This window comes from Ditibartonella choladocola (assembly GCF_002007565.1).
In the GTDB taxonomy this organism is placed as follows: Bacteria; Pseudomonadota; Alphaproteobacteria; order Rhizobiales; family Rhizobiaceae; genus Bartonella; species Bartonella choladocola.
On record NZ_CP015625.1, the window covers coordinates 2,732,844 to 2,790,514 of the forward strand.

Here is a 57,671-nt window from a genome sequence, read left to right on the forward strand (position 1 = left end):
CACCGTTTCATAGCTTTTTTTAAATTTTCTAAAAGTCGCCGGAAGATGAAACGAAAGAAGCCGTTTCAATATGATCTGTTATTTTCCATGGCTTTGCGGATCGACAGATGTATCAACATGGGGAATGACCGACATACCGGGGATAAGCTTGTCAACATATTGCTGATCCGGATCTATTTCGATACGCACCGGAATACGTTGGGCAACTTTGGTGAAATTGCCTGTTGCATTATCCGGCTTCAGAACAGCAAATTCCGAACCCGCAGCCGGTGAAAAGCGGGAAACATGACCTTTCAATTTATAGCCATCCAATGCGTCGACCGAGAACACCACAGGTTGGCCGATTTTCATATTGGCACATTGCGTTTCTTTGTAGTTGGCGACAATCCAGACATCGTCGGGAACCACTGCCAGAAGCTGGGTTCCTGCCGTTACATATTGTCCGAGTTTTGCACCAACTTCGCCAACGCGCCCGTCACGCGGGGAGTAGATCTTCGTATGATCTAAGTCTATTTGTGCAAGTTCGACGGCAGCTTCCGCACTTTCGACATCGGCCTTCAAACCTTCGCGATCGACAAGAATTTTCTTCAAAGCTTGTACTTTGACTTCCAGTTCCGCACTTTTCTGGTCACGGTCGGCGCGGGCCGAATCCTCGCTGCTTTGCGAAGATACACCGCGTTGTGTCAACGGTTCGACACGTTTCCAATTGAGTTCCGATTTGGTGAAGGCAGCTTCGGCCGAACGTATATCGGCTTTTGCTGATTCTTCCTGCTGAAAAGAACTTGCCAATGCTGCCTTCTTTGAATCCAGTGTGGCAACGGCCTGATCTAATCTCTGTTTGAAAATGCGATCTTCTATTTCAAAAAGCAATTGGCCTTCTTTGACACGCTCGTAATCCTGGATTTTCACGCTTGATATATTGCCCGCCACTTGCGGGCTAATCATCGTCACAAAGCCTTTAACATAAGCATTATCTGTGGTTTCGATACTGCTGATAAAGGGCGGCAATTGCCATGCCCATAATATCAGCAATATCCCGCAAATACCGGCGATAATGGAAACAGCCGTTGCTTTTGAACGTAAAAACCTTATCATTCTCTTTCATCCGCATTTTAGCGCCTGTTTTTCAGGCTGTTTGTGTCGATAACTGGACTTGTTTGTCACGAAAATTTTTATATCCACGCAAAGCCATTCTGATGAGCAACATCACCAGAACAATAAGAGCGATACATGAATAAAGGCGGAACACATCATTATAAGCCAGAACATTGGCCTCGAGTGTCGACCTTTTTGCTAATGCCGCAAGCCCCTCGCTATGTCGCAATACCGGATCGCTGATCACATGGGCGTAGGCATCCGAGAGCTGATTGACACCATTTGCTACAATCGGATTGCTCATCACAATTTGTTGGGTGAGGATATTTGAATGATATTTTTCAAAGACAATTTGCAAACTGCCGAAAAACGCCGAACTCATCAATCCACCCGTATTTTGTGTAAACAGAAAGACGGCAATAAAACTCAGAATATAATTCGGTCCTCTGGCAATAGCCGTTGCCAGCCCCTTTGACATGGAAGGAGGCAAAAACAACGCATAGCCAACGCCAATCATTGCTTGACTTAATATCATCTGGTCCGGTCTTGTGAGGTTGGTTGCATGGCTATCCATGAAGGACCCGCCAGCAAGCAGAATAAGCGCAATGACGTGGAACAAATCCTCGCGGCCAGGCTTGAAAAATATAGCACATGAAAGGCCTCCGAGAACCGTGCCAACCACCACTCCGGCGTGCATAACTTCCATTTCGCGATTAAGTAGCCCGAACAGGTTGAAAAAATTGGAAGCCAGTGTCGCCTGTTCCGACAGCAAAATCCTGAACATGAGAAGAACAATTGCGATGTGAAGCATTTCTTTGCTGAATAGCCAACGCAGATCAATCAACGGATTTTTCCGGTTCAGTTCGATGACCGAGGCAAGCATAAGGCAGAAAACGGCAATAGCGAGCCACCACCCCATCCACGATACTTCGCGCCACCAATATAATTTTCCAACCGGCATAATGGCCGCGTTAATTCCAAGACCGACAGCGATGAGTCCGTAGCTGACATAGTCCAGCTTCTCGATCACTTTGGCTCTTTTGATCGGCGTTAGCGGCAAATAGAAAATGCAAGCGAAACCGATAAGCGCAAGCCCCATTTCCAAAGCGAACAATGCGTGAAAGCCGGCATGATCGATCAATGCAGGTGAAACCAGCCTTGATAAAGGAACCGCAAGGGCGATATTCATCAAGTTGAGACTTAAGCCCACAGTGCGCTTTTTGGCTGGCGCGAATGCTTCGATCATATAGAAAAAAGCAAGTGAAGACATAGGTGCGGCGGCGATACCGGCAAAAAAACGAATGATAATGGCCGATTGCAAGCTTGTGACAAACAAATGCAATATACATGTCAATAAAAAGCCGATAATCGACAATTCTGCAAACAGTCGTAACCCGTATTGATTGCGTATTTTGATGAGAAAAATGGAAAGACTGACATTCGGGGCCATATAAGCACCGACAAGCCATGTCGTTTCTTCAACCGTCGCATGGAAAAAACCTGTCAATTGGGTAATGTTGGATTGCACCATATTGGCGCCGAGACCATAGACCCACTGAAGAAGACTGGCTGCGAAAATATAGAGAAGACACTTGTGAACCGGTCCGGCAAATATCTTGCCGGGATTTGGAAACGGTGGTTCCCGTTCGTCGTCAGGAAGTGGTAGAACGCCGGTGCTCATGCGTGCCCCTCTTTTTCAACTGCATCGGCGATATGCTGGAGAACACCCATTGCCCCGACAATGCCCGTTTCCTTTATGCCGGACATGACATCACGACTGAGTTCAGAAGCATAAGCTTCAATTTCTTCGACAGTTTCCCTCCCCTCCGGCGTTAAAGTGACACGTTTGGCGCGGCGGTCATCTTCAGCAACATTGCGTACAACCAACCCCTGCTCTTCCAATGCGTCGATCAATCGCACCAAAGTCGCATGTTCGATTCCCAGTTCTTCAGCCAAATTTTTTTGAAAAAAATCGTCCTGATCCTTTAAAGCCGATAATGTTAGCGCACGCGCCAAAGTCAATCCATGTTCACGGATACGGGCATCCAACAGATTCCGCAATTTACGGCTCACCTTGAATAGCAAATCAATAAACAACACTGATTGGTTGGCGTTTTTCATTATTTATATTCCGCGACTTTATGTAGCATGCTAATGATTATGATGCGACATATATAAGTCTAATAATTTGTTCGCAATTCACTTCCTTATTCCTCACGAAGGGTTGAACCGGTTTAAAGATTTCCGGAAACGCTTGGCCGAATTCTGCAAAGGGCTGATGGTTCAGTCTTTGCAGAGTCGATAATTTTGAAAATACGACAGGTTAGAATTGAAGTTGTTCATTCAACCAATAATTGTGGCGTTTATGAGTCAATCTTTCAAAAAGCTTTCTATAAAGATTGATGAATAACGTTTTTGTGCGAGAATTTTATTGCCTGATAGAAACGGTTTTAGCCGAAAGCCTTGAATCGTCAAAACAAAAACAGGATGATAAAAAATTGAAACCGGTTTCGGGTGTTTAACGTTAAGAAATTCGATACAAATGAACGTTCCGGACTTCCGGAACGGCCGATATTTTTTAAAATTTCCAGTATATTGGCAATTGCCCGCACACGCTCACATTTACCGGTGCCAGCATTATTGGTGCTTTTTTTGGAAGTTGACAAGCTTCGAGAAAAAACTGCATCCGTAACGGCCGCAAGGCTTTGTTCATTTTGTTTCAAATTTTATGTTTCGGAAGGAACGCTATTGATCTTCAAAGATGGTGTCCGGCCATGAACAATAGCTATTTGGTGCTGCCAGGATTTTAATCGTTTTTTCTGATACCCTTTCATCCACTTGCCTGACAGATAGATCTCTTGCAAGCGCATCTTCGGGAAGTAGATTTCTATTAAATGCATCTCTTGCCAACATATGGCTTGTCAACACGTCTCTTGCAAACACGTCTATCGGTGACGCGATTATGACGGGCTGCATAATTGCCTGCAAAAGGCTAACAACGCTATTGTCATTGAAGCTCGAAAAAATATCCATAGATGTTCGTTTTGATAAACAAACAATCATAGAAATCGACAATATTAGTTAATTCGTCGCCGACTACCGCTATTTTTTTTTAATACAACTGAGCTTGAAACGAAAGGATTAAGCTAACAGATCGGATTTATCATTATATTGTTAAATTAAAGTCAGTATATATATTTTTTTAACCTCATAATAATTACAAGTTCAATCAAATTCACATATAAAATAACTTTCAACTCAAAAAATATTTCCCGAATTTATAATATCAAGAAGCCAAAAAAGGGCTAACAGACGTAACAAAAAAGGGCTAACAGACGTAGCCCCGCAAATGTAAAATTTGAAAATTCTGATAGACTAGCCGAACAGTTCGACCAATCAGGTGGTCGAAATAACATTTTCGACAGATGTCAATTGATGAAGAAAATCTTCTGCTCTATTGCGAGCTTCATCCGTCTCGGCTTCCTGGAAGACATCACGGGCTTCGTTGATACGCCGTTGCAAATCATTTATATCGAACTTTTCGAGCGATACCGCCGACTCGGCCAACAAAGAACATCCATTCCGGTTTATATCCGCAAAACCACCATAAACAACAAAAGACATTTGGCCGGTTGCCGATTTTACAGTAATAATTCCGGGGGTTACCGCAGTCATAACAGGAGAGTGATCCGGAAGAATGGTCATATAGCCTTCACTTCCCGGCAAGACAACTTCTGTTGCCTGCTCCGAAAGCAACAATTGCTCCGGAGAAACCAGTTCAAATAAAAACGTCTTAGCCATATCTTTCGTCACCTTACACTAACGACAAATGATAAAATCCGCATAAGTCCAGAAGACCTGAAGATTTCAAACTATTTGCAGTGCAAATTTAGATCTTCCCGTGCGGGCAAGACACTGCAAACGGTTCGGTCGCCAATATAAAAGGCGACAGAACCAATTTTATTACGATACCTGCTCGGCAAGACGCTGCGCTTTTTCGACAGCTTCGTCGATCGAACCAACCATATAGAAAGCCGATTCCGGAAGATAGTCATATTCACCGGCGCAAAGTCCTTTAAAGCCTTTGATTGTGTCTTCAAGGGCAACCAGTTTCCCCGGTGAACCGGTGAACACTTCGGCAACGTGGAATGGCTGGGACAGAAAACGTTCGATCTTGCGGGCACGAGCGACAACAAGCTTATCTTCTTCCGACAACTCGTCCATACCAAGAATTGCGATAATATCTTGCAGCGATTTATAACGTTGAAGAATAGTCTGCACCTGACGGGCAACATTATAGTGTTCTTCACCGACAACAAGCGGGTCAAGCATACGCGACGAAGAGTCAAGCGGATCGACAGCGGGGTAAATACCCTTTTCAGCAATCGAACGTGACAAAACAGTCGTCGCATCCAAGTGGGCAAACGATGTTGCAGGAGCCGGATCGGTCAAGTCATCGGCAGGGACGTAAATGGCCTGAACGGATGTGATCGAACCTTTGTTGGTTGTTGTAATACGCTCTTGCAAAGCACCCATATCGGTTGCCAAAGTCGGCTGATAGCCCACTGCCGAAGGAATACGGCCGAGAAGAGCGGAAACTTCCGAACCGGCTTGGGTAAAGCGGAAAATATTATCCACGAAGAACAGAACATCCTGACCGTCATCGCGGAAGCTTTCGGCAACCGTCAAGCCGGAAAGTGCAACACGGGCGCGGGCACCCGGTGATTCGTTCATCTGTCCATAAACCAGAGCACATTTTGAACCTTTTGCAGAACCGTTATGCTCTTTCGGATCGACATTCACATGGCTTTCGATCATTTCGTGATAAAGGTCGTTACCTTCACGGGTACGTTCACCAACACCGGCAAAAACCGAATAGCCACCATGTGCCTTGGCAATATTGTTGATGAGTTCCATAATCAGAACTGTTTTGCCAACACCGGCACCACCAAACAAACCGACTTTACCGCCTTTTGAATAAGGAGCAAGAAGATCAACCACCTTGATACCGGTAACCAGAATTTCCGATTCGGTCGATTGATCGACATAGGCCGGAGCCGGCTGGTGAATGGCGCGCTTTTTATCGGATTGGATCGGTCCGACTTCGTCAACCGGTTCGCCGATAACATTCATGATACGACCGAGCGTTGCTTCGCCGACTGGAACCGAGATCGGTGCGCCGGTATCGACAACTTCCTGACCGCGAACCAAACCGTCGGTGGTGTCCATTGCAATTGTACGAACTGTATTTTCGCCGAGGTGCTGGGCAACCTCGAGAACAAGCCGATGTCCCAGATTTTCGGTTTCAAGCGCATTCAAGATCTTCGGCAAATGCCCGTCAAACTGAACATCGACAACAGCACCGATGATTTGCGTTACGTGCCCGACAACACCTTTTGTCGTGTCAAGCTTATAGGCATCTTTATTACTGGCAGATGCCGGTGCTGTTTTAGCTGAAGCTGTCGAGGCTGCCGGTTTGGCAGCAGCTTTTGCTGTTACTTTCTTTTCCGCAGCCTTTGTGGCTGCCGTCTTTGGGGTCGCCGCTTTTGCCATCGATCCTTACCTTCCATATTAGAGCGCTTCTGCGCCCGCAATAATTTCTATCAGTTCTGTCGTGATCTGAGCCTGACGTTGACGGTTATAAGTGATCGACAATTTATTGATCATTTCACCGGCGTTACGCGTTGCATTATCCATCGCGCTCATCTTGGCACCCATTTCTCCGGCCCCGTTTTCAAGCAGTGCCCGAAAAATCTGCACTCCGATATTTCGCGGAATAAGCGTATCCAGAATTGTCGCTGCATCAGGTTCATAAATATAAACGGCAGGAACAACAGATTTTTCCTGAATGTCTTCTTCCTCTTCAATTGTAGGAGCAGGAACAAGTTGCTGGGCTGTCGGCTGTTGATTGATGACCGACACAAATTCCGAATAGAACAATGTGCAAACATCAAATTCGCCATTTTTGAACAATTCGATAACTTTTTCAGCAATATTTTTGGCGTGTGAATAGTTAAGATGTTTGGCTTCACGCAAGCTGATATGATCGATAATGTATTGACCGAAATCACGATGCAGAATATCGAAGCCTTTTTTGCCCACAGTCAAAATTTTGACAGTCTTGCCTTCTGCGAGCAGAACTTTGATATGCTCTATCGCATGACGGGCAATCTGTGAATTGAAACCACCGCAAAGCCCGCGCTCCGCCGTGCAGACAATAAGAAGGTGGACATTGTCCTTACCCGTTCCCACCATCAGTTTTGGTGCATCTTCTGCCCCGATACGAGAAGCAAGATCGGTGAGCACCGCAGCCATACGTTGCGCATACGGACGCGCTGCTTCCGCCGCCTCTTCGGCGCGACGCAGTTTCGCCGCAGCGACCATTTGCATCGCACGGGTGATTTTCTGCGTCGCCTTAACCGAGGCGATACGATCTCTAAGATCTTTTAACGAAGCCATTAAACCGTCCCATCATAAGATCAAGAAAAATTCTTGGAATAAGTTTCCAAAACAGTCGTAAGCTTATTCTTCAATTCATCTGTCAACTTTTGCTCGTTACGGATACCATCAAGAATATCCTTGTGATCGGTCCGCATCAATGTCAGAAATCCTTGCTCGAACTTGCTAACCTGATTGACAGCAATCTTGTCGAGATAGCCATTAACACCGGCAAAAATAACAACAACCTGTTCTTCTGTCTTCAACGGTGAAAATTGCGGCTGTTTCAACAGCTCGGTCAGTCGTGCACCACGATTGAGCAAACGCTGGGTCGAAGCATCAAGATCGGAGCCGAACTGGGCAAAAGCCGCCATTTCGCGATATTGTGCAAGTTCACCTTTGATCGAACCTGCAACCTGCTTCATTGCCTTGATCTGGGCAGCAGAACCAACACGCGAAACCGACAAACCGACATTCACAGCCGGACGGATACCTTGATAGAACAAATTCGTTTCAAGGAATATCTGGCCATCTGTAATCGAAATAACATTGGTCGGAATATAGGCCGAAACGTCATTGGCCTGTGTTTCGATAACAGGAAGAGCTGTTAGCGAACCCGCACCATGGGCATCATTCATCTTGGCTGCGCGTTCAAGCAAACGGGAGTGCAGATAGAAGACATCGCCCGGATAAGCTTCACGCCCCGGCGGACGGCGCAGCAACAATGACATTTGACGATAGGCCACAGCCTGTTTCGACAGATCATCATAGCCAATCAATGCATGCTTGCCATTATCACGGAAATATTCGCCAATTGCACAACCGGCAAATGGTGCAATAAACTGCATCGGAGCAGGTTCGGAAGCAGTGGCAGCAACAATGATCGAATATTCGAGTGCGCCACGTTCTTCCAGAGCCTTGACAAAGCGCGCAACGGTCGAACGTTTTTGACCGACTGCAACATAGACGCAATAAAGTTTGTCTTTTTCTTTATTTTCGTCATGTGCCGGCTTCTGATTAAGAAATGTATCAAGAAGAATTGCCGTTTTACCTGTCTGACGGTCGCCGATGACGAGTTCACGCTGGCCACGCCCAATCGGAATAAGTGCGTCAATTGCTTTAAGACCGGTCGACATCGGCTCATGAACCGATTTACGCGGGATAATTCCGGGAGCCTTCACATCAACGCGGCGGCGTTCTTTGGCATTGATCGGGCCTTTGCCATCAATCGGGTTACCCAAAGCATCGACGACACGGCCAAGAAGTTCCGGACCGACAGGAACATCAACGATGGTTTTTGTGCGCTTGACCGTATCACCTTCACAAATATCGCGGTCCGAGCCGAAAATAACAACACCGACATTATCAGTTTCGAGGTTGAGCGCCATACCGCGCACACCACCGGGAAATTCGACCATTTCACCGGCCTGAACGTTATCCAGACCATAAACACGGGCGATACCGTCACCCACAGACAGAACCTGACCAACTTCGGAAACTTCGGCTTCCTTACCGAAATTTTCGATTTGATTTTTCAGGATTTTAGATATTTCCGACGGTTTAATATCCATCAGCCGACCTCTTTCAGTGCAAGCTTAAGCGAAGACAATTTCGATAAAAGTGACGTATCAATCTGACGCGAACCGAGTCGGACGATAAGACCACCCAATATATCCGGATTTACAGTTGTATGCAGGGTTACATCTTTACCTGCTACACCTTTCAATGTTGCTTTCAGCTCTTTTTCCTGAGCTGAAGTCAATTGTTGTGCCGAAACAACTTCCGCTGATATTTCTCCGCGGAATTTGGCTGCCATAGCATGGTAGGCCGAAACAATGGCCGGCAATACAAAAAGCCGCCGGTTGGATGCTACAACACATAAAAAATTGGCGACATAACGACTGGCCTTATTTTTGTCCATTCCTGCTTCTTTGCACAAAGCAGCCACTGCTTTTTCCTGTTCGACAGATGAAAAAACCGGACTGAAAACCAGACGTTTTAAATCGTCATTTGATTCGATTGATGAAAGGCATGAAGATAGTTCTTTTTCTACAGCATCGACACAGTCGGATTCATGTGCCAGATCAAAAAGTGAAGCAGCATAACGTTCGGCTACTGCAGATGTAAGCGAAGACGACTTTGACACTCTATCCTGTCTTTCCCCTTAGCAGAGAGCTGACATAAAAACTGCCAACTCGGTGATGCCAGATAACTTTTCACGTTGTCGGTATGCAACCGCTATTTAAATATTAAAAAGTTGATAGCCATCTAGCATACACAATTGCGACTCGCAACACCGCAACAGGCTGCTTTTTAAAACTATGCCTTATTTTTTTAATATTTAAGCTACAAAACCGAAAGCATAAACAAAACTGGCTAATGCAAACACTATTTCGATCAATAGCGCAATGACATTAAAGCCAGAAAAGCTTTTGTCAATTATAAATGAAGCAAGCCTTCCTACAATGCAAAAAAATGCTGCTAAAAACAGTGCAATCGCAAGAAATGGCTGGGCAAATAACAGGTAACTTATCCCCAGACCAATTGGTAGGCCGCCCATATTTCCCCTTATTGCCGCAAGAAGTGATGCTGATTCTTGTTGCGGGTAGGTCCAGAACATACGCATTGCGACTTTCGGCCAGAAAAAATAGAACAAGCCGACAATCACATATCCCCACGCCACAAGCCAGGCAAGCCATTCTCCGCAAGTTTGGGGAAAGTATAGTTCAATCATGATTACCTGCCTCCAGATCCTGTAAAGCCCGAATTGTGCTTCATTTCCTATAATACCTGCGTTACGATTCTATATGCATGCTTTCGCAAAAAAGAAAACGGGGACAATGATTATTGGGCTGATGGTACAATGAAATTCTCTTCCCCCGACGGATCTTTCAGGCAATTTTCTTGCAACATTTTTTCAATATCCTGAGGAACGGACTTTATTTTTGCAGTATTTGTTTCCCTGAAAGTATCAAATGCCGAAGATGCAACAGTATCGCCCGTTTCAATGAGTGCCTTATCCATTAAAGCATCGTTGTTTTCCATGCGCCCTTCCACGACCTCGGAAGAAAGATCGAGTGCACGTGCAGTTTCCATCATATCGCGACGTTCACTCAATGTTTTTGCCATGCGCGTGGCTACGGGACCAGGTTCTGCCTTGCCATTGATACTCAGCCCCTTTTCCAGTTGATAAATTTCCTTGAGAATATGGTCGTATTGCTGGACAATATTCATATAGACCCATTGTCTTGCCTTACGGGAAGGCTTTTTACAGATCTTCAGCATATTGTTTGCCGGTTCTTCAATCATCGGCATAAACACTTTGTCCGATTCTTTGAGCATACTATAGGCAAAAACAAAAACCGTAACATCGGCACTTTTTTTGTTATTCTGGCTATCGTGGCCAATAACGTCGGAAACAGATTGAGAAAAAACTGTGCTTGTCGAAAGCAGCAAGGCTGATAATACCAATAAAAAACGCATTATCCCGATCCCCTGGATACGATTTGGAACGCCCAAGCTCGACATCTTTTCAAATTCACGCGTTTTCAAACTTACGCGGCTTTCCCTTTTGATGCCGAAGCACCAACATTAAATGAAACTTTGTGGATCAATGTCAACCTGCACACGTATTGTACCACGGATTTTCGGCCCCTTGGCAATCATTGCACGAATGAAAGATTGCATATCGGCACGGCGGCTTCCATGAACAAGCAGCCGGAAGCGATATCTTCCGCGTACCAATGCCAATGGTGCTTCGGCAGGCCCCAGAACCGATATTTCATCTGCCGATGGCGCAGCCTGACGCAAACCGCGTGCATGTGCTTCAGCGGCACTCCGGTTTTCCGATGAAACGATAAGTGCAGCCAGACGCCCGAAAGGCGGAAGGTTATGCCGTGCCCTTTCGTCAATCTCTCTTTTGTAGAAAGCTTCACTATCGCCCGAAATAATAGCCTGCATAACGGGGTGATCGGGCTGATAGGTTTGGATCAATCCCTGACTTTTCAATCCGGTACGGCCTGCGCGACCGGTGACTTGCGACAAAAGTTGAAATGTTCTTTCGGCTGCACGCGGATCGCCATTGGCAAGTCCGAGATCGGCATCAACCACGCCAACCAGTGAAATTCCGGGAAAATGGTGACCTTTGGCAACCAATTGCGTTCCGATGATAATATCGACTTCACCTTTTGCAATTGTTTCAAGCTCCAGCCGCAGTCTTTTGACACCCCCTATCAAATCGGTCGACAACACCAGAATGCGTGCCTCAGGAAAAAGCTTCAACGTTTCCTCGGCAATTCTTTCCACCCCCGGACCACAAGCAACCAGATGATCGAGTGTGCCGCATTCGGGACAAGCTTCCGGTATAGGTTCATGATAGCCGCAATGGTGGCACATAAGTTGTCCGCGAAAGCGATGTTCCACCAACCAGCTTGAACAATTCGGGCATTGGAAACGGTGACCGCAGACACGACATAATGTCAAAGGAGCATAACCACGTCGATTAAGAAAAATAAGGGATTGTTCTTTGCGCTCGATCACCTCGCGCATAGCCAATTCGAGCGGCGGTGACAAAAACCGGCCAGACGGAGGTGCATTTTTGCGCATATCGATAGCGCGCAAATCCGGCATTGCCGCCTGTTTGAAACGGGATGGAAGATGAACAGCGTGATAGCGTCCCTGAAGGGCATTGACCTTGCTTTCCACCGACGGTGTAGCGGAAGATAAAATAACCGGAAATTTTCCGAAAGAACCGCGCGCAACTGCCATATCACGCGCATTATAAAAGACACGATCTTCCTGTTTGTAAGCAGTGTCATGTTCTTCATCGACAATAATCAGTCCAAGATTTTCAAAAGGAAGAAACAGAGCAGAACGGGCACCGGCAATAACCCGCACCCGACCTTCGATTACCTGTCGCCAGACATGCTCGCGTTGTTTCGGTGTGAGATCGGAATGCCATTCTGCCGGTGGTGCACCGAAGCGGCTTTCAAACCTGTCAAGAAATTGCTGGGTTAACGCTATTTCCGGCAAAAGAATAAGAACCTGTTTGCCTTTTTTAAGCGTTTCTGCAACCGCTTCAAAATAGACTTCCGTTTTTCCCGAACCTGTCACACCATCCAGCAATAAGACTTTGAAACAATCCGCCTCGACGGCATTGATAAGTTCATCAGCGGCCAATTTCTGTGCTGTTTCCAATGACGGACGGGCATAATCGGGATCGGGACAAGCGACCACAGGGGGTGGCGGCATTTCTATTTCTTCAAACAGACCGGAATTTTTCAACCCTTCGACAACACTTGTCGACGTGCCGGCAGCATGGGCAAGCCCCGATTTGGTCCAGGCCATGCCATTTTGTGCAAGTTCCAGAACGCGTTTGCGTGCAGCCGTCATTTTTTCGACTTTGCCACCACAATAACGCAAGCCCGGAATTGCCGGTTCGGGATCAAATGCCGCCGGAACCCGTAAAACCATACGAGCCACCATCCCCGGAGGGGACAAAGTATAATCCGAAACAAAATGGATAAAGCGCATCATATCCGCAGAAAGTGGCGGACAATCGAACAATCGGGAAATCGGCCGCAATTTTTTTGCCGCCACTTTGTTACTGCTGTTTGCTTCATCGGTCACGAGACCGGCCACTTCCCTTGGCCCCAAAGGTACACGAACAATCGATCCGGCAGTTACATTCATATCGTCGGGCACAGAATAGCTATAAGCTGTTTCTGCCGGCATCGGTACCAACACTGAAACGGTTTTTGGTGTCTTTGATTCGTTTTTTATCATCGCTCGTAACATGTTGGACTTGCTTTTACATAAAACAATGGACCATAACAGCAAAATCATAGCAATTGCCAAATGCCGGATCGTACCGGAAAACTTGGGAGTCTAAACATGAAATTTTTTGTTGATACTGCTATTATCGAAGAGATTTCGGAACTCAATAATCTCGGACTTGTTGACGGTGTCACAACCAACCCTTCCCTTATTTTGAAATCCGGTCGGGATATTATCGAAGTAACAAAAGAGATTTGTGCACTCGTAGACGGGCCTGTATCAGCGGAAGTGACCGCCACCGATTTTGACGGAATGATGAAACAGGCGCAAATATTGGCAAAAGTTGCCGACAATATTTGCATCAAACTTCCGATGACATTTGACGGATTGAGAGCCTGTAAGACTCTGGCCGGAAAAGGACTGAAAACCAATATGACTTTATGTTTTTCAGCCACTCAGGCATTGCTTGCAGCCAAAGCCGGTGCAACCTATGTTTCACCTTTTATCGGAAGGCTTGACGATATCGGATTGAACGGCATGGATCTGATTGGTGAAATCCGTACAATTTTTGATAATTATGATTTTAAAACCCAAATTCTTGCCGCCTCTATCCGCACGGTCAATCATGTCAAGGAAGCCGCCCTTATCGGTGCCGATGTCGCGACAATTCCACCTTCAATTTTGAAATTGCTGATAAAACATCCACTAACCGATAAAGGTCTTGAAATTTTCATGAATGATTGGAAAAAAACCGGCCAGACCATTGCCTGAACCACTATTCCAACAAAAGACAAATAACAATTGAAAGCCCGATTTGCGGCCAAACAAAAGCATTGGAAAAAGCGATTTTCCAATGCTTTTATTTTATCCGGTTTATATTATCCGCTAACATGAAAAATGCGATCCATCCGATTTTGAAACCCGTTTTATGAACGATTGTTTGAGTCCTTGACCAAACATATGATTGAATAATCGGGCTTTTTCCTGTTCATATCATATATTGTCATCCGGATATTTCTTTAAAAAAACAACAACCCGAATGAACCGGAAGATGATTATATCCGCCATGACATATAAGACCGCATGGCACATAAGACCGTTTAATCAAACCGGTATACTCGCACATGTTGCACATGGCTCTATAAGTGTGGGTATAAATGAGTGCATCCGGTTAAACGAATAATTCCACAAAATATTAACCAAGGAAAACGCGTCGGTTTTTCGTCAATCTCTTCAACACTTACGATAGAAGCGGATAACGCCAATCCAAAAAGTTAAAAAATTATCGAATTCAACAGAACAACAAGAGCGCTCGAATTCCGGATGGCGATTTACAATAGAACAGTGTTTCGCGATGATATGAAACAAAACAAACGGAATAGAATTAAAAAATTCCGGCAGATTTTTCACCTGCCGGAACAACGAATCACTTCAACTTCGATACGTCCTGAGCCAGAGACAGGAAGATCTGTTCGGCAAGCTCTTCTGCTGCACGCTTCTTGGCATCCTCTTCGGCTTGCAAGTTTGCATATTCCTGACGAGGACGGTCAAACGAGGCACTGACAGTCCGTGTGCGTTTGGCAAGCGGTTTATTCTTCATATCTTTAAGAACATAGCTTGAACGGCCATCAATAGCACCGGCAGATGCACGGCCCGTACGATCGGTCGAATCGCCAATATCCATCTGGACAGCCGTACGAACAGAATAACTTGTTCCAAGCGACAGTTGGTAAGTCGGCGCGGATGGCTCACCTGCTCCACCATTTAACAAGAAAATCAAGCGGTTACGAACCAACTGGTTAAACCGGTCGGTTGGTGCGTCAATAATAACGCCGGACAATTTCGAGCGGATAGACGGCGAAACATTAAGTTGCGCCGTACCATTCGCGTCGCCGTGATAGAGCGGCTGGACAGTACAAGCCGATATAGCAAGCGTTGTCCCCAATAGTACAGCAGTTGTTAAAGGTCTGATGCTATGTAGAATACGGTCAGGCAACAACATTGACGATCCTTTGTGGAACTACAATTATTTTCTTCGGCTTCTTGCCTGCCAGATTTGATTGCACAAAATCGAGCGCAAGAACAGCCTTTTCGATAGTAGATTGATCCGCATTGCGGGCAATTGTCAAATCGCCACGCTTTTTCCCGTTAATCTGGATCGGGATAGTTATCTCGTTATCCACAATTAAAGCAGGGTCGTAGTGTGGCCAGGACATTTTGGCAACCAGATCGGTCTCTCCCAAAGCAGCATGACATTCTTCCGCCAGATGCGGAGTCATTGGCGAAATCATGATGATGAAGAAATCCAGAGCCTGTCTGAGTGCCGACCTCTTTTCGTCATCGGCTTGTTCCAGATTCTGTAACTCCGGAGCGAGTTTATTGACGAGTTCATAAAGGCGCGCCACAGCGCGGTTGAAAGCAAGCTTTTCAATGTCATCGGCCACTTTCGCAAGTGTGCGATGCGCCGCTTTGGAAATATCAAGTGCTGCACCCTTTGTTCCGGCTTGCGGTTTGACATGCGCCAATATTTCGGCACTTGACGAAATCAACCGCCAGACGCGTTGTACAAAACGGTGGGCACCTTCTGCTCCTGCTTCGGTCCAGATAACATCGCGTTCGGGCGGTGAATCGGACAGCATGAAAAGCCGTGCCGTATCAGCACCATAGGAAGAAATAATATCATCGGGATCGACGACATTTTTCTTCGACTTCGACATTTTTTCGATTGAACCGATTTCTACCGGACTGCCATCGGAGAGAAGTGTAGCACGACGCACACCATCCTTTTCTACAATCCGGATATCGGCAGGTGCAACCCAACCTTCCTTGTTATGATAGGTCTCGTGAACCACCATGCCTTGCGTAAATAGCCCTTTGAACGGCTCGTCAACATTGACGTGGCCGGTCATTTTCATTGCCCGCATGAAAAAGCGCGAATACAACAAATGCAAAATCGCGTGTTCGATGCCACCGATATATTGGTCGACCGGCAACCATTTCCTGATCGCCTCCCTGTTTGTCGGTTCATTTTCCCGTGGTGCGGTAAAGCGGGCATAATACCACGAGGAATCAACGAAAGTATCCATCGTATCGGTTTCCCGCCGTGCGGGCTTGCCACAATGCGGGCATTTGACAAATTTCCACGTCGGGTGGCGATCAAGCGGATTACCGGGTTTGTCGAATGTGACATCATCGGGCAATTTTACCGGTAAATCGGCACGCGGAACCGGTACATCCCCGCAATCATCACAATGGATAATCGGGATCGGGCATCCCCAATAACGTTGCCGCGAAATACCCCAGTCACGCAGGCGGAATTGAACTTTCCGCTCGGCTTGCGGACGACCATTCAACATCTGGCCTGACAAGTGTTTGAGGACTTCTTCAAATGCGGCTTTCGGCTTTAATCCGTCAAGAAAACCGGAATTAATCATAACGCCGTCTTCAGTATGGGCTTCTTCCGTTACAACAAAACTGTCGGGATCCGCACCTTCTGGCAAAACAACCGGACGTACCGGCAATTCATATTTATTGGCAAAATCAAGATCGCGTTGATCGTGGGCAGGACAGCCGAAAACCGCACCCGTTCCATATTCCATCAAAACGAAATTGGCGACATAAACGGGTATTTCCCATTTATCATCGAATGGATGAACCACTTTCAAACCGGTGTCGAAGCCTTTTTTCTCGGCTGTTTCAATCTCGGCTGTCGAAGTTCCCTTGCGGTGACATTCGTCGATAAAATCTTTCAGTTTCGCATTTTTTTCGGCAAGTTTGCGGGCAAGCGGATGATCGGCAGCAATAGCGATAAACGAAGCACCGAATATTGTATCGGGGCGGGTTGAAAAACACTCGATTTCACGGAAACCGTCTATCGGCGTTTCCTTGGCGATTTCCCAACGCAACAGCGCACCTTCGGATTTGCCAATCCAGTTGCGCTGCATAACACGCACTTTTTCCGGCCATTCATCAAGACCGTTCAAACCATCCAGAAGTTCCTGACTGAATTTGGTGATTTTGAAAAACCACTGTGTAAGCTCCCGCTGTTCGACCAAAGCACCCGAACGCCAGCCGCGCCCGTCAATGACTTGCTCGTTTGCAAGCACCGTATGATCGACCGGATCCCAATTGACCTTGGATGTTTTACGATCAACAAGTCCTTTTTCATACATATCGAGAAAAAGCATCTGCTGGCGATGATAATATTCGACATCGCAGGTTGCGAATTCGCGCGACCAGTCGAGAGAAAGCCCCATGGATTTCAGTTGCTTTTTCATGGAAGCGATGTTCTGGTAAGTCCAGTCTTTCGGGTGGACTTTGTGTTGCATAGCGGCATTTTCTGCCGGCATGCCGAAAGCATCCCACCCCATCGGGTGCAAAACATTAAATCCGCGGGCGCGTTTATAACGGGCAACCACATCCCCCATCGCATAATTGCGCACATGCCCCATGTGGATGCGTCCTGAAGGGTAGGGAAACATTTCCAACACATAGTATTTCTCACGCGGGTCATTATTATCGGTTTTGAAAACTTCTTTTTCGCCCCAGATTGACTGCCATTTCTGTTCAGTCGCGCGTGGATTGTAGCGTTCGGTTGCCATTACAATTATACTCTTGCAAAATGTGGTCAAAAAACTCAATACGTGCTTCACCACGGATTAAGGAAAGCGTCAACCATTTCTATGCGCTTTTATTCATTAAAATTGATGAAGAAGGGAAAATGACTATGGATGCGGTTATTGCACAATGGCAAAAAGTCAAAGAGAATATCGTCAAAGCGTGCCATGATGCAAAACGTGCGGCTGATGACGTTCAGCTTATCGCTGTGTCAAAAACTTTCGGAGTTGAAGATATTCACCCGCTTCTTGAAGCTGGACAACGTGTTTTCGGCGAAAACCGTGTTCAGGAAGCAGAAAGCAAATGGCCGCAATTGCGCGACGAATTTCCTGATCTCAAACTCCATCTCATCGGGCCTTTGCAATCAAATAAAACAAAAGAAGCGGTTCAGCTTTTTGACGTGATCGAAACGGTTGACAGAGAAAAAATTGCAAAATTTCTTCAAGAAGAAATGTTAAAACAAAACCGGAAGCTCGCCTGCTATGTGCAGGTCAATATCGGGGAAGAGCCACAAAAAGCCGGTATCGCTCCGAACGAGGCAGTCGAGTTTGTCAAACATTGCAAGAACGACCATCATCTCGATATTGTCGGCTTGATGTGTATTCCGCCGGTTGGTGAAAATCCCGGCCCCTATTTTGCCCTTCTTGCAAAATTGGCAAAAGAGGCGGGAGTGGAAAAACTGTCAATGGGAATGTCGGCGGATTATGAAACAGCCATTGCCTTCGGTGCCACGAGTGTGCGCGTCGGTTCGGCAATATTCGGTCATCGTCCGCCGATTTCTCACCAATAATCAGCTATCCATGCCGATTCCACCGGCCGCACCAAAGACCTGGCCTGAACAATAGCTCGCTTCCTCTGATGCCAGCAAAACATAAAGTGGCGAAATTTCAACCGGCTGGCCTGCACGCTTCAAAGGTGTTTCGGAGCCGAATTGCGGCAAGGCGTTCATGAGCTGGCCACCGGCAGGTTGCAATGGTGTCCAGAAGGGACCGGGGGCAACAGCATTGACGCGAATGCCTTTCGGAGCCAGTTGTTTTGCCAGCGATTTGGCAAAAGCAACATTGGCAGCCTTGGTTTGTGCATAGTCAAACAAGATTGCAGACGGGTCAAATGCCTGAATCGAAGATGTAATAATGATGGAACCACCTGCCGGAATGTGTGGCAATGCAGCTTTTGTTACACGGAAAGGTGCGTAAATGTTGGTTTTCATCGTCTTGTCAAAAGATTCGTCTGTGAGATCGGCAAGAGCTTCCACCGCCTGTTGACGGCCGGCGTTATTCACCAGAATATCAAGGCCGCCCAGTTTTTGGACTGCTTCCTCGACCAATTTTTCGCAAAAATGCCGATCGGTCAGATCTCCGGGAATTGCAAATCCTTTGCGCCCTGCCTGTTCGATAAGTTCGATAACCTCTTGCGCGTCTGATTCTTCTTCTTTCAGATAATTGATTGCAACATCGGCACCTTCACGCGCAAAAGCTATTGCTACCGCCCGCCCGATGCCGCTGTCACCGCCGGTAATCAAGGCTTTTCTACCTAAAAGTTTACCCGACCCTTTGTAAGTTTTTTCGCCATGATCGGCGAGCGGTGTCAACTTTGATGCAAGTCCGGGAGCTTGTTGTTTTTCCGTCGAATAGGGCGGGCGTGGATAGGCATCCAGCGGATTTTTCAATTGAGCCTTTGAAGCAGATCCGGTTGCTGTCTGATGACCTGATTTTTGTGATGAACCATCGGTTCCACTTTTTAATGCCTCTTCGCGCGAGAGTATCAGCTTTTCATCCAACATAGCATTTTCCTTTCAAATACCGAACACAACATGAAGTGCCACGACTTCATTGTTTTTAACTACTGCCCGGTCTTTCAAAATCGATGCCTTGGCGAATATTTTCAGTAAAAAAGAAACAAAAATTGACAATTTCTAATTATTTTACTTCGATTTTTTCTAATCATTCACGATAAGTTTTTTAAAAACATCATTTTAAGACTTCCAAGAAGCCGGCGATACCATTTAATGTAAATATCAAATACCCATCACAAATGGATATTTCATAAAGAAAGTGTTGCGTGAGGAGAATTGCAGCACGAAAGGAGGAGAAGATGTCGGATAAAGTCTATCCTGTATCTAGTAATATCAAGAAAAATGCCCTGATTGATCGTGAAACATATCTTCAATGGTATGATGAAAGCATAAAGGATCCGGATGCATTCTGGTCGAAACATGGCCGGCGCATTGACTGGTTCAAACCTTTTACAAAGGTAAAAAATACAAGTTTTCGCGGACGCGTATCAATCAAATGGTATGAAGACGGCGTCACAAATGTAACCTATAACTGCATCGACAGGCATTTGAAAAGTCGTGGCGATCAGGTTGCCATGATCTGGGAAGGTGACAACCCCTATATTGATAAAAAAGTCACCTATAAAGAGCTTTACGACAATGTTTGCCGCTTCGCCAATATTTTAAAAAAACGCGGCGTAAAAAAAGGTGATCGGGTTACAATCTATCTCCCCATGATCCTTGAAGCTGCTTATGCAATGCTCGCCTGTGCACGTATCGGCGCTGTCCATTCAGTTGTTTTTGCAGGCTTTTCGCCGGAAGCGCTTGCCGGACGTATTGTCGACTGCGAATCGACCTTTATCATTACGGCCGACCAAGGCGTACGTGGTGGCAAGCCCATTCCTTTGAAAGAAAATGTCGACCACGCGATAGACATTGCCGCACGCCAATATGTTCTGGTCAATCAGGTGATGGTTGTACGCAGAACAGGCGGCAAGATCGGCTGGGCGCCCGGTCGCGATTTCTGGTATCACGAAGAAATGGCCAATGCGAAACCCGAATGCCCGCCAGCGCGCATGAAAGCCGAAGACCCGCTTTTTATCCTTTATACATCCGGTTCGACAGGTAAACCGAAAGGTGTCCTTCATACAACCGGCGGTTATCTTGTTTATGCAGCAATGACGCATGAATATGTGTTCGATTATCATGCAGGCGAAGTTTATTGGTGTACTGCCGATGTCGGTTGGGTGACCGGACATTCCTATCTGGTTTACGGGCCGTTATGTAATGGCGCGACAACCCTTATGTTTGAAGGCGTACCCAATTTTCCCGATCAGGCACGTTTCTGGGAAGTTGTCGACAAACACAAGGTCAACATCCTCTATACAGCTCCGACAGCCATACGTGCATTGATGGGAGCCGGTGACGAATATGTCGAACGGTCAAAACGGACGTCGTTGCGCATTCTTGGTTCGGTTGGCGAACCGATCAATCCTGAAGCGTGGAACTGGTTTTATAATAAAGTCGGTGACGAGCGTTGCCCGATTGTCGACACATGGTGGCAAACCGAAACCGGTGGTCACATGATTACGCCTTTACCCGGTGCAACCGATCTCAAACCGGGATCGGCAACACTTCCGTTTTTCGGTGTCAAACCCCAACTGGTTGATAATGAAGGTGAAGTACTGGAAGGCGAAAATGACGGTAATTTGTGCATTATCGATTCGTGGCCCGGCCAAATGCGAACCATTTATGGCGATCATAACCGGTTTGTCGAAACCTATTTTTCTACCTATAAGGGGAAATATTTTACCGGTGACGGTTGCAGGCGGGATCATGACGGATATTACTGGATAACCGGTCGTGTCGATGATGTTCTCAATGTCTCTGGCCATCGCCTTGGAACAGCCGAAGTCGAATCGGCACTTGTTTCCGATCACAGCGTTTCCGAAGCTGCGGTTGTCGGTTATCCGCACCCGATCAAAGGACAAGGAATTTATTGCTATGTAACATTGATGGAGGGTGTTGCACCCACTGACGAATTGCGCCAGCACCTTGTCAAACATGTCAGAAACGAAATCGGACCGATCGCCACACCCGATAAAATCCAGTTTGCACCGAGTCTCCCGAAAACGCGTTCAGGCAAAATCATGCGAAGAATTTTACGCAAGATCGCCGAAGACGAATTTGAAAATTTAGGCGACATTTCAACACTTGCCGAACCACAAGTTGTTGAAGATCTGATAGCCAACCGTTTGAACAAGAAGCCGGTTTAAAACAATATCACCGGATAATTCCGGTGATATTGACCACAATCGCTCACGGGCGTACCAATTGGCTGAATAGCAACACTTTTTTCGCCCGTGGCGGTTAAACGCACTTGAGTATCGCGCGCATTGTATCGCCTGTGGCGCTTGCACTTGCATATCCCCTTCATTGTATCGCTTGCGCACATAATATCATTTACACAAATTGTGTTCTCTTGCGCGCATTGTATTCTCTTTCGCGCATTGTATTCTCTGGCATATTGTATTCTCTGGCACATTGGCAGCAGATCTGTATTGCAACATAACCTTCTATTAACGGACAAAACCGGTCATAAATGCGCAAAATTCATAGCAGAATGCAGAGCCTGCGAAATAGTCACGCTTTTAATTTCAAAAAGATATGAAGTGCATGGGCGGCTGAAAATTCGCTTATTGATTTTCATGAAACCATCATCCGGAAATGATCCCCGTGAACGTGTCGATCCGGTTCAATTTTTAAAAAAATCGAAAGTTATAAAATGCACAAAAAGCCGGTAACGCCAACACGATTTCATGCGCGCAATTCAATCTTCGACATTGCCGGTTATATCCGAAATCGAAGACCATGTTTTAAATTGAAGATTATATCTGGAATTTACGCTTATGTCTGAAATTGACGGTGTTGTCTGAAATTGAACAAGGCCATTACTATTTAAAACAGCCTATGTCCGGTTTTGAATAATTGTTTTGTTGTTCAACACATCAAACACACATAGCGACCGAAGTCGTGCTTCAAAAAAAACGTTTTACCAAAAAATCGGCGTCACTTTTTTCCATTTTCCGTCATAAGGCGGGCTGCATCGTCGGCAATGCGTTGTTCCTCATCCGTGGGAATTATGAACGCGGCAATAGGGCTATCAAGCGTTGTTAGCCGTGATTGATTGGCATTATTGGCTTGATAGTCAATCTCGATGCCCATCCATCGCAATTGTTCCAAAACCGCTTCGCGAATTTCAGGTTGGTGTTCACCAATACCGGCGGTGAAAATAATTGTATCCAACCCTTCCAAAGTTACCGCTAAACGTGCGATTTCCTGCGCAATACGCAAGGTAAAAACATCAAGAGCCTGTTTTGCCTGTTCCAATTTCGACGCCACCAGATCACGACAATCGGCACTGATACCGGACATACCGAGTAGGCCGCTCGAATGGTAAAGCATATATTCCATGTCACTGACACTATGACGCTTGTTACGCAAGAGATGGATGAGAACCCCCGCATCCAACGCCCCACAACGCGTTGCCATAGGCACACCGTCAAGCGTTGTAAAACTCATGGTCGTTTCGGCACTTTGTTGATTTTTCAATGCGCAAAGACTGGCACCGCTTCCAAGATGTGCCACAACGACATTTTTTATTCTGACATCTTTTGGCAATTTTGGCAGTTGTTCCGAAATATAGTGGTAGGAAAGCCCATGGAAACCATATTTCTTGATGCCGCGGTTATGCAGAATGCGGGGAATGGCAAAACGTCTCACCCTGTCACTCTGCCCCTGATGAAAGGCTGTATCGAAAGAGGCCGTTTGCATAAGTGAGGGATAAAGTTTTTTAACAAGATAAATCAGCCGGAGATTTGCCGGTTGATGAAGCGGTGCAAGCGGAATAAGTGATTCCATATAATCAAGCGTCTTATCATTAACGATACAGGCATCCCTGAAAATATCGGCCCCATGAACAATCCTGTGACCGACCGCTTTAATATCTCCGATGTCCATTCTTTCGGTCAGCCAACCGAAAACACGGCCGAGCATTTCTTTATCATCGGCTTTTTCAGGAAGCGGTGAAGCCGCTATTTGTTCGCCGGTTTTTTCAATACGAAAAGAAAAGCAATTGCGCCTGAGATCAATAGAACCTTTACCCAACCGTTCCGCGTGGCCATTATTATTTTCATAAAGCCCCACCTTCAAGGATGAAGAGCCGGAATTGAACGTTATGATCCGGTTATTCATGATGCGCCTTCTCCAACTTGAACCGCCGCTCGACCATGATTTTTGCAAGTGCTGCAGACGCAAGCCGCACGGCCACTTTATCCGATCGGCTGGTAAGAATAATGGGAACACGCGCACCGAGAACCAGTCCGGCCGCACCGGCATCGGCAAAATACATCAATTGTTTGGCAAGCATATTTCCTGCTTCAAGATCCGGCACCAAAAGAATATCGGCTTTACCGGCCACCGGTGAAACAATGCCTTTTATTTCGGCGGCCTTCAAATTGATTGCATTGTCGAATGCCAACGGCCCGTCAACAATGGCGCCGGTGATTTGTCCGCGCATCGACATAACAGTCAAAGCTGCCGCGTCAAGTGTAGCGGGCATTTTTGAATTGACCGTTTCTACCGCAGCAAGCACAGCTACCAGAGGTTTTTCAAGCCCCAGAATGCGCATGAGATCAACTGCATTCTGGATAATATCGCGTTTGTCATCAAGATCGGGACGAATATTGATTGCCGCATCGGTAATAAGAAGCGGTTTGGGATAAGCAGGAATATCCATTGCATAAACATGACTGATACGACGCTCTGTCCGTAACCCGGATTGTGCGCTTACCACAGCGCCCAAAAGTTCATCGGTGTGAAGCGACCCTTTCATCAGCGCCTGAACTTTTCCACCTGCTGCCATTTCAACCGCTTTCTGGGCTGCCGCGTGGCTGTGCTCGGTCGGTACTATTTCCAAGCCTTCAATTTCAACACCGGCTTCTTTTGCGGCATTACGAATTTTAGCTTCCGGCCCGACAAGAACCGGTTCCAGAAATTTTTCCTGCCAGGCCTCGATGGCTGCAAGCATTGCTTCTTTTGAACAGGGATGAACGATAGCCGTTTTAATAGGAGGAAGGTTACGTGCCTGTTCGAGATAAGAATCATAACGTCCGTGTTTTTTTGTTACCATTTTCAAATCCTTCCACTACAGAACGCCACTTTTGAAACAGTCACAATTGTCTGCGGTGCAATGACCAAAGAACAAGATCGGACTTTGATCTGCCGTTTCTTTTTATAACTTCAAACTCAACATGCGTAAGCTCTATTGTCAAACATATTAGCAGAGTTTCACTATTTATATTTGGCAATAAAAACAAACGTATGAAAAACAATTCCCGTATATAAGGATAAGAATTCAGGCCGCTTTATGTTATTTTCAAGCCTGATAAATTGTCACTTCCCCGATGAGCGACTACCCGAATGTCAAGCAAATCGGGATTTTTTCCGGATGAGAGAGAACGCAAAGGTTTTGCCTGCCGGTGGCGACGGGTTACATTGTTGCGCGAAAAATGATCGCGTTCATTCGCTATTAAACGATGAGAAGTTGATGCCATTTGTTTCATCGACAATATTGTTACCAATGTTGCAATAATCATGATGATGTTGAACAACATTTACATGTTTCAACTTGTTGGCGACAAATACACTCTCTATGCGGATCGTCGAAAAAATGATAATCGCACCGGCACTAAAAATTTGAATTCATTCTTATATAAAATATAAAATGTTATTTATATAATATAAAATTCCTATTTATTTTTAATTCTGTAAAAAACAAAATATTTATACATAATATATATTTAAATTGTTTAAATTTACAAAATTTTTACAATAAAGAATGATATATGTTTTATCAATTCAATACTTTCAAATAAAATCAAAAATAGAAATATAAACACTATAAGAATCAAAAAATATTAATTTTTTCCGGAAGAAGCTGAATTGAAAATTGCAAGGGGGACAGAACCTATCCGGTGAATTTACACTGCGTCTTTCAGCCGGTAACCGACAAATAGCCTTTAATAAGTTATCTGTCTAAATTTTTATCATTGATTTTCAAATAAACTCGCATGATAAACAGTTAACAAAGCTGCTATTCAATGATATAATTTTTCATGGGAAAAGCGGGATGACGCTAAAGACCTTCAGGTACATGATTGTATTTTCGGGTTATTGAAACGGAGTCTGTGTAATCACGATGAAACGTGTTGAAAAACAGGAGTGGCGTAACCAACTTATTCTCGACAATGCCTTGGATTATGCAATATTGACAGCGGATATGAATGGGCTGATTGTGAGCTGGAGTCCGGGTGCAGAAAAACTGTTCGGCTGGAAACCTGGAGAAGTAATCGGTCAGCCGCTGGACATTCTCTTCACCGAAGAAGACCGGCTGAACAAGCTTCCCGAAACCCGCCAACAAATGGCGAGTCTTCATCGGATTGATGCCGTTGAACGTTTCCACCAAAGAAAAGATGGTACGACTTTCTGGGCATCGGGTGACCTGCAAGCTCTTTATAGCGATGATGGAAAACAACAAGGTTTTTTAAAAATTGTCCGTGACCGGACCGACGAACAATTACATTCCGAATCATTGCGTCTGAGTGAAGAACGTCTACGACTGGCTCAACAGGCAGCCGGTATTGGCGCATTTGAAATTGATCGTGATCGCAATATGATCGAGGCGACACCGCAATTTTTGAAGCTACTCGGTTTTAAAGAAAGTTCCGAACTTCCACTCGATGACTTTTATTCTGTGATCGTCGATAGTCCACGACAAATTGCAAAGCAGATGTTGCAAACACGGCAGGACGAAAGCCTGATTACGCATCTGGAGTTCCAGATCAAAAGGGCTGATACCAAACAATTACGCTGGATCGGCTATTGGGCAGAAGCCGCACCTAAAGATGTCGGCAAGTCTATGAAACACCGGATCTTGGGCGTTTTGCAAGATATTACCGAAAGACGGGAAGCGCAGGAAAAGCAGGCAATTCTTTCCAGCGAGCTTGCCCATCGGGTTAAAAATATTTTGGCAATTGTGCAAAGCATTGCCAATCAGACGCTGACCGAAGCAACATCAATGACAAAAGCTTTGCAGGATTTTTCTGTGAGGCTGAATGCACTTGCACATGCGCAGGATATTTTGACGCAAGGCGCAACCAATAGTGCCGACCTCAAACAAATTGTCGAAAGCAGCCTTGATATTCACGACAAAACCAAAAACCGGTTTGTTGTATCCGGCCCACCGGTTGCCTTATCACCACAAACAGCTCTTTCCATGGCTTTGGCACTTCATGAATTGAGTACCAACGCCGTCAAATATGGGGCACTTTCGTCAAAAACCGGAATTATAGAAATTATCTGGACACTTGATAAAAACGAGTTCCATTTTTCCTGGCGCGAAAGAGGTGGTCCGACAGTTCATGCGCCAACCAAATTGAGCTTCGGTAGCAAATTGATTACACGGCTTTTGCCCGCCCGTTTTAATGGACATGCCAATCTGAGTTATGCTCCCGAAGGTTTTTCCTTCGAGCTTTCAGCGCCCCGTACACCGGATAATTTCCCTCCTCAATAAAGGGAACACATAAAAATCAACAATTATTCGGGTAAAACTTCAAAATCGCTTGGTGAACAGGATAACAACGTCATTGCTTCCGCCGTCTGAAACTTCTTCAAATGATGTTTCGCTCACTTCATCATTTTTATTCCGCCAAAATCTTTCAACAACAATTGATTCTTGCGAGGCTTAAAAAACGGTTTGTAGCCTTCAAGTGCATTTATATCCGGCTCTCGAATACCGGTCGTTACGCATGAAAGCTCGTTAAAACCGGACAATTCGCTAGAGTGTGTTTAGTCCGAATCATAAAACAAATGATTTTCTGACGAAATTCCGAAAGCCGTAACCGGAAGATAACTGCAACGTTTACTAGAAGACACTGACTGCCAGAACTTTTGAAAATCAGGCAGATTTTTCCTTGAGCCACCGGTTTTGTGTGAGCGCTTCAATTTTCTCGATGCAATCACTATTTTTGAAGCACCCCGACATAAGGCAACTGGCGAAACGCATGGCCGGCATCCATTCCATATCCGACAACAAATTGATCGGGACAAGAAAAGCCGACAAAATCCGCCTCTATATCGGCTTTGCGCCGCATGGCTTTGTCCAGCAAAGCAGCGATAAAAATACGCCCTGCACCGCGAGTTTTCAAAAGATCCCGCACGAATTTGAGTGTCTTTCCCGATTCCAGAATGTCGTCGATCAAAAGAACATCACGCCCCGTAATATCGCTATCGAAATCGTGCAAAAGCTTTATTTCTCCACTTTCCTGACCGGCTCCATAACTTGAAATTGTGATAAATTCCACAGACGAACTGACACCGGCGCGATGAAGCTCTCTGATAAGATCGGCAGCAAAAATAAATGACCCTTTCAAAATCGGTAACACCAACAGGTTTACCGGCTTCTTTCCGGCAATTTCATTTGCTATGATGCGGTTACGGTTGGCAATCTCTTCTTCCGAAAAAAGAACTTCGATCGACTTTCCATCAATTACGGGCATTTTATTATCCATATAAAAATTTATGGCCGCGGGGTAACACAGACGCTTCTACCAAGAAAGCTGTTGCCAATAATAAATTTTAACCGCGACTTAACCATATTCGTTAAGGATAGGAAAAAGAGTGGCGTCAGGTCAAGATACCTTTCCACGATCAATCAAGATTGCCATTAAGGCGGTTACCAACATTTAAAAAAGAAAAACCGGATAAATATTTGTGCGGGCAGAATAGGTTAATTAACAGTGATTCGTTTTGAAAATGTAGGCTTGCGTTATGGCATGGGGCCGGAAGTCCTCCGTGATATAAGCTTTTATATTCCGCACGGGTCATTCCAGTTTTTGACAGGCCCTTCCGGTGCGGGTAAAACCACATTATTGCGTTTGATGTTTCTGGCATTAAAACCGACACGCGGTCTTATCAATATATTCGGCCACGATACCGCGCTTTTAAAACGGCATGATATGCCGAAATTACGCCAACGAATCGGAATCGTTTTTCAGGATTTCCGCCTGCTCGATCATATGACAACCTATGAAAATGTTTCGCTTCCCTTACGCGTGAGGGGGCGTGAAGAAGCAACCTATCGTGCCGAGGTCGAAGAACTTCTTCAATGGGTGGGGCTCGGCGAACGGATGGATGTGTTGCCCCCTGTACTTTCCGGCGGGGAAAAACAACGCGTGGCAATTGCCCGCGCATTGATCGACCAGCCGGAAATATTGTTGGCGGACGAACCGACAGGCAATGTCGACCCTGTTCTTGCGCGCAGATTATTGCGCTTGTTTATCGAACTCAACCGGTCGGGAACTGCTGTGGTGATCGCCACCCATGATGTCAACCTGATGGAGCAGATTGATGCTCGCCGGATGATACTCAATGACGGAAGGCTCGAACTCTATGACTGAGCTTTCCCCATCCCCGAATTCACGAAAATTGTGGCAAGGTCGAAACGTTTCCGGACAAACGTCAATTGTTCCGGCGAGTGATGTCGCAGGGCAAGCGCTTGTTGTTGTCATTGCGATCATGACACTGCTTGCTTCCCTGTCGATTGGCGGGGTTGACCTGATCGGCTATTCGGCACACAACTGGGAAAACCAGATTTCACGCGAAGCAACAATTCAAATCCGGCCGACCGACGGACTGGATATTGAAAAAACTCTGAATTATGCTGTCGAACTTGTGCAAGGTTTTCCGGGCGTCAAATCAGCTCAGATCATTGACCGCGCTCAAACCGAGCGCTTGCTTGAGCCTTGGCTTGGAACCGGTTTGGAACTGAAGGAACTGCCTATTCCACGTCTTGTCGTCGTGACCCTCGATGATACCAATAAAGCCGATTTCGGTATGATTAGCGATGCCGTTGCAACACAAATTCCCGGTGGCAGTTTCGATGACCACCGCAATGCGATCAATCGCCTTGTTACAATGGCGCACGCAACGATCATTATCGGAGTAATCATATTGGCACTTGTCATTTCTGCATTGACGCTCACCATCATATTTGCAACGCGCAGTGCTCTTTCAGCCAATGCCCACATTGTCGAAGTGCTCTACTTTATTGGTGCCGAAGCCGGTTTTATTGCCCGCCAATTCGACTTCCATTTTTTCAAGACCGGTCTGAAGGGCGCATTTTTGGGCGGTTTTACAAGTATCGTTATTTTTATCGTTTTTTCGTTCTGGACGCGTTTTGCTGCCGGAACACCCGGAAGCGATCAGGCTTCGGCATTATTCGGACATTTCAGTCTTGGGCTTTCAAGCTATATCAAGATTTTCATTTTAATCGGCTTTGTTGCATTGTTAACTATGGTCACAAGCCGCCTGACAATTCTAAGCCAGTTGAAATCCATCGACCGCAAGGAAAGTGATCTGTTCTGACAATGAGCGAATACACTTTATACGCACAAATTTCCGATCCGGAACCGGAGCACAAAAGCTTAAGCCGGATAAAATTGTTGCGTTGGAAAAGACGGTTTTTCAAACATCTTCCACCTGTCAGCATTTTTATTCTCGTTTGTATTATTCTGTTCGGTAGCGGTTTTTTCTATTTCAGCGAAAAAGTATCGCGTCTTGCGCGGCCTGATCCGTTACCAGAGGCTGATGGAATAATTGTGTTGACCGGCGGCGAAAGTCGCATGGAAGCGGGTCTTGACCTGCTTGCCAAGGGATTGGGTCGACGGCTTCTCATCAGCGGTGTCAATCCTTCAACCAACAGTCAGGCCTTGATACGTGTGACCCACAGCGACCCGCAACTCTTTCAATGCTGTGTGGATCTCGGACGGGAAGCAATCAATACAATGGGCAATGCGGAAGAAGCAACAGACTGGATCCGGAAAAATCACTATCAAAAGGTTTATATTGTCACCAACGATTATCATATGCCGCGTTCTTTACGCGAATTGAATCGCTTGATGCCCGATATCGACTTTATCGCCTATCCGATCAGCGAGGGAACCGGTGAACAAAGCCTGCTCAGGCAATTGGGTGAATTACGACTGCTTGCAAGCGAATATATCAAATTTATCGGTGCGGAGTTGCGAGCCTATTTCTGATAGAAGCGATTTTCATTTAAGCCTATATGTTCAACAATTGGCAAAATGATATTGGGTGACAATCTATCGTCATTGTTCAGCGTTTGAAATCGGCAACTTTTGCTGAAAGGACATTGATCGCATCTGTCGAACGCAGCTTCACCTGAAAACCGCGGCCGCCACCATTGATATAAATTTTATCGAACAATTCGGCCGTTTCTTCAAAAACCGTAGGCAGATGCCGCCTTTGTCCGAAAGGCGATATACCCCCTACTTTATAACCGGTGAGCTTTTCAGCTTCTTCAACACTCAACATTTCGGCATGTTTTCCACCGAAAGCGGCAGCAAGCTTTTTCATATTGGCTTCCTGATCGGATGGTAAAACCGCAACATGGGGTTTGCCATCGACGCTCACCATCAGCGTTTTAAAAACCGTTTCGGGATCTGCTCCGACTGCTTCGGCAGCCTGCAACCCAACGCGGTCTGCATGTGGATCATAATGATAGGTAATGAACTCGTAGGCGATATGATTGTGATCGAGAAAGGCGGTTGCCGGAGTGGTTTTTGACACTTTTGACTTCCTTCAAGTTCCAATATTTATCAACCCGATCCATTCCCCATCGGCTAAACTAATCGCGAGCGAGAGCGGCCACAGGATCGAGTTTTGAAGCATTACGAGCGGGCAAAAAGCCGAATCCGATGCCAATGAGGGTTGAAAAGATGAACGCTATAATAATCGAACCTGTCGAGTAAACAAGTTTAAACGGCGCACCGCTTACTGCAAAAATCCATCCGACAGAAAGTCCTAATAAAATCCCCAAAGCCCCGCCGATGAGACAAACAAGCACAGATTCGATCAGAAATTGTTGGAGAATATCGCTCTGTCGCGCGCCCACTGCCATACGAACACCGATTTCATTGATGCGCTCGGATACTGTGACGAGCATAATATTCATAACGCCAATTCCCCCGACCAGAAGAGAAATCAAAGCGATGGAGGCAACAAGCAAAGTCAGAACTTGCGTGCTTGCAATGACTTGTTCACGAAATTCTTCCGAATTGCGAATAAAGAAGTCTTCAGTGCCATGCCGCATGACGAGGAAGCGTTTGACGGCCTCTTCCGCAAGACGTGAGTCAACATTATCGGCAACTTTCAACGTAATCGAGCGAACAGTATTATTGCCGAGAAAACGCGTCTGCACCGTGGTATAAGGCAAATAAAGTTGCAAAGTATCGGATGGTGGCCCCATTTGCTGCAACTCGATAACACCGACAATACGGGTGGGAACTTTTCCCACCAGAACCACCTTGCCTATCGGGCTTTCATGGCTATCGGGAAAAAGCGTTGGCACGGCCTGCTTTTCAACCACAAGATCGGTTGCACGCGAAGCCACACTTTCCGAATCGAACAACCGCCCTTCAACAAGTTTTGCTCCTTGTGCTTTGAAATATTGGTCGCTCACGCCATAGACTGTGACGTTCGATTCAATCGACCCGTAGCGGACAGTGGACGACGTTGTAACAGTCGGCGTTACCGCATCGGCATAAGGTTGTTCGGAAAGTGCTATTGCATCGGAATCAACCAGTGTCGTGACTTTACCCGAACGCATATCGGCAAAGCTTTTTCCGGCAAAGATATTCAATGTATTGCTTCCCAGACTGTTGATATTTTCAAGAATCTGTTTTTGCGTACCGTTTCCCAAAGCAACCATCGAAACCACGGCGGCAATACCGATAATAACACCAAGCATCGTCAAAAACGTCCGCATACGATGGGCGTTCATTGACAACAAGGCCATGCGGAAAGCTTCATGGAAGCGGTCAAAAAAAGATCTCAAGAGTCCGATTTTTTTGTTGCTGACAACTTCTGTTGCGACTTCGTCTGCATGGCCGGTGGCTACTTCTGTCGGCTGGTTGGGTTTATCCGACAAAATCTCCCCGTCGCTGATTTCGATAATCCGTTCGGCTTTTTTGGCCACCGACATATCGTGTGTTACGATAATGATCGTGCGCCCTTCTGCGTGAATTTCCTCCAGAATACGCAACACTTCTTCGCCGCTATGGCTGTCCAGTGCGCCTGTCGGCTCATCGGCAAGGATAACCTCGCCATTATTCATCAATGCGCGGGCAATAGACACGCGTTGTTGCTGGCCGCCGGAAAGTTGTCCGGGACGGTGGGTAATGCGCTCGCCCATACCGAGACGTTCCAATAGCGCTGTTGCACGCTTTTCCCGTTCGGCGGGGGAACGCCCCGCATAGATCGCCGGAATTTCCACATTGTCGAGTGCTGTCAATTCCCCCAGCAAATGGTAACGCTGGAAAATAAAACCGAAATGATCGCGCCGGAGCGCAGAAAGTTCGTCAGCAGAAAGTTGCGAGGTTTCTTTGCCCGAAACCTTGTAGCTTCCCGAACTTGGCCGGTCGAGACAGCCGAGAATATTCATCAAGGTCGATTTTCCCGACCCCGATGCGCCAACGATTGCCACCATCTCGCCCCGATGGATGGTGAGATCAATTCCTTTCAAGACACGTACATTGGTTTCGCCCGCGGGAAATTCGCGGATAACGTCTTTAAGCACAATGACCGCATCTTTGTGAGTGTTTTCCATAGCTTAGAATGGCCCCACACGATGACGGTTTCCGGATGTAGAAGGCATAGTGCCGTTGCTCACTCCGGTTACAACGGTTTCGCCTTCTTCAAGTCCTGAAACCACCTCGACCATGACTTTGTTATTCAATCCGGTTTCAATGTCGCGGGCTTCGACGTTGCCATTCTTGTCAAGAATATTGACCACAGCTTTGTTGCCCGAAACATCATTCAACGCGTCACTCGGTATAAGCAGCACTTTTTGAGCGCGCCCCAGAATAATATGGACTTCCGCAGTCATATAAGTGCGCAAAACACCATCATCATTCGGCACATTGAATGTGCCATTATAATAGATGGCCTGTGACGTTGACGAGCTCGAAGAAGCAGTCGACGACGAATTGAAACTGATGTCATTGCGGATGGATTCAGGCGCCGGTTCAATTTTTTCCAAGCGGCTTTCATAGTGTCGCGTACGATTGCCTAAAACATTGAAATAAAGGTCCTGACCGGGTTTGACATTGATAACATCGGCTTCGGATATTTCGGCACGAACAGTCATCACCGACAAATCGCCGAGAATAACAATCGTCGGAGCCGACTGGACAGCATTGACGTTTTGCCCTTCCTGAACGACTGTGGCGAGAACTGTACCATCGGACGGTGCTGTTACGCGTGTATAACCGAGATTGACTTTGGCTGTCTCGACATCGACTTCCGCTTGAACAATCTGGGCTTTCAACTGGTCGATCTGTGCCGCACGGATTTTGACTTGCGCATCGGCATCATCGAAATCGGCTTTGGAAACCGCATGGGACGAAATCATCGTTTGCTGGCGGGTCATATTCTGCTTGGCAAGAACGAGTTGCGCTTCCTGCTCGGCAAGCTTGCCACGATAATTGGCAAGCGCTGCTTCCTTGCTTTTCAAATCGTTGGTCTGCGTTGTCGGATCGATTTCGGCAAGCAGATCGCCTTCTTTGACAACACTGCCCGGTTTTACTTTCAAAGAAATAATACGACCCGTCGCGCGTGCACCCACAGCGACAAGACGGTGCGGTTTTATCGTGCCATTTGCAAGAACGCTGACTTCAATATCTCCCCTTTTGACTTTGGATGTCATGTAAGTCGGCGCAGCCGTGGTGAAAAAGACCGAATGGATAAATATCAAAAGCACGATCAGTGCAATCACAGCAATAATAATGGTGACTGTTTTTTTTGCTTTCATCGCGTTTTGCTCTCTGCTTCAACTTTTCTGATGTGAGGACCTGTATAGCCGTCAACAATTTCAGGTTTTTTATCGTCAACCGCACCATTCCATCCGCCACCCAATGCTTTCATGAGCGAAATATAGTCTTTGGTAATCGAAACGCGGCTTTCAATCAGCGACTGTTCGGATGAATAATGGGAACGTTCTGCATTCAACAGTTCAAGAAAACTGGTATTGCCGCTTTGGTAAAGCGAGCGTGATAAACTCAATGCTTTGGCATAGGAATTGGCGGCAATGGCAAGTTTAGCCGAGCGCTGTCTTTCTTTGCTCATGGATACGAGTGCATTTTCGACATCTTCCAATGCCGTCAACACGCTGCTTCGATAATTGATAAACGATTGGTCACGCTGGGCACGGGCAACCTCTACAGCAGCCATTCTCTGCCCGCCTTCAAAAATCGGTATGCTGACACCCGGACCTGCCGACCAACTGATCGAAGAACTTTTTCCGAGTTCACCCGGCTGGGTCGCAGCCGTTGAAATATTGCCGGTCAATGTCAATGAAGGATAACGGTCGGCTTCCTTCTGGCCGATACGGGCAGTTGCTTGCGCATATTGCCGCTCGGCCAGACGAACATCCGGACGCGTCAATAATATATCGGCAGGAACACCTGCCGGAATCGGCCATTTCGGTTCAGGGATTTTATCCGCTTTTGCCATGACATCATTAAGGGCTGTCGGGCTTTGTCCTGTCAGAACCGATAAACGGTGGATTGTTGTTGCAAGATTGGCCTGCATTTGCGGAATACCGGCTTCGGTGGTGGCAGCCTGACCTTCGGCATTCGAGACATCAAGCTGGGAAACCGCACCGGCGGCAAATTTATCTTTCGTCAATTGTGCGGTGCGCCGTTGGGCAATTGCCGTGCGTTGAGCCAATGCTATTTGTTGTTGTAGCCCGCGTATTTCCGCATAATTGGTTGCAACATCTCCAATCAGGGTCAGCATTGTCGCACGCATATCTTCTTTGGCACCATCAAGACCGTATTTTGCAGCTTCAACAGCCCGCCGGTTGGCACCGAAAAGATCAATTTCCCAACTTGAATCAAGACCGCCGCGATACTGGCTGCGCTCAGGCCCGCCTGCAGATTTATTGCGATTGGCAGAAGCCGAGCCGTCGATACTTGGCAATAATGTGCCGGTCGTCTGCCACAAGCTTGCTCTTGCTTCGCGAACTTTTGCTTTTGCCGACTGGACATCATTGTTACCGGCAATGGCATCCGTCACAAGTTTATCAAGCAAGGGGTCATTCAGTCTTTGCCACCAGTTTGCCAGTTCCGGCGGTGATGAAGGTGTTTCACGGGAATCGGAACTCCACTTGGCATCAAGTTTGAAAACAGGCTTTTGATAGTCAGGGCCGACAAGACAGCCCGAAAGCATTGCCCCTCCGGCAAGAATAACCAGTAAAAGAGCTGATCGGCCGACAGTTTTCAAACGGCATTTGCGCATTATTTTTCTGCTCCGATCAAAAAACCATACAGTCAAAAAACGTTTTTCCCGCGCTTCTTATTTCATAAACAGAAACGAAAATCTCGTGAAATTTTGTTCATGTTCAACCAAATCAATGGACTTTATAGAAACAATTCCCGTTTTTTCAAGCAAGGTCGAAACGCATGATAACCGGCACATGATCGGACGGCTTTTCCATTCCTCTTGCCTCGGTCAATATTTCCATTTCCTGCATATGTGGTACAAGATCCGGCGATGACCAGATATGATCCAGTCTGCGCCCGCGATTTGATGTCTCCCAATCCTTGGCCCGATAGCTCCACCATGTAAAAATTTTTTCCGGTTCGGGAATTTTCTTGCGCATCAAGTCAACCCAACCACCTTGAGAACAAAGTTCAATCAATGTTTTTGTCTCTATCGGCGTGTGACTGACAATTTTCAAAAGTTGTTTATGTGACCACACATCATTTTCATAAGGTGCTATATTGAGGTCGCCTACAAGAATGCTTGAAAGCCCGTCGCCCATATCGGCTTTGACGGCTTTCATTTCTTCCAGAAAATCAAGCTTATGACGGAATTTGGGATTGATTTCGGGATCCGGTTCATCCCCGCCTGCCGGAACGTAGAAATTATGTATACGGATATGTTTGTCACCAGCCTTTATGACGACAGCAACATGCCGGCAATCATGCTTGTTACAGAATTCCTTTTTCTCGACCTCCTCGAATGGCCGCAACGATAAGGTTGCCACACCGTGATAGCCTTTTTGCCCATGAACAGCGATATGTTCATAACCTGCCGCACGCAAGGCCTTATACGGGAATTTATCATCGGGACATTTGGTTTCCTGCAAACACAAAACATCCGGCTTTTCCTTTTGCAAAAGTTGAAGCACAAGAGGCAAACGCAAACGAACCGAATTGATATTCCATGTAGCAATTGAAAAACTCATTACACTTGAACCTTGATTGAGAAATAATGCGGTTACCGGTTCTTTAAGCGCAAAACGAGATAAAATCCAGTTTTAGCCTGAACCATATTGTTTCCTGAATTTTCTTGACCGGAAGTAGGCCATGAATTCCGGCCATTCCGGAAAATTATTTCCGTGATAGGGAGCGACTTTTCAAAACAGGTAAGACTTTTAATAAATAAATATCAGGTCTTATTTTTAATGAATCAATATAATAAAAATAATTCAAAACTATATTTATTAAATTCATAGTGCAATATTCAAAAAAATTTAAATAAAAACTTGTTATACTTAATTTTAATTAATTTTTATTCTGTATTTTTGTAGAATGGATATGTCCGTTTTTACATAAATTATAATAAGATTTATAAAATCAGGTTATATATTTTGACTGTCCGGCTTTAACTTATCAAAGTTAATTTCAGTTCCTTTTCATAGAAATTCTTTGATAGGGAATATCGAACATTCCTTTGGCAAATCTGACGCCTTTACGAACATTGGTAATCTGTACTGTTGTCTCAAGATTTTGTTTGTCGACAATGGTCCATTGCAAAAGTTCATAAGTTTTGGAATCAAAAATCATACGAATTTGCCCTTTGCCCAATGTCTTATCGGCAAGAATAATTGTCGTTGACCCTTGATCCTGACTGACACTCAATAATTTGCCATCTGACAGATCAATTTTTGTATCGAGCAACATCTTCATGGGTGTCTGCGACAATTGGTAAAGATCCCATGTATCAAGTTTACGGTTATTGATCGCTACCGATTTGCCATCTGTAATCACGCGCACCGGCGAATTTTTATAACTGAAGCGAATTTTACCGGGTCTTTCGAGATAAAATGTTCCTTCGGTCATTTCGCCTTTCGGACTGAATTGTATAAAATCACCGGTCATTGTCTGGATTGCAGCAAAATGATTTGCAATATCCTGTGCATGGGCAGCCAAATTGGTGTTCTGGGCAAAAGCTGGCGGTGTCATGATAGTAGCCGTCGTGACTGCGGCTGTTGCAAGAGCAATAGCAGTATAAAAAACTTTGAAAGTGGATGCGCATGTTTTTGTCATTCATTATCTCCTGCATTTATTCTTGCAGTAACCTGTGGCGTCACTATGACATTGGCGGCGAGCGGCAACGCGCCCGCAACTTAAAACAAATATTTTAAAAATGTTCACCTTCTTCAGGAACCAGAATTTCGCGCTTTCCGGCGTGATTGGCAGGGCTTATCAAGCCCTCTTCTTCCATCCGCTCGACGATTGTAGCGGCGCGATTATAACCAATGCCAAGCCGGCGTTGGATATAAGAGGTTGATACGCGACGATCTCTCAAAACGACTGCAACCGCCTGATCGTAAGGATCTTGCGAATCCTCGAAATGACTTGTGCCGCCGGAAACGCCATCATCACTGTCGTCGTCACTTTCTTCTGTGACGGCATCAAGATAGTCTGGAGCCCCTTGCGTTTTGAGATGCTGGACGATTTGTTCAACTTCCTCATCCCCGACAAAAGGCCCGTGAACACGTTGGATACGGCCCGCCCCCATCATGAAAAGCATGTCGCCTTGCCCCAGCAGATGTTCTGCACCCTGTTCGCCAAGAATGGTACGGCTATCAATCTTTGAAGTAACCTGAAACGAGATACGCGTCGGGAAATTGGCCTTGATTGTACCGGTGATAACATCGACCGATGGACGTTGCGTTGCCATGATAACATGAATACCGGCAGCGCGTGCCATTTGTGCCAGACGCTGGACAGCGCCTTCAATATCCTTGCCCGCAACCATCATCAAATCAGCCATCTCGTCTATAATAACGACAATATAAGGCATGGTTGCAAGATCAAGCGTTTCAGTCTCGTAAATCGGCTCTCCCGTTTCGTGATCGAAGCCGGTCTGGACTGTGCGCGAAAGTTGCTCGCCTTTACGTTCGGCTTCTCTCACCCGTTCATTAAAACCGTCAATATTCCTGACGCCGACTTTAGCCATCTTGCGATAGCGTTCTTCCATTTCACGAACCGCCCATTTCAGCGCAACAACGGCTTTTTTGGGATCGGTGACGACCGGAGTCAAAAGATGCGGGATTCCGTCATAAACTGATAATTCCAGCATTTTCGGATCAACCATAATCATCCGGCATTGTTCCGGCGTCATCCGGTAAAGAAGCGAAAGGATCATTGTATTGATTGCCACCGACTTACCGGAACCGGTCGTACCGGCGACCAGCAAATGCGGCATTTTGGCAAGGTCGGCAATCACTGCTTCGCCACCGATTGTCTTGCCGAGAGCAAGACCGAGTTTGGCTTTGTTTTCATAAAAATCACGTGTTGCAATGATTTCACGCAAGTAAACGATCTGGCGCTTCGGGTTAGGTAATTCAATACCGATAACATTGCGCCCCGGCACAACAGCAACGCGCGACGATATGGCACTCATCGAACGGGCAATATCATCGGCCAATCCGATGATGCGTGACGATTTTATGCCCGGTGCCGGTTCAAATTCATAGAGGGTCACAACCGGCCCCGAACGCGCATTGATAATCTGCCCTTTGACACCGAAATCTTCCAATACGCTTTCCAATTGACCGGCTCGTTCTTTCAAAGCTTCGGGCGTGAGGAGGTCACTTTTGTCGATCAGTTCCGGTTCGGCTAAAAAGTCGACATTTGGCAATTCAAACCCGTTTGCCTGATGCAACTTCGTTTTGCGTTTGGCTTCAGGCGGAACAGCGGCTTCTTCTTCCGGATCAGACCATGGCATTTCGTCCGGTTCGCTATCGGGCGCAGAAAAATCCGGTTCAATCCGGCCTCTTGACGAAGAGCCGTTGCCAAAATTATTCGGCACAGGGGGAAACATAGGCTCCTTGCGATGAAACAACCGGCCGATTTCAGCCCTGAGCAAATAGAACAGGTGCATCGTTCCGCCAAGAACCGTCACCATTAACGAGGCGCGAGCCGGTTCTTCATCTTCGTTCATTTGCAGGCGGTTTTCCTGTTTGCGTCTGGATTTTGCTTTTTTCTTGCGATTACGACGCCCTACAACGCCTCCCGCAATAGCTGCCGTCCAGAATGCCAAAGGCCCTAAAACCGCAGCAATAATCGAGGTTGAAACAACAGCCGGAAGCGATCCTAAAAACAGATAGGCAAAATTCAGAATTTTATCGCCAAAAACACCCCCAAGCCCGATAGGCATCGGCCAATGTGCGAAAGGCGGAACCAGAGCGATAACGCCTGCAAAACAGAAAGCGGAAATCAACCAGAAGAATATACGGTGTACGAGCCTTCCTATATCTTTTTGGGCAATAAGAAGTACTGCCCAGAAAAATGGGGGAAGGAGAGCCGCGACACTTGCAAGCCCGAAAAATTGCATAGCAATATCGGCAAAGACGGCACCCGGCCATCCCATGATATTTGTAACCGGATTGTCATTGGCATAACTCAAACAGGGGTCGGCAACATTCCATGTTGCGAGAGCCGCCGCCGCAAGCCCGATTAAAATCAATATGCCGATGCCGATAAAAGATCCGATCTGTCGGGAAAACATCTCCACCAGATGCGGGCTTTGATAAGCTCCATCTGTGGTTAAATCAAAAGGGGATGATTCCTGACGCATAACCTAACCTGAAAACCCGAAAACGACCGAAAGATAATTTTTAAACGTGACTATAAAACGAGAGAGTTAACGGGCTATTAACCAATCGAAAAAACGACAGGCAAAATAAAAAGCCCGCTTTTTGAAGCGGGCCAAAAGTTCGGGTTGTTTTTAAGAAAATTCTACTGGATTGTTTCGCCGTGGAGGGAAATATCCAATCCTTCGATTTCCTGTTGTTTGGTCGGGCGCAAACCGATGACAGCTTTGACCACGTAAAGAATAATAGTGGTTACAATTGCAGTATAGATCATCGCCACGATAAGACCGAAACCCTGATTGAGCACTGAAACTTTTGCATAGGCTTCCGGATCGGTAAAGAAAATATCGGAAGCAAAATAGCCTGTGAGCAGCGCTCCTATAATGCCACCAACACCATGGACACCGAAAGCATCGAGCGAATCGTCATATCCCAATGCACGTTTGACGAATACTGCAGCAAAATAGCAAACCGGTCCGGCAATGATGCCGATAATGATAGCACCGCCCGGTTCGACAAAACCGGCCGCCGGCGTAATGGCAACAAGTCCGGCAACTGCACCTGAAATAATTCCCAGAACCGAAGGCTTTTTGGATACTGCCCACTCGGCTATCATCCAGCATAAAGCACCGGCAGCAGTGGCAATTTGCGTATTCAACATTGCAACGGCTGCAACTTTGTTTGCTGCACCGGCAGAACCGGCATTGAAACCGAACCAGCCGATCCACAATAATGAAGCACCAATCATAGAAAGAGTAAGATTGTGCGGTGCCATATTGACCGTGCGATAACCCTGCCGTCTGCCAAGAACAAGAGCGGTAATCAAACCGGCGACACCGGCGTTAACGTGAATGACTGTACCACCGGCAAAGTCGAGGACACCATCTTTTCCGAGAAAGCCGCCGCCCCAGACCCAATGGCAAATTGGCGCATATACCAAAATCGACCACAATCCCATAAACCACAACATTGCAGAAAACTTCATTCGCTCGGCGAATGCGCCGGTAATCAATGCCGGTGTGATAATGGCAAAGGCCATCTGGAAAGTAACCCAAAGATAGGTCGGAAATGTTCCGTTAAGGTCGTCAATCGAAATACCTTTCAAGAACAAGAGTGAAAAATCTCCATAATATGGATTTTTTCCGGAAAAAGCGAAGGAATAGCCCACAACAAACCAGATCACGCTGACAAGACAGCATATTGCAAAGCTCTGCATCATTGTTGAAAGAACATTTTTCTTACGCACCATGCCGCCGTAAAAAAGTGCAAGACCCGGTATTGTCATGAGCAGAACAAATGCAGTTGAAACCAGCATCCATGCCGTATCGCCAGAATCTATCTTTGCCGGAATTTCGGTGACAACTTCCGTCACCGTTTCTACTTCCTGTGCGAAAGCTGCATCCGCTCCGATTAACGCAAATGCACCGACCGCCATTGGAACCAATTTTTTTAAACTCGCCATAAAACCTCTCCATTTGGAAAAGAACGTGCACCACGTTCGGTTATTTCAATATCTAACAAGTTTCATGCCAATTGCTTTGAACCGTTATTTATGCGTGAAAAAACGCACATATGATAATCATTTTATTATTTTGCATATTTTTTAGGCAACTTGCTTCCGATTTACTGTCATCTAAAGTGCATTTTCATCGGTTTCGCCGGTTCTTATGCGCAAGGTTCGATCAAGTGACCAAACGAATATCTTCCCGTCTCCGATTTGTCCGGTGCGGGCTGCTTCCGTAATGACTTCCAATACACGATCAAGTTGATCTGCCGGAACTGCAACTTCGATCTTTATTTTAGGCAGAAAACTGATTGCATATTCGGCTCCGCGGTAGATTTCGGTATGGCCTTTCTGGCGTCCATATCCTTTGACTTCGGTGATGGTAAGTCCATCAATACCCATATTCAAAAGTGCATCTTTCACATCGTCGAGCTTGAATGGCTTTATAATCGCAGAAATGAATTTCATGGCTTGTCTTCTCCTCGGCTTGGTTTCGACCAGAAATAATCTGAAAATTTCCGGACACGCGATGAAGCTATTCAAGACTCATGCCAATTGGGGTAGAGACCGTAAAAAATTCGGGATTTGATGGTTCGTCGGGAAGAAAGACACCGAAAAGAAGAGAGCAATGGCTGCTCCGGTCAAGCCAAAATATTTAACAAAATATAGTGGAAGCTGTTTCAGGTTTTAAACCTGATAGAATATGCAATTTGCCCGATCTTCCGGATTGAAAAGTTGTGGGGGGAGAAACGCCTTGTTGAAGTCGATAAAACAGCTTTTTTTAAAAAACCATTTCGGAATGGCGGCTTTAGAAGCTGCCATTATTTTTGGCAATATCATTCGCTAAAATATTGCCATTCAATAAAATAAAACCGGAAAATAATGCCGCAAAATAATACCGGAATATAATGCCGCACCGGCAAACCGGCTTTAACGGGCGGAATTTCCCACCCCGTATCGCAAATGGATAAGGTCGATAAATCACAACGGAAATCTGTTCTTTCCCGACCGGAACAATCAATGGCCGGTTCAAAGGACACAAATGAAACCGGCCTTTTTGCTTATGGTTTAATAGCTGCTGCACCCGTCTTTCTATTTTTTATGATTTTGGCTCCACAAGGCGGATAAGCCCTTCTTGTGCGACACTTGCAATCAATTTTCCGTCGCGTGTGTAAATATAACCCTGAGCCAAGCCGCGTGCCCCGTTGGTGTTAGGGCTTTCAATATCATAAAGCATCCAGTCATCAAGGCTGAAAGGACGGTGGAACCACATAGAATGGTCAAGACTTGCCGGAATAAGACCGGGGGTAAAAATGGATAATCCATGAACGATCAGCGACGTATCAAGCAACGTCATGTCGGAAAGATAAGCAAGAAGAGCAGAATTGAGACTTCTTGTACTGTCGACTTTTCCGTTAAGTTTGAACCAGCAGCGTTGTATCGGCCGGTGTTTGTCGCGATTGAGATAATCTTCAAGATCAATCGGGCGAATTAAAAACGGACGTTGCTGGTTCCAATAATTGCGGATGGTTTCCGGTGCCGATTCAAGAATAGCCTGATCGATGGCCTGGTCGCCACTCAATATTTCCGGTTCCGGCAAATTTTCTGGCATCGGGCGTTGATAATCAAGTCCCGGTTCATCAATCTGGAAAGAAGCTGAAAACGAAAGAATGGCAACGCCATTCTGCTTGGCAACCACACGCCGAACAGAAAAACTTCTTCCGTCACGTAGCGGCTCGGCTTCGTAAATAATTGGACGATCCGGGTCACCAGGGCGAATAAAATAGGCATGAAGCGAATGGATAAACCTGTCCGGCGCGACACTGCGATGGGCAGCAACCAATGCTTGCGCGATAACGTGGCCGCCAAAAACGCGTTGCCAGCGTGAATTTCCACTTTGACCACGAAACAAATTCTGGTCAATTTTTTCTAAATCCAGTATGGATAACAGATGTTGAAGTCGATCGGACATGAGCCATATTCACCTAAATGGTTGAACGAAACCGATTAGGTGAAACAGGAAAGCTGATGATTGTCAACAACCATTAAGCTCATACATATTTACGAAAGGAAGCTATATGTCTTCTTCGGCAACCCCCACCGATAAAATTCTGGATCTCGTCATTGCGGGAGGTGCCTATGTCGGTCTTTCACTGGCTGTTGCTATCAAACAGGCTGTTCCTTCCCTGAAAATCGCGGTAATTGACGCCGCCCCAAAGGATAGCTGGAAAACCGACCCGCGTGCTTCTGCAATTGCTGCAGCTGCCATTCGTATGCTTCGACAGCTTCAATGTTGGGATGAAATAGAACCATTATCACAACCGATCAATGACATGATTATTACGGACTCACGCAATAGTGATCCTGTAAGGCCGGTTTTCCTTACCTTTGAAGGCAATGTCGCACCCGGTGAACCATTTGCCTATATGGTCGAGAACAAATATCTGAATGCATCACTCCACCGCCGTGCTGAAGAATTGGAAATAGCTGTTCTGGAAGAGCTGAGTGTCGATAATTTTACCAATAATGGCAACGAAATGCTCATTGATTTGAGCAATGGGAAAACATTGCAAAGCCGTCTTCTTGTCGCAGCCGATGGCGTGCGCTCGAAACTCCGTGATATTGCAGATATTAAAACCGTTTATTGGCCTTATGGACAAATGGGCATTGTTTGTACTGTCGAACATGAACGGCCGCACAATGGACGTGCCGAAGAACATTTTCTTCCCGCCGGTCCTTTCGCTATTTTGCCGCTGAAAGGCAATCGCTCTTCGCTTGTCTGGAACGAACGCGAAAACGACGCAAAAAGGCTTATGGCTGCCGATGATATTGTTTTTGAAGCCGAACTCGAAGCCCGTTTCGGACACCATCTCGGTGCTTTGAAACTTGTCGGCGACAGACGTGCTTTTCCGTTCGGACTTACGCTCGCAAGAAGTTTTGTGAAGCCACGTTTTGCACTTGCCGGTGATGCGGCCCACGGCATCCATCCCATTTCTGGTCAGGGTTTAAATCTTGGGTTTAGGGATGTTGCAGCACTGGCTCAAATCATTGTTGAAACTGCCCGTCTCGGACTCGATATTGGTTCAATTGTGGGACTGGAACGCTATCAGGCTTGGCGCAGATTCGAGACAGTGCGTATGGGGATAACAACAGACGTACTCAACCGCTTGTTTTCCAATGATATTTCGCCAATACGCTTGTTGCGCGATGTCGGTCTCGGTCTGGTCGAACGGATGCCGAGAATGAAAAATTATTTCATTCAGGAAGCTGCCGGAATTACTGACGGAGCGCCTAAACTCCTTTTAGGGGAAGCACTTTAAAACCTCTAATAAAAGTCTTTCAGGTGACCAGAATTTAAGGCATATGGAATTTTCAATCAGACCTTGCCGTTAAATAGATGCTATTTTGTTAGTGGCAGGTCTGATTGTGAAAGGCCGATTTAAAAATGTTCGATTTAAAAGGCCGGATTTCTATTTCGTCTGAAGAATGGGTAAGCCCGTCGCCTAAATATGCGCGAATTTTTGTGAACTGATGCTATGCCACAATCGGGAGCGCTCCGGACACTGTTTCCTCGGATTCCCGAAATCCGGATTACCTGAGCGGAAGCGGTTCGGTTTTCTATATGTTCTTCATACCCTTTAAAAAAAACGATTATGAAATTCGCGATCATTGATCGTTCGTCGTTCCTTGTCATCATTACTCTCGGCAATCAAACGGAATAGACTTACAGGTATAAAATCCTGCCCGAATTGCTGCTTACCCTTAAAACGATCTATGACTACCTGATAAAAGAGCCACTGAACCATAGCGGTGCTGACGGTGAATAACATTAAAACCTGATTACCGTTGATAATCGTCGGGAAAGGAAATAATCCGGATAAGCCCGACGAGACGGTTTCGCATGCCAAGCCCTTCTATCAAAGCAACGGAATGGCAAAAACATCTGTCATGTCATTATCTCGAACCTGAAAATAATTGAACATTTATAATCGGAAGAGAACGTAACAAGAGAATATAAGCCCGATCCATTTGGCGATTCTAAAAATTGGCTCGGAGAAAACAATTAGTGCCGTCTCACGGCAAGCAATCCAACCATGAATCGCAAGTTGCTTTTGCGGATTTCCATCCACACAACCCGATCGAACGTAATTGGAAATGTGGTGATTGGCGTGATTTCAACCACGAAGGGCGATATTGGCACGGCTTACCCATGGGAAATTCATCCTTATTCACACAACGAAAGATCGAACTATTTTCATTAAAGCGCAAAAAGCTGTCAGTGCCGGTAGAATTGAAAACAAAAAAGCCGTGTGGCTGTCCCACACGGCTTTCAAAATAAACAAATTCGCAAAAATGTTTTAGTTAGACGCGCCGTTCAATCATCAATTTCTTGATTTCGGCAATAGCCTTTGCAGGGTTCAACCCCTTCGGGCATGTTTGCGCACAATTCATGATGGTGTGGCAACGATAGAGCCGGAATGGATCTTCCAGATTGTCAAGCCGTTCACCCTTGGCTTCGTCGCGCGAATCGGCAATCCAGCGATAGGCCTGCAATAAAACAGCCGGTCCCAGATAACGATCGCCATTCCACCAATAGCTTGGGCAAGATGTCTGACAACATGCACAAAGGATACATTCATAAAGTCCGTCCAGTTTCTGACGGTCTTCATGGCTCTGCAACCATTCTTTTTCCGGCTCCGGCGAAACCGTATGCAACCATGGCTCGATCGAGCGGTGTTGAGCGTAAAAGCGGTTGAGATCCGGCACCAGATCTTTTACCACCGGCATGGATGGTAATGGATAAATCTTGATCGGATGTTTGACCTCGTCCATACCTGTAATACATGCAAGAGTATTGGAGCCGTCAATATTCATCGCGCACGAGCCGCAAATACCTTCACGACATGAACGACGCAATGTCAAAGTCGGGTCAACATGGTTCTTGATGTATAGAAGCCCATCAAGAATCATTGGTCCGCAAGAATTGCGATCGACATAATAAGTATCGAGACGCGGATTCTGGTCGTCATCCGGCGACCAGCGGTAAATGTGGAATTCGGTCAATTTCGAGGTGTCAGCCGGCTTCGGCCAGACCTTACCCGGCTTGATTTGCGAATTCTTGGGAAGCGCCATATGAACCATTATCAATATCTCCCCTTAGTAAACGCGCTTCTTGGGCGCAATTTTCTTGAGCGAAATGCCACCGTCTTCCTCTTTGGTTAACGGGTCGAGGTGGACACCACGATAGGAAAGCGTAACTTTCCCGTCTTGTGACAAGCGCGAAAGCGTGTGCTTGCGCCAGTTCTTGTCATCACGCTCCGGGTAGTCCTCACGTGCATGGGCACCACGGCTTTCATGGCGGGCTTCTGCCGAATAAACCGTCGATATTGCGTTGGCCATGAGGTTTTCCAGCTCCAATGTTTCCATCAGATCGGAATTCCAAATGAGCGAACGATCAGTTACCTTTACGTCCGGTAATTCATTCCAGATTTCCGAAATGCGTTTGCATCCCTGACGAAGCGATTCTTCGGTACGGAAAACCGCCGCATCTTCCTGCATGGCACGCTGCATCTTTTCACGCAGCTCGGCCGTCGGTTTGGCTCCATTGGCGTAACGGATACGGTCGAAACGATCCATAATCTTTTCGACAGCCTGTTCATTGATTGGCGGAATTTCCGACTTGCGGTCGATAACCTCGCTCGCGCGGATAGCTGCTGCACGACCGAATACCACAAGATCAATCAACGAGTTGGAACCGAGGCGGTTAGCACCGTGAACGGATGCGCATCCCGCTTCACCAACAGCCATCAAGCCCGGCTGGACACGATCGGGTTCATCTTCCGTCGGGTTTAACACTTCACCAAAATAATTGGTTGGTATACCACCCATATTATAGTGAACCGTCGGAATAACCGGTATCGGGTCTTTGGTGACATCAACGCCGGCAAAAATACGGGCGGATTCGGAAATTCCCGGAAGCCGTTCGTGCAAGATTGCCGGATCAATATGGCTCAAAACCAGATAGATGTGATCCTTTTTCGGTCCGACGCCACGTCCTTCCCTGATTTCAATCGTCATACAACGCGAAACAACGTCACGCGAAGCAAGATCCTTGAACGAAGGAGCATAGCGTTCCATGAAACGCTCGCCTTCCGAGTTGATGAGGTAGCCACCTTCACCACGCGCACCTTCGGTAATCAGACACCCCGAACCATAGATACCGGTCGGGTGGAATTGGACAAATTCCATATCCTGTAACGGTAAACCGGCACGGGCAATCATGCCGCCGCCATCACCTGTACAAGTGTGGGCAGAGGTTGCCGAAAAATAGGCACGGCCGTAGCCACCGGTTGCCAGAACAACCATTTTTGCCGAAAAACGGTGAATGGTTCCATCGTCAAGATTCCAGGCCACAACACCTGTGCAAACACCATCTGTCATGATGAGGTCGAGTGCATAATATTCAACAAAAAATTGCGCATTATGCTTCAGACTTTGACCATAAAGTGTATGCAGGATCGCGTGTCCTGTACGGTCGGCGGCTGCACATGTACGCTGAACGGGCGGACCGGCTCCGAAATCGGTGGTATGTCCACCAAACGGGCGCTGATAGATTTTACCATCTTCGGTACGCGAAAACGGCACGCCATAATGTTCAAGTTCGTAAACAGCAGCAGGCGCATTGCGTACCAGATATTCCATGGCATCCATATCACCGAGCCAATCAGACCCTTTGATTGTGTCATACATATGCCACTGCCAATTATCAGGCCCCATATTGGATAGGGATGCGGCAATACCGCCTTGCGCCGCAACAGTATGTGAACGGGTCGGGAAGACTTTGGTGATACAGGCTGTTTTCAAGCCATGTTCGGCCATTCCCAATGTTGCCCGCAATCCCGAACCACCTGCACCGACAATAACAACATCGAATTTGTGATCGACATAATGATAGGCTTTTCCACTTTGCGAAGTGGACTGAGTTGAAGAAGTGGTGACCATAGAGATCAACCTCCCAATGAAATTTTTAGAAGGGCGAGAAGCAGACCGGCACCAATAGCGTAACAAAAGAACGTATTGAGTGACAACATCAGGATGCGTGTTGCTTCATTCGGAAGATAATCTTCCAATATGACCTGCATACCCAGTTTCATATGATAGATGCCCGAGAGAATCATCAATGCCATCACGACGGCCACAACCGGATTTGCCAAAGTTGCATGAACCGTTGCATAATCCTTGCCGACAAGAGAGACAACAAGCACGATAAAAAAGATGAATAACGGGACATTGGCAAGCGCTGTCATACGCTGGGCCCAAAAATGGCTTGTTCCTGTATGCGCAGCTCCCCAGCCCCGAACTTTTCCAAGCTCTGTTCTGAAATCTTTTTTCATAAATATCTCCCTGCCATTAACGGACGCAATAACCGACGATCCAGATAAGAAGCGTCGCGATAATGGAAATAAAGACCGTGGCCCAAGCCGTTTTGGTCGCGCAATGTTTTTCAAGGAGATAGGTTCTTGTATCCCAGAAAAAGTGCCGCACACCGCCAACAAGGTGATGAACTAGAGCCAATGTATAAAGAAACAGAATGCAGCGGCCGATAAATGAATTAAACAAGCCGTTTACTGTCTCGAATGCTCCTTCACCGGAGGCAGCCGCCATCAGCCAAGCTGCAAGAAACAAGGTGCCAACATAAAGAGCACCTCCAGTGATACGGTGGGCAATAGACATTGCCATCGTAATGGGCCAGCGATAAATGCTGACATGAGGTGAAAGAGGACGTGTTTTTGTCGTTGTCGTATCTGTCATAGGCTTCCCTGACCTGGATTTGACTGCGGATATGGATAACCATTCCCGCCATTCCTCCCGTCTGTTCTGCATTTTTGCACTGCAAACAGGTTGGAAATAACTCTCAATGCATTGGAACGATAATTTTCCTCCAATACTACAGGCCGGCCATTTCAGTTGGCGGATTAAAGGTCACACCCAAAAACAACCGAATGTTCACTAGCTAAACTATAGAACGTATTCTGTTCTAATGCGGATTTTATTCCGCGTCAAAGCAGTAAAGCATATTCTTGTCATCAAATCATTGGGATTGAGTAAAGTTTTTATCTTAAAAACGGTTTTAATCGGTTAAAAAACATGATAAAAACAATCATATTTCCACTTTATGAGCGCTTTTATTCCGGCGTCACGGACACGGATTGATTCTCGGACTGATTCTTAACCGGTCGCTTTCCTGACCGGCTTTTGCAAAAATTTTCTATGCTTGACAATCTGCATTTGACAAAAGGCCGTTTTTGCAAAAAATGCAAAACGGCCTTTATAAATCTGTTTTTTCAACAAACGCTTTTATCGCGTCCTGCTTGATTTTCGCATCTCAATCGAAGCGGATGATATAACCTGTCCAGTCGCCTTTGGCAGCAATCTGTTCGTAAAGCTTGCGCCCGTCTTCCGGAATACGCGGTGCATTCAAAATCAATTTGGTCCAGCCACGCTCTTCGGCCTTATCACAAAGCAGATCAATCATGGCTTTGGCAATACCTTTACCCTGATAGGCATGGTGAACATGGATATGATCGACCTGTCCTGCCCGCAAACCGGAAACAGGTTCCGGATGGTCATAGAAGATAACAAAGCCGACAAGCTCGCCATCGACATGTGCGCCCAATACTTCTGCCGTACGATCCTGCAACAATTGTTCGGCATAATATTCATCGGGACGACGTGGCGCACCACGTTTCAACGCCTGGGTATAACTTGCAAGAAGAGGAGCAAGTAAACGTGCATCCTTCAAATGTAAGAGGCTGATTGCAACATCATGCCGGTCTTCTTTATTATCTGTCATAACACCCGAACTCCCTTTGTTGGGTTTTTAACTTGAACTATGTTTAAAGTGACCGGATCAAAACGTAAAGAGTTCTTGTTTAATGAACTCGATTTTGACGCAAGATTATTTCCAGTCCCTTATATCGACAAAGTGACCGGCAATTGCAGCCGCCGCAGCCATGGCCGGAGAAACCAGATGCGTGCGTCCTTTATAGCCTTGGCGACTTTCAAAATTGCGATTGGATGTCGAGGCACAGCGTTCGCCCGGCTCCAGCCTGTCATCATTCATGGCAAGACACATGGAACATCCCGGCTCCCGCCAGTCAAAACCGGCTTCCTTGAAAATTTTATCAAGGCCTTCTTTTTCCGCCTGTTCTTTGACAAGCCCCGATCCCGGTACAACCATTGCCGAAACGGTGGGTGAAACCTTTTTCCCTTTAACCATTGCGGCCGCTGCTCTCATATCTTCAATGCGTCCATTGGTGCAAGAACCGATAAAGACCCGATCAATTTTAATATCGGTAATTCTGGTTCCGGCCTTCAGCCCCATATATTCGAGCGCCCGCATTTTCGATGCGCGTTTGGTTTCATCGTCAATTTCTTCCGGATCCGGTACAACACCGGTAACCGGAACAACATCTTCAGGCGATGAACCCCATGTAACCGACGGCACAAGCTCGTTTGCTTCAAGTGTGACGACAGTATCGTAATGGGCTCCTTCATCCGATTTCAAGGTTTTCCAGTAAGCGATCGCCTTTTCCAGCATTTCACCTTTCGGCGCACGCGGGCGGCTTCTGATATAATCGAAAGTGGTCTCGTCCGGTGCAATCAAACCGGCACGTGCGCCTGCTTCGATCGACATGTTACAGACAGTCATGCGACCTTCCATGGAAAGCCCGCGAATAGCCTCGCCGGCAAATTCGATCACATGACCGGTTCCACCGGCTGTGCCGATCTTTCCGATAATGGCCAGCACAAGATCTTTTGCCGTTACACCTTTTGGTAAACTGCCATTGACCTGAACCAGCATATTTTTCGATTTTTTCTGGATCAATGTCTGGGTGGCAAGAACATGCTCCACTTCAGACGTGCCAATACCATGGGCAAGCGCACCGAAAGCACCATGTGTCGAGGTGTGGCTATCGCCACAGACTATCGTCATTCCGGGCAGTGTAAAGCCCTGTTCCGGACCGATAATATGAACAATGCCCTGCCGTTTATCATTCTGGTCGAAATATTCTATGCCAAATTCGGAGGTATTTTTTGCCAGAGCTTCGACCTGTGTCCGGCTTTGTTCGTTCTTGATCCCTTTCGCCCGATCCGGTGAAGTCGGAATATTATGATCGACAACAGCCAATGTTTTTTCAGGGTGGCGCACAGGACGGTGCGCTATGCGCAAGCCTTCAAAAGCCTGGGGGCTGGTCACTTCATGAACAAGATGACGATCAATATAAAGTAGGCAGGTTCCGTCTTCCTGACGGTCTACAATATGATCTTCAAAAATCTTGTCATAAAGCGTACGCGGGGCACTCATTTTTTTGTCCTTGGATATTATGATTTAAGTGTTTTCAACTTTTAAACGGCTCATTATTCTACGATCATTCTAAAAGTCAATTCACTTGACAATAGATAAGAATAAACCGTGAAATTTACAAAGCCACAAAGCCGATAAATCGGATTCGATATAATAAATTTGAATCCGGAATAATAAAAAAGCGGCTTGAAAGCCGCTTTAATCTCGCATCAACCGAAACGGCTTTATTCGGACTTTTCTCCGGATTCCGGTAGCGGTGCAGCAACTGTTTCAACAGTGACAGTTTCGGCCACACCTGTGCTCGGAACATCAAGCGATTTCTTGCGGTAATCTCTTTTTTCAGAAATGCGGGCAGCTTTACCGGTAAGGCCACGCAAATAATAGAGCTTGGCACGACGAACATTACCGCGACGAACAACCTCGACACCCTCGACAAGCGGAGAATAAACCGGAAATACGCGCTCTACACCCTCGCCATAGGAAATCTTGCGAACAGTAAATGTCTCGTTAAGGCCACCACCCGAACGGGCAATGCAAACACCTTCATAAGCTTGCACACGTGTACGTGTACCTTCAGTCACACGAACCAGAACACGTAATGTGTCACCGGCCTGAAAAGCCGGAAGTTTGCGCTTTTCTTCAATTTTTGCGCGCTGCTCGGCGTCGAGCTGTTGTATAATATTCATCTCATCAATCCTTCATGTTCTTCTCGAACAGTCAGAGCGCTCGACTCTTGCCCTAGAAACCTTGTTCCTCCGGCTATGCCTTGCGGCAGGAGCGGGTTCACCATCCATTAATTTCCGGATGCAGATGACGTACCATCTGAAAACGTGGTTTGCCCATTACACTATCATGAAAACTGAATCAAGCTTTCCTGTTATTTTTCTCGTAAATCGCGTAAAGATCAGGTCGTCTCGAGCGTGTTATTTCTTCAGACCGGTCTTTACGCCATTTTTCTATTGCCTGATGATTTCCCGATGTCAAAACGTCGGGAATTGCTCTTCCCTCGAATATTTGCGGCCTTGTATATTGCGGATATTCAAGAAGTCCGGCCTCGAAACTTTCCTGTTCGCCCGACTGGCTGTTTCCCATCACACCGGGTAAAAGCCGCACAATCGAATCAAGCACAACAAGTGCCGCTCCTTCACCACCGGAGAGTATATAATCCCCGATCGAAACCTCGATAAGATTTCTGGCTTCAATTACTCGTTCGTCGATACCTTCAAAACGCCCGCAGACAAGTGTGACCCCGCCACGATCTTTCAAGTCATGCGCCATTTTCTGGTTAAACGGGCGCCCGCGCGGGCTCATCAACAATCGCGGATATTGATTATCGACACTATCTATGGCTCTGGCGAGCACATCAGGTTTCATGACCATTCCTGCACCACCGCCTGCCGGTGTGTCGTCGACACTGTGGTGGCGATCATTGGCAAAATCCCTGATTTGAATGGCTTCAAGTGACCATATTCCATTTTCCAATGCCCGTCCGGCCATAGAATAGCCGAGGAAGCCCGGAAACATTTCCGGATAAAGAGTGAGGACAGAAGCCTTGAAGCCCATTAACTTTCTCCACCTTCAACATCTGTTTCGTCTGCAACAAGTCCTGCTGCAACCCGATCAATGCCGATGAACCCCTTTTCAATATTGATTTCGGGGACTGCCGCTTTCGAGAACGGAATGAATTTCAGCCCCTCGCCCTCAACCTTCAATTCAAGAATATCACCACCGCCAAAATCGAAAAAAGCATTAACCTTGCCGATTATTCGGCCATTCCCGTCCCTGACATCCAATCCGATAAGATCGGTCTGATAAAACTCGTCTTCTTCCAGATTATCCGGTAATTGTTGCCGTTCGATATAAAGAGCTGTTCCATTGAGTGCCTCGGCACTATTGCGATCATCAACACCGGAAAAATGCACAATAATGGCGTGACCGGCTTTTCTTGAATTTTCAATTTTGAAGGCTCTGCCATTTTCGTCGAATAGCCTGTCATAAGACAAAATTCCCAAGGGGTCGGCGGTAAATGTGATAAGTTTTACGTCCCCCTTGATACCATGAGCGGCCGCAATGGTAGCAAGTTGAACCAAATTATTTCCATTTTTTTCCATATGTTCCGACTTTTCCAATATGTTCCGGTTTTTCCCATATGTTCCGGTTTTGCCTATTTTACAGTTCTCCGGATACGCAATTTGTCAGGATGATTCAATGATCCCGTCCGGTTTATTTTTATCATGCTGATTTTTCAAAAATTGTTCGAGACTTTTAATTATGCTTGCCCAAAATTCAAGATAATCACGCCAACGAGGTTCAATTGCCACATTCTATACGCTATTAGATGTAGCGTCGAATCAGACTGGAAAAGCAAAAATGGCGGCTTTGGGGTCAATATATTGCAAAACGTAGCCATTTAAAAAATCTTTTAGGAGGATACCTATGCCAACAGTTATGCTTTTTTATAAAAACATCGTCCCCATTTCACGCGAAATACACAAAAAGCTCAAATTCCATGCACCGAAGAACCTCGATTTTGCAGCCAATACCCACTGGGTTCCTCTGGCCGGCGAAGAATTCTATCAGGCCGCATTGAACTATCCGATATTGTTTATGGGCGCCGAAGATAAGGATAAAAAAATCACCTATACCGCGGTTGCCATGCTCGGTTTGGCAAACGAAGAAAATGATTATCTCGATCAGGAAAAAAAGTGGCGTGCGGATACCTATATTCCGGCATTCATCCGCCGTTATCCATTCGTATTGGCAGGAGCACCCGACCAGAAAGAATTGACAGTCTGTTTTGACTCCGAATCGGGCATGTTCAACGAAATAGAGGGGATTGATCTCTTTAACAGTGACGGCAGTGTTTCGCCTTTTATGGAAGACCGGATCAATTTCCTGAACGCTTTCAAAAACAGCATGGAACGGACAAGCAAATTTTTGGAAACCGTTGCCAAAATGGGTCTGTTTAAAAAACAATCTATCGACATACGTGCGCAAACCGGACAAACCGCGAGACTGGAAAATTTCTGGATCATCGACACTGAAAAATTCAACAAGTTAACCGGCGATCAACTTGCCAAACTTCATAAACAAGGTTTCCTCGGCTGGATTTTTGCGCAATTGATGTCGATGAACAATCTGCCCAGTCTTATGGGGCTACATCTTGCCCATATGAAAAATGCATTGAATGCACCGAAAGCTGACGAGTCGGATAAAAAAGACAATTCCACCTCGAAAAAAGCCGATTAAGGCCAAGCGATTATCAGGAAACTCTATATTAAACTCTGTCATGATAAATATTTGTCATGACAGAGATGACCGCCCGCAATATTCCTTTATTGGAAGCTTCACCTGCACTTCTCGATGCACGCAAAGATTGGCTTGCACAGTTGGAAAAAACTCGCAGGGTCGCCAAACTCACCGTCGAAGCCTATGAAAGAGACAGTCGTCAATTTTTAAGCTTTCTTTGTCAGCATCTGGGACATATTCCCGACATTTCCGATCTTTCGGACTTGCGTGTTGCAGATATAAGATCATTTCTCGCCTATCGACGTAATGAAGGGGTCAGTTCCCGTTCACTCGGTCGCGGACTGGCAGGAATCCGTTCATTTTTCCGATATTTGACGCGCGCGGGGCTTGCCAACATTCCCGCGGCACGTGTTGTGCGCACTCCCAAACAACCGAAATCATTGCCAAAACCTCTCAATATTGCCGACGCGCTCCATATTGTCGATAAAAACACCCAGCTTGACGAAGAACCTTGGGTTGCATCCAGAAACGCCGCCATTCTCACTCTGCTTTACGGATGCGGCCTGAGAATATCGGAAGCTTTGGCATTGACACCGGCAGATTTTGCCGACAAAGCCACAACCAGCATTTATGTGACAGGAAAAGGCGGAAAAACCCGCCTTGTTCCGGTTATTCCCGCAGTTCATGATGCGGTCAATGATTATCTTTCCTGCTGCCCCTTCATTCTACCACCCGAACAACCTTTATTTCGTGGTGTGCGCGGCGGAAAATTACACAGGGCAATTGTCGAACAGGCTGTGCAACAATTGCGCTCAAGTCTCGGCCTTCCCGATAGTGTCACACCACATGCGCTCAGGCATTCTTTTGCCACGCATCTTTTATCACGTGGTGGAGATCTTCGTACCATTCAGGAATTGCTTGGTCATGCCAGCCTGTCAACAACGCAAATCTATACAGGTGTTGATACTGACCGCTTGATGGAAGTTTACAAAAAAGCACACCCAAGATAAAGTAAATATCAAGTTATAAAATACCGGTTACGTCAAATAATATGGAATTATGCTTTTTATTGACATCAAGCATTGTCTTCCAAAATTCTGTGTAATTAAAAAAGACAATTCGCCCGTGATTTATATTACGAAATAAGAACTATATTAACATCTGTTACGACAAAATGGGAGACCGATATGACAAAACCGAAAACAATCCGGCTTGTTATGCCGCAATGGCAAGGTGGCAATAATCCGCTTTATCACCTTGGTGCGGAATTATTGGAATTTCTGGCTCCCCATACAAATGTTCCGTCCTTTACCGTTCCCGTTACAAAACCGGACATGCCCCTCAAAAATGAAAACGGTATTGTGGAAAGAAAAGAAGTCGTTAAACAGCTTCAAAGCGCCTATGCGATTATCAACAGTGAAAAACCGGATAAAATTGTCATGTTCGGTGGTGATTGTCTGGTTGATCTGGCGCCTTTTTCCTATCTCGGCACAGTTTACGGAAAATCTTTCGGCATATTGTGGATAGATGCCCACCCCGACGTTATGACACCGGAACAATTTGCCAATTCTCATGCGCATGTGCTCGGAGCACTTATGGGAAATGGCGACCCCGACCTCGTCAAAGATGTCAAAACACCGGTGCCAGCAGAAAGGGTGATGATTGCCGGCATCCACCACCCGACAGACTATGAAAAACAGTTTTTACAAGATCACCAGATTTCCACCGTTTCGCCGGAACAGTTAAAAACGTCCGATCAACCTGTTTTGGATTGGATAAAAAAACAGAATATCGAATATCTCGCTATTCATCTCGACCTTGA

At 46.3% G+C, this 57,671-nt stretch carries 49 protein-coding genes and 1 pseudogene (1 of these 50 only partly in view); 11 read left to right on the forward strand and 39 right to left on the reverse strand.

Features of this window, described 5'->3' with window-relative positions; all coding sequences use genetic code 11:
- Nucleotides 1–78: 78 nt before the first annotated feature.
- The 12 genes from BBC0122_RS11925 to BBC0122_RS11980 form a co-directional block, all read right to left on the reverse strand.
- Entirely contained in the window at nt 79–1,095 is a 1,017-nt protein-coding gene (locus tag BBC0122_RS11925; RefSeq protein ID WP_077994060.1) for an HlyD family secretion protein, read from the reverse strand.
- Nucleotides 1,096–1,126: 31 nt separating this feature from the next.
- Nucleotides 1,127–2,776: an MFS transporter gene (locus tag BBC0122_RS11930; protein WP_077994062.1), complete on the reverse strand. Its 1,650-nt coding sequence runs from the start codon at nt 2,774–2,776 to the stop codon at nt 1,127–1,129.
- Nucleotides 2,773–3,216 carry a MarR family winged helix-turn-helix transcriptional regulator gene (locus BBC0122_RS11935; protein WP_077994064.1) on the reverse strand — a complete coding sequence of 148 codons (444 nt, stop codon included), beginning with the start codon at nt 3,214–3,216 and terminating at the stop codon, nt 2,773–2,775. Before BBC0122_RS11935 ends, BBC0122_RS11930 begins: the two co-directional genes overlap by 4 nt.
- A 624-nt stretch (nt 3,217–3,840) precedes the next feature.
- Entirely contained in the window at nt 3,841–4,128 is a 288-nt protein-coding gene (locus tag BBC0122_RS12915) for a hypothetical protein (RefSeq protein ID WP_149866703.1), read from the reverse strand.
- 363 nt (nt 4,129–4,491) lie between these two features.
- Nucleotides 4,492–4,896: a F0F1 ATP synthase subunit epsilon gene (locus tag BBC0122_RS11945; RefSeq protein ID WP_077994072.1), complete on the reverse strand. Its 405-nt coding sequence runs from the start codon at nt 4,894–4,896 to the stop codon at nt 4,492–4,494.
- Nucleotides 4,897–5,058: 162 nt separating this feature from the next.
- On the reverse strand, nt 5,059–6,648 hold the full coding sequence (gene atpD, locus BBC0122_RS11950; RefSeq protein WP_077994074.1) for a F0F1 ATP synthase subunit beta: 1,590 nt from the start codon (nt 6,646–6,648) through the stop codon (nt 5,059–5,061).
- A gap of 18 nt (nt 6,649–6,666) precedes the next feature.
- Nucleotides 6,667–7,554: a F0F1 ATP synthase subunit gamma gene (locus BBC0122_RS11955; RefSeq protein WP_077994076.1), complete on the reverse strand. Its 888-nt coding sequence runs from the start codon at nt 7,552–7,554 to the stop codon at nt 6,667–6,669.
- A 20-nt stretch (nt 7,555–7,574) separates the two neighbouring features.
- Complete coding sequence (gene atpA / locus BBC0122_RS11960; protein WP_077994078.1) at nt 7,575–9,104, reverse strand: F0F1 ATP synthase subunit alpha; 1,530 nt, start codon at nt 9,102–9,104, stop codon at nt 7,575–7,577.
- Nucleotides 9,104–9,679, reverse strand: coding sequence for a F0F1 ATP synthase subunit delta (locus tag BBC0122_RS11965; RefSeq protein WP_077994079.1), 576 nt, complete (start codon nt 9,677–9,679; stop codon nt 9,104–9,106). Before BBC0122_RS11965 ends, atpA begins: the two co-directional genes overlap by 1 nt.
- A gap of 195 nt (nt 9,680–9,874) precedes the next feature.
- Nucleotides 9,875–10,267, reverse strand: a complete 393-nt coding sequence (locus BBC0122_RS11970) for an AGROH133_08824 family phage infection protein (protein ID WP_077994081.1) — start codon at nt 10,265–10,267, stop codon at nt 9,875–9,877.
- 110 nt (nt 10,268–10,377) lie between these two features.
- Nucleotides 10,378–11,016: a hypothetical protein gene (locus tag BBC0122_RS11975; RefSeq protein WP_149866704.1), complete on the reverse strand. Its 639-nt coding sequence runs from the start codon at nt 11,014–11,016 to the stop codon at nt 10,378–10,380.
- A 108-nt stretch (nt 11,017–11,124) separates the two neighbouring features.
- Nucleotides 11,125–13,317, reverse strand: a complete 2,193-nt coding sequence (locus BBC0122_RS11980; RefSeq protein WP_077994703.1) for a primosomal protein N' — start codon at nt 13,315–13,317, stop codon at nt 11,125–11,127.
- A gap of 108 nt (nt 13,318–13,425) precedes the next feature.
- Between BBC0122_RS11980 and fsa the strand changes: the two genes are divergently transcribed.
- On the forward strand, nt 13,426–14,079 hold the full coding sequence (gene fsa / locus BBC0122_RS11985; RefSeq protein WP_077994084.1) for a fructose-6-phosphate aldolase: 654 nt from the start codon (nt 13,426–13,428) through the stop codon (nt 14,077–14,079).
- A 655-nt stretch (nt 14,080–14,734) separates the two neighbouring features.
- On the opposite strand, the gene lptE is transcribed toward fsa, so the two are convergent.
- Together lptE and leuS are read right to left on the reverse strand one after the other, a co-directional pair.
- Nucleotides 14,735–15,310 carry an LPS assembly lipoprotein LptE gene (gene lptE / locus BBC0122_RS11990; protein WP_077994086.1) on the reverse strand — a complete coding sequence of 192 codons (576 nt, stop codon included), beginning with the start codon at nt 15,308–15,310 and terminating at the stop codon, nt 14,735–14,737.
- Entirely contained in the window at nt 15,297–17,909 is a 2,613-nt protein-coding gene (leuS, locus tag BBC0122_RS11995) for a leucine--tRNA ligase (RefSeq protein ID WP_077994088.1), read from the reverse strand. Before leuS ends, lptE begins: the two co-directional genes overlap by 14 nt.
- A gap of 125 nt (nt 17,910–18,034) precedes the next feature.
- Between leuS and BBC0122_RS12000 the strand changes: the two genes are divergently transcribed.
- Nucleotides 18,035–18,715: a YggS family pyridoxal phosphate-dependent enzyme gene (locus BBC0122_RS12000; protein ID WP_077994707.1), complete on the forward strand. Its 681-nt coding sequence runs from the start codon at nt 18,035–18,037 to the stop codon at nt 18,713–18,715.
- Here BBC0122_RS12000 and BBC0122_RS12005 read toward each other — a convergent pair whose 3' ends face one another.
- Nucleotides 18,716–19,708, reverse strand: coding sequence for an SDR family oxidoreductase (locus tag BBC0122_RS12005; RefSeq protein WP_077994094.1), 993 nt, complete (start codon nt 19,706–19,708; stop codon nt 18,716–18,718). It abuts the gene before it with no gap.
- A gap of 311 nt (nt 19,709–20,019) precedes the next feature.
- Between BBC0122_RS12005 and acs the strand changes: the two genes are divergently transcribed.
- Nucleotides 20,020–21,975, forward strand: a complete 1,956-nt coding sequence (gene acs / locus BBC0122_RS12010) for an acetate--CoA ligase (RefSeq protein ID WP_077994096.1) — start codon at nt 20,020–20,022, stop codon at nt 21,973–21,975.
- 793 nt (nt 21,976–22,768) lie between these two features.
- On the opposite strand, the gene BBC0122_RS12020 is transcribed toward acs, so the two are convergent.
- The 3 genes and pseudogenes from BBC0122_RS12020 to BBC0122_RS12030 form a co-directional block, all read right to left on the reverse strand.
- A complete protein-coding gene (locus BBC0122_RS12020) occupies nt 22,769–23,953 on the reverse strand; it encodes an acetate/propionate family kinase (RefSeq protein ID WP_077994099.1) in 1,185 nt (394 codons plus the stop codon).
- Nucleotides 23,946–24,878: pseudogene (locus BBC0122_RS12025) on the reverse strand (bifunctional enoyl-CoA hydratase/phosphate acetyltransferase); the annotation flags it as partial. The gene BBC0122_RS12020 and the pseudogene BBC0122_RS12025, both read right to left, overlap by 8 nt.
- Nucleotides 24,879–25,125: 247 nt before the next feature.
- Nucleotides 25,126–25,374 (reverse strand): hypothetical protein, encoded by a 249-nt coding sequence (locus tag BBC0122_RS12030; RefSeq protein WP_077994102.1) that lies wholly within the window; start codon nt 25,372–25,374, stop codon nt 25,126–25,128.
- A gap of 584 nt (nt 25,375–25,958) precedes the next feature.
- Between BBC0122_RS12030 and BBC0122_RS12035 the strand changes: the two genes are divergently transcribed.
- Complete coding sequence (locus tag BBC0122_RS12035; protein WP_077994107.1) at nt 25,959–27,332, forward strand: sensor histidine kinase; 1,374 nt, start codon at nt 25,959–25,961, stop codon at nt 27,330–27,332.
- A 448-nt stretch (nt 27,333–27,780) separates the two neighbouring features.
- Here BBC0122_RS12035 and hpt read toward each other — a convergent pair whose 3' ends face one another.
- Nucleotides 27,781–28,317: a hypoxanthine phosphoribosyltransferase gene (gene hpt / locus BBC0122_RS12040; RefSeq protein WP_077994108.1), complete on the reverse strand. Its 537-nt coding sequence runs from the start codon at nt 28,315–28,317 to the stop codon at nt 27,781–27,783.
- Between the two features lie 240 nt (nt 28,318–28,557).
- On the opposite strand from hpt, the gene ftsE reads away from it, so the two are divergent.
- The 3 genes from ftsE to BBC0122_RS12055 all read left to right on the forward strand — a co-directional run bounded on the left by ftsE (nt 28,558) and on the right by BBC0122_RS12055 (nt 30,858).
- On the forward strand, nt 28,558–29,217 hold the full coding sequence (gene ftsE, locus BBC0122_RS12045; RefSeq protein ID WP_077994109.1) for a cell division ATP-binding protein FtsE: 660 nt from the start codon (nt 28,558–28,560) through the stop codon (nt 29,215–29,217).
- Nucleotides 29,210–30,184, forward strand: coding sequence for a cell division protein FtsX (locus BBC0122_RS12050; RefSeq protein ID WP_077994111.1), 975 nt, complete (start codon nt 29,210–29,212; stop codon nt 30,182–30,184). Before ftsE ends, BBC0122_RS12050 begins: the two co-directional genes overlap by 8 nt.
- A gap of 77 nt (nt 30,185–30,261) precedes the next feature.
- On the forward strand, nt 30,262–30,858 hold the full coding sequence (locus BBC0122_RS12055) for a YdcF family protein (protein WP_225868122.1): 597 nt from the start codon (nt 30,262–30,264) through the stop codon (nt 30,856–30,858).
- Between the two features lie 76 nt (nt 30,859–30,934).
- Here BBC0122_RS12055 and ybaK read toward each other — a convergent pair whose 3' ends face one another.
- From ybaK to BBC0122_RS12110, 10 genes are all read right to left on the reverse strand, one after another.
- On the reverse strand, nt 30,935–31,408 hold the full coding sequence (ybaK, locus tag BBC0122_RS12060) for a Cys-tRNA(Pro) deacylase (protein ID WP_077994113.1): 474 nt from the start codon (nt 31,406–31,408) through the stop codon (nt 30,935–30,937).
- A gap of 58 nt (nt 31,409–31,466) precedes the next feature.
- Nucleotides 31,467–33,446 (reverse strand): MacB family efflux pump subunit, encoded by a 1,980-nt coding sequence (locus tag BBC0122_RS12065; RefSeq protein WP_077994114.1) that lies wholly within the window; start codon nt 33,444–33,446, stop codon nt 31,467–31,469.
- Nucleotides 33,447–33,449: 3 nt separating this feature from the next.
- Entirely contained in the window at nt 33,450–34,649 is a 1,200-nt protein-coding gene (locus tag BBC0122_RS12070; RefSeq protein WP_077994116.1) for an efflux RND transporter periplasmic adaptor subunit, read from the reverse strand.
- On the reverse strand, nt 34,646–36,136 hold the full coding sequence (locus BBC0122_RS12075) for an efflux transporter outer membrane subunit (RefSeq protein WP_077994118.1): 1,491 nt from the start codon (nt 36,134–36,136) through the stop codon (nt 34,646–34,648). Before BBC0122_RS12075 ends, BBC0122_RS12070 begins: the two co-directional genes overlap by 4 nt.
- A 145-nt stretch (nt 36,137–36,281) precedes the next feature.
- Entirely contained in the window at nt 36,282–37,088 is an 807-nt protein-coding gene (locus BBC0122_RS12080; protein ID WP_077994119.1) for an exodeoxyribonuclease III, read from the reverse strand.
- 439 nt (nt 37,089–37,527) lie between these two features.
- Nucleotides 37,528–38,088, reverse strand: coding sequence for an outer-membrane lipoprotein carrier protein LolA (locus BBC0122_RS12085; protein ID WP_225868200.1), 561 nt, complete (start codon nt 38,086–38,088; stop codon nt 37,528–37,530).
- 178 nt (nt 38,089–38,266) lie between these two features.
- On the reverse strand, nt 38,267–40,711 hold the full coding sequence (locus tag BBC0122_RS12090) for an FtsK/SpoIIIE family DNA translocase (RefSeq protein WP_077994124.1): 2,445 nt from the start codon (nt 40,709–40,711) through the stop codon (nt 38,267–38,269).
- A 161-nt stretch (nt 40,712–40,872) separates the two neighbouring features.
- The gene (locus tag BBC0122_RS12095) at nt 40,873–42,042 is read right to left on the reverse strand and encodes an ammonium transporter (protein ID WP_225868201.1); all 1,170 of its coding nucleotides are present in this window, start codon (nt 42,040–42,042) and stop codon (nt 40,873–40,875) included.
- Between the two features lie 318 nt (nt 42,043–42,360).
- The gene (locus BBC0122_RS12100) at nt 42,361–42,699 is read right to left on the reverse strand and encodes a P-II family nitrogen regulator (RefSeq protein ID WP_077994132.1); all 339 of its coding nucleotides are present in this window, start codon (nt 42,697–42,699) and stop codon (nt 42,361–42,363) included.
- A 631-nt stretch (nt 42,700–43,330) separates the two neighbouring features.
- On the reverse strand, nt 43,331–44,203 hold the full coding sequence (locus BBC0122_RS12110; RefSeq protein WP_077994135.1) for an acyl-CoA thioesterase: 873 nt from the start codon (nt 44,201–44,203) through the stop codon (nt 43,331–43,333).
- Between the two features lie 106 nt (nt 44,204–44,309).
- On the opposite strand from BBC0122_RS12110, the gene BBC0122_RS12115 reads away from it, so the two are divergent.
- Nucleotides 44,310–45,551, forward strand: coding sequence for a ubiquinone biosynthesis hydroxylase (locus BBC0122_RS12115; RefSeq protein WP_077994137.1), 1,242 nt, complete (start codon nt 44,310–44,312; stop codon nt 45,549–45,551).
- 318 nt (nt 45,552–45,869) lie between these two features.
- On the opposite strand, the gene BBC0122_RS12120 is transcribed toward BBC0122_RS12115, so the two are convergent.
- From BBC0122_RS12120 to rimM, 10 genes are all read right to left on the reverse strand, one after another.
- Nucleotides 45,870–46,139: a hypothetical protein gene (locus BBC0122_RS12120; RefSeq protein WP_149866705.1), complete on the reverse strand. Its 270-nt coding sequence runs from the start codon at nt 46,137–46,139 to the stop codon at nt 45,870–45,872.
- Nucleotides 46,140–46,593: 454 nt separating this feature from the next.
- Entirely contained in the window at nt 46,594–47,373 is a 780-nt protein-coding gene (locus tag BBC0122_RS12125) for a succinate dehydrogenase iron-sulfur subunit (protein WP_077994140.1), read from the reverse strand.
- A gap of 15 nt (nt 47,374–47,388) precedes the next feature.
- Nucleotides 47,389–49,233 (reverse strand): succinate dehydrogenase flavoprotein subunit, encoded by a 1,845-nt coding sequence (sdhA, locus tag BBC0122_RS12130; protein WP_077994142.1) that lies wholly within the window; start codon nt 49,231–49,233, stop codon nt 47,389–47,391.
- A gap of 5 nt (nt 49,234–49,238) precedes the next feature.
- On the reverse strand, nt 49,239–49,625 hold the full coding sequence (sdhD, locus tag BBC0122_RS12135) for a succinate dehydrogenase, hydrophobic membrane anchor protein (RefSeq protein ID WP_077994144.1): 387 nt from the start codon (nt 49,623–49,625) through the stop codon (nt 49,239–49,241).
- 16 nt (nt 49,626–49,641) lie between these two features.
- The gene (sdhC, locus tag BBC0122_RS12140; protein WP_077994145.1) at nt 49,642–50,043 is read right to left on the reverse strand and encodes a succinate dehydrogenase, cytochrome b556 subunit; all 402 of its coding nucleotides are present in this window, start codon (nt 50,041–50,043) and stop codon (nt 49,642–49,644) included.
- A gap of 574 nt (nt 50,044–50,617) precedes the next feature.
- Nucleotides 50,618–51,085, reverse strand: coding sequence for a GNAT family N-acetyltransferase (locus BBC0122_RS12145; RefSeq protein ID WP_077994147.1), 468 nt, complete (start codon nt 51,083–51,085; stop codon nt 50,618–50,620).
- Nucleotides 51,086–51,190: 105 nt separating this feature from the next.
- Entirely contained in the window at nt 51,191–52,600 is a 1,410-nt protein-coding gene (leuC, locus tag BBC0122_RS12150; protein ID WP_077994148.1) for a 3-isopropylmalate dehydratase large subunit, read from the reverse strand.
- Between the two features lie 224 nt (nt 52,601–52,824).
- Nucleotides 52,825–53,286 carry a 50S ribosomal protein L19 gene (rplS, locus tag BBC0122_RS12155; protein ID WP_077994150.1) on the reverse strand — a complete coding sequence of 154 codons (462 nt, stop codon included), beginning with the start codon at nt 53,284–53,286 and terminating at the stop codon, nt 52,825–52,827.
- A gap of 178 nt (nt 53,287–53,464) precedes the next feature.
- Nucleotides 53,465–54,163, reverse strand: coding sequence for a tRNA (guanosine(37)-N1)-methyltransferase TrmD (trmD, locus tag BBC0122_RS12160; RefSeq protein ID WP_077994151.1), 699 nt, complete (start codon nt 54,161–54,163; stop codon nt 53,465–53,467).
- Complete coding sequence (rimM, locus tag BBC0122_RS12165; protein ID WP_077994153.1) at nt 54,163–54,711, reverse strand: ribosome maturation factor RimM; 549 nt, start codon at nt 54,709–54,711, stop codon at nt 54,163–54,165. Before rimM ends, trmD begins: the two co-directional genes overlap by 1 nt.
- A gap of 325 nt (nt 54,712–55,036) precedes the next feature.
- Here rimM and BBC0122_RS12170 point away from each other — a divergent pair, with 325 nt between their 5' ends.
- From BBC0122_RS12170 to BBC0122_RS12180, 3 genes are all read left to right on the forward strand, one after another.
- On the forward strand, nt 55,037–55,849 hold the full coding sequence (locus BBC0122_RS12170) for a SapC family protein (RefSeq protein ID WP_077994155.1): 813 nt from the start codon (nt 55,037–55,039) through the stop codon (nt 55,847–55,849).
- A 56-nt stretch (nt 55,850–55,905) separates the two neighbouring features.
- Nucleotides 55,906–56,859 (forward strand): tyrosine recombinase XerC, encoded by a 954-nt coding sequence (locus tag BBC0122_RS12175; RefSeq protein WP_077994157.1) that lies wholly within the window; start codon nt 55,906–55,908, stop codon nt 56,857–56,859.
- 177 nt (nt 56,860–57,036) lie between these two features.
- Nucleotides 57,037–57,671: the 5' portion of an arginase family protein gene (locus tag BBC0122_RS12180; protein WP_077994159.1), read on the forward strand. 235 nt of this gene lie beyond the right edge of the window; the window shows 635 of its 870 coding nt (coding positions 1–635); its start codon is at nt 57,037–57,039; its stop codon lies beyond the right edge, outside the window.

Coding starts and splice junctions, on each gene's coding strand:
- sdhC (WP_077994145.1), bottom strand. CDS start 50,043: ATGACAGATACGACAACGACAAAAACACGTCCTCTTTCACCTCATGTC.
- trmD (WP_077994151.1), bottom strand. CDS start 54,163: ATGGGCTTCAAGGCTTCTGTCCTCACTCTTTATCCGGAAATGTTTCCG.
- BBC0122_RS12075 (WP_077994118.1), bottom strand. CDS start 36,136: ATGCGCAAATGCCGTTTGAAAACTGTCGGCCGATCAGCTCTTTTACTG.
- BBC0122_RS12125 (WP_077994140.1), bottom strand. CDS start 47,373: ATGGTTCATATGGCGCTTCCCAAGAATTCGCAAATCAAGCCGGGTAAG.
- BBC0122_RS12020 (WP_077994099.1), bottom strand. CDS start 23,953: ATGAATAACCGGATCATAACGTTCAATTCCGGCTCTTCATCCTTGAAG.
- BBC0122_RS12170 (WP_077994155.1), top strand. CDS start 55,037: ATGCCAACAGTTATGCTTTTTTATAAAAACATCGTCCCCATTTCACGC.
- BBC0122_RS12095 (WP_225868201.1), bottom strand. CDS start 42,042: ATGCTGGTTTCAACTGCATTTGTTCTGCTCATGACAATACCGGGTCTT.
- BBC0122_RS12085 (WP_225868200.1), bottom strand. CDS start 38,088: ATGACACCGCCAGCTTTTGCCCAGAACACCAATTTGGCTGCCCATGCA.
- hpt (WP_077994108.1), bottom strand. CDS start 28,317: ATGCCCGTAATTGATGGAAAGTCGATCGAAGTTCTTTTTTCGGAAGAA.
- fsa (WP_077994084.1), top strand. CDS start 13,426: ATGAAATTTTTTGTTGATACTGCTATTATCGAAGAGATTTCGGAACTC.
- BBC0122_RS12070 (WP_077994116.1), bottom strand. CDS start 34,649: ATGAAAGCAAAAAAAACAGTCACCATTATTATTGCTGTGATTGCACTG.
- BBC0122_RS11945 (WP_077994072.1), bottom strand. CDS start 4,896: ATGGCTAAGACGTTTTTATTTGAACTGGTTTCTCCGGAGCAATTGTTG.
- BBC0122_RS12030 (WP_077994102.1), bottom strand. CDS start 25,374: ATGTTGTTCAACATCATCATGATTATTGCAACATTGGTAACAATATTG.
- BBC0122_RS11975 (WP_149866704.1), bottom strand. CDS start 11,016: ATGCGTTTTTTATTGGTATTATCAGCCTTGCTGCTTTCGACAAGCACA.
- BBC0122_RS11935 (WP_077994064.1), bottom strand. CDS start 3,216: ATGAAAAACGCCAACCAATCAGTGTTGTTTATTGATTTGCTATTCAAG.
- BBC0122_RS11970 (WP_077994081.1), bottom strand. CDS start 10,267: ATGATTGAACTATACTTTCCCCAAACTTGCGGAGAATGGCTTGCCTGG.
- BBC0122_RS12175 (WP_077994157.1), top strand. CDS start 55,906: ATGACAGAGATGACCGCCCGCAATATTCCTTTATTGGAAGCTTCACCT.
- BBC0122_RS12090 (WP_077994124.1), bottom strand. CDS start 40,711: ATGCGTCAGGAATCATCCCCTTTTGATTTAACCACAGATGGAGCTTAT.
- atpD (WP_077994074.1), bottom strand. CDS start 6,648: ATGGCAAAAGCGGCGACCCCAAAGACGGCAGCCACAAAGGCTGCGGAA.
- BBC0122_RS11980 (WP_077994703.1), bottom strand. CDS start 13,317: ATGATAAAAAACGAATCAAAGACACCAAAAACCGTTTCAGTGTTGGTA.
- BBC0122_RS12915 (WP_149866703.1), bottom strand. CDS start 4,128: ATGGATATTTTTTCGAGCTTCAATGACAATAGCGTTGTTAGCCTTTTG.
- BBC0122_RS11925 (WP_077994060.1), bottom strand. CDS start 1,095: ATGATAAGGTTTTTACGTTCAAAAGCAACGGCTGTTTCCATTATCGCC.
- BBC0122_RS12110 (WP_077994135.1), bottom strand. CDS start 44,203: ATGTCCGATCGACTTCAACATCTGTTATCCATACTGGATTTAGAAAAA.
- lptE (WP_077994086.1), bottom strand. CDS start 15,310: ATGTTGTTGCCTGACCGTATTCTACATAGCATCAGACCTTTAACAACT.
- BBC0122_RS12145 (WP_077994147.1), bottom strand. CDS start 51,085: ATGACAGATAATAAAGAAGACCGGCATGATGTTGCAATCAGCCTCTTA.
- sdhD (WP_077994144.1), bottom strand. CDS start 49,625: ATGAAAAAAGATTTCAGAACAGAGCTTGGAAAAGTTCGGGGCTGGGGA.
- BBC0122_RS11930 (WP_077994062.1), bottom strand. CDS start 2,776: ATGAGCACCGGCGTTCTACCACTTCCTGACGACGAACGGGAACCACCG.
- BBC0122_RS12065 (WP_077994114.1), bottom strand. CDS start 33,446: ATGGAAAACACTCACAAAGATGCGGTCATTGTGCTTAAAGACGTTATC.
- BBC0122_RS12000 (WP_077994707.1), top strand. CDS start 18,035: ATGGATGCGGTTATTGCACAATGGCAAAAAGTCAAAGAGAATATCGTC.
- BBC0122_RS12005 (WP_077994094.1), bottom strand. CDS start 19,708: ATGTTGGATGAAAAGCTGATACTCTCGCGCGAAGAGGCATTAAAAAGT.
- BBC0122_RS11955 (WP_077994076.1), bottom strand. CDS start 7,554: ATGGCTTCGTTAAAAGATCTTAGAGATCGTATCGCCTCGGTTAAGGCG.
- rplS (WP_077994150.1), bottom strand. CDS start 53,286: ATGAATATTATACAACAGCTCGACGCCGAGCAGCGCGCAAAAATTGAA.
- BBC0122_RS12080 (WP_077994119.1), bottom strand. CDS start 37,088: ATGAGTTTTTCAATTGCTACATGGAATATCAATTCGGTTCGTTTGCGT.
- leuC (WP_077994148.1), bottom strand. CDS start 52,600: ATGAGTGCCCCGCGTACGCTTTATGACAAGATTTTTGAAGATCATATT.
- BBC0122_RS12100 (WP_077994132.1), bottom strand. CDS start 42,699: ATGAAATTCATTTCTGCGATTATAAAGCCATTCAAGCTCGACGATGTG.
- leuS (WP_077994088.1), bottom strand. CDS start 17,909: ATGGCAACCGAACGCTACAATCCACGCGCGACTGAACAGAAATGGCAG.
- BBC0122_RS12050 (WP_077994111.1), top strand. CDS start 29,210: ATGACTGAGCTTTCCCCATCCCCGAATTCACGAAAATTGTGGCAAGGT.
- rimM (WP_077994153.1), bottom strand. CDS start 54,711: ATGGAAAAAAATGGAAATAATTTGGTTCAACTTGCTACCATTGCGGCC.
- BBC0122_RS12115 (WP_077994137.1), top strand. CDS start 44,310: ATGTCTTCTTCGGCAACCCCCACCGATAAAATTCTGGATCTCGTCATT.
- BBC0122_RS12035 (WP_077994107.1), top strand. CDS start 25,959: ATGAAACGTGTTGAAAAACAGGAGTGGCGTAACCAACTTATTCTCGAC.
- sdhA (WP_077994142.1), bottom strand. CDS start 49,233: ATGGTCACCACTTCTTCAACTCAGTCCACTTCGCAAAGTGGAAAAGCC.
- acs (WP_077994096.1), top strand. CDS start 20,020: ATGTCGGATAAAGTCTATCCTGTATCTAGTAATATCAAGAAAAATGCC.
- atpA (WP_077994078.1), bottom strand. CDS start 9,104: ATGGATATTAAACCGTCGGAAATATCTAAAATCCTGAAAAATCAAATC.